A 56,060-nucleotide genomic window follows, 5' to 3' on the forward strand; every position below is an offset into this window, starting at 1 on the left:
AAGAACGGCTACCGCAACGCCCAGGCCTCGCTGCTGGCGCCCACCGGCACCATCGGCCTGATGATGGACTGCGACACCACCGGCATCGAGCCCGACCTCGCCCTGGTCAAGTTCAAGAAGCTCGTCGGCGGCGGCTCCATGCAGATCGTCAACCAGACGATCCCGCGCGCGCTGCGGCAGCTGGGCTACCTGGAGGAGCAGGTCGAGGCGATCGTCGAATACATCGCCGCCAACAGCCACGTCGTCGACGCCCCGGGCCTCAAGCCCGAGCACTACGAGGTGTTCGACTGCGCCATGGGCGAGCGGGCGATCGCCCCGATGGGCCACGTGCGCATGATGGCCGCCGCCCAGCCGTTCCTGTCCGGCGCCATCTCCAAGACGGTCAACCTGCCCGAGTCGGCGACGATCGAGGACATCGAGCAGGTCTACATGGAGGGCTGGAAGCTCGGCCTGAAGGCCCTGGCCGTCTACCGCGACAACTGCAAGGTCGGCCAGCCGCTCTCGGTCGCGGGCAAGAAGAGCGAGGAGAAGGCCGCGCCGGCCGAGCCGGAGATCCAGGTCGTGGAGATCAGCCGGCCGACCCGTCGCCGGATGCCGAACCAGCGCCCCAGCACCACCACCCGCTTCACCGTGGGCGGCGCCAAGGGCTACATGACCGCCTCGTCCTACCCCGACGACGGTCTCGGCGAGGTCTTCCTGAAGATGTCCAAGCAGGGCTCCACCCTCGCGGGCGTCATGGACGCCTTCTCGGTGGCCATCTCCATCGGCCTGCAGTACGGCGTGCCGCTGGAGACCTACGTCAGCAAGTTCGTCAACATGCGCTTCGACCCGGCCGGCATGACCGACGACCCGGACATCCGCATGGCCGCCTCGGTGATGGACTACATCTTCCGCCGCCTGGCCCTGGACCACCTGCCCTACGACGAGCGGGCCGCCCTCGGCATCTTCTCCGCCTCCGAGCGGGCCGCCCAGCAGCGCGGGGAGGACCCGGCGCCGATCCACACCGACGAGGTCATCGCCGAACTGGCCACCTCGGCGCCGATCGAGGAGAAGCCCCAGCCCCGTGCGGAGGTCGTGGCCGTGGCCGCGCCGGAGCGGGCCGGCTCCCTGGAGTCCCACCAGGGTCGCACCGCCGACGCACCGCTCTGCATGACCTGCGGCACCAAGATGCGCCCGGCCGGCAGCTGCTACGTCTGCGAGGGCTGCGGCTCCACCAGCGGCTGCAGCTGAGAACGGGCGAAGTCGCGGCGGATGCAACGACTGGGTAAGCGCTCGAACGAGCTGCAGATACCTGAGTAGAGGTGGTCTCCTCCGGGCCGTGGCCCGGAGGAGACCACTGGGCTCCGTCTTGGTCGTCGGTATGACGGCTGATACGGCGAGCGCCTGGCCTTGTGAGAGGCCGGGCGCTCGGTGCGATCAGGGAGCTGATGTTCCTGCGCCTGTCAGAACCTGCATGACATCGGCTTCCGGGGCGCATGCAAGCGACTCGGAAGGAGGCGAGGGTCACATGGCGAAGCGAAACCTGCGCCAGACCAGCAGTAAGGCCGCCTCTGCCGCCGGCAAGACGCTGTCCGGCTCGAAAGCGGGCAAGGCGGCGAAGACCGCAGTGGCTAGCGCGCTTTCCCAGGCGCCGACGCGCGGACGCCGGAAGTGACATAGGGCCGTCCGCGGCCCGCACCTTGGACGGCTTGGGTACGCCTCGGCGCAGCAATGTGTCCGACGGCATGCGGCACTCGCAATCAACCCCCGGGGCTGTCGTGCCATGCGTTCACCGAGGAGTTTTCGAAACGGAGTCGAGCCTCCTCCGCTGCCGGTGCTCCGGTCGGAACCGTCTTCGCTGGAGCGGATCCGCCACAGGGCTCCTCCTGGCCAGGTCGTCGAAGGTCAGCGTGTCCCAGTACACGCTTGAAGAGATCGTTAAGGAGATCGCGGACGTCGTCCTGCCGCCCACAGTCGACGACTGACAGAACGATCTCGCCAGTCTGCTTGCGCCACAGCTGGGCCGGCCTCAACAATGTTGCAGTTGATGCAACGGAGGTGGCTGTGGCTCAAGCTGCTGATCTGCCTGGTGCTGCGCATCCGGAACTGGTCGAAGGTGTCATCCCGCTCGATCCGGAACAGATCGTTCTGGAGGGGGTGTCGGCCGGGTGGGCTCGTCAGCAGCGGATCCGGTTCCTGCACGAGAAGGCACGATCAGTCCGCGGCTGTCGATGGTGCGGCGATACAGCTACGTGACGCATCCGGTGGAGTTCGACCACCCCGAACGGTTCGTGTCGCTGCAGGTCGGCCACGAGTACGCGAGCACCGCGGCGATCTACACAGGCATCTCGGACGAGTATCGCAACCGGCTGGCGAAACGCGCGCTCCAGGGCCGCCACCCCGACCTCTGGGAGAACCAGTGATCAAGAAGATGGACATCGTCTGGAACCTGCGCGAGCTGGTGGCCACCCGGGACATGTTCCAGACCACCGACCTGGTCGCGCCGCTGGCCGAGCGCGGCGTCCACCTGTCCCGTGAGCAAGTGTTCCGGCTGGTCACTCAGCCACCGCAGCGGCTGGCGACGGATACCCCGGCCGCGTTCTGCGACATCCTGGGCCGTGCCCCGAACGAGCTGATCCAGGTCGGGGCGGTCAACGCCCGGGTCCGTAAGACGGCCGACGGCAGCCGGCCGGCGGCGCTGCCCCGGCACCGGCGGACCCAGATCCGCCGCCCCGCCTCATGAACCGCTTACACGAGCAACGGGCCGAGGAGCGCCAGGAACGGCGGGAACGCATCACCGCCACGCTGACCGCCTGCCTGCCCGGGCTCGACCAAGCCGCGGTCCGACAGGCACTGACAGAGATCCGCGCTGACTGGGGCAGAGCGCTGTGCACCCTGGATGAGCATCTGGCCGCTCATCCCGACGCCCTGACCTCCGCCGATCCTCGCTGCCCGGCCGTGGTGATGCGGCTCGCGCGCGCCCTGCGCGAGGCCGGCTACTCCGAAGCCGTCGCGCCCGGCTGCTCCGAATGCGGCCGCACCGGGATCGACCTGCCCCGATTAGGGCCGAGTGGGCGACTCTGCCCGGCCTGCGGCGCCAGAGGTGACAAGAGGACGTGCAGCCGCTGCGGCCGGACCGCGCGCATCATGGCCCGCCGCCCAGAAGGCGGCATCTGCGCCGCGTGCTACCGAATCGACCCCCAGGTCATCGAGGAGTGCGCGGGCTGCGGGCAGACGCGCAGGCCCGCCACACGGCAGCCAGACGGCCGGGCACTGTGTCAGAACTGCTGGACAGCTCCCACCCACACGTGCACCGCCTGCGGAGCGGTGGGCCCGGCCAAGGTCAACGACGCCGACGGCGTCCTTTGCCCGTCCTGCTACCGGCGGCTCCGCCAGCCGCGACGGACCTGCGGCAAGTGCGGTGAACAGCGCTCCATCTCCCGGCGAGCCACCGCTGACAGTCCCGATCTTTGTTACAACTGCCGCCAGCCACCGCCAGCCGAATGCGCGATCTGCCCCCCCTGCTAGGTCCGGGTGCTGGATCACCCCGATCAGTGCGCCGCCTGCGGAAGCTGCCAGCCCATGATCGCCCGCACCGCCGACGGCGAGGAGATCTGCGGTCCCTGCGCTGGACTGCCCGGTTCCTGTGTCCGTCCCGGCTGCGGCACCGGCGGACGTCTCTACGCCGTCGGCCGCTGTCCTCGCTGGATTCTGAAGGTCCGCCTCGATCAGCACCTGGCCGGCCCCGACGGCAGGTCAACGCCCAGTCGCGGCCACTGCTGGAGGCCATGGCCGGCGCTGAGAACGCCCGCACCGTATTGGGCTGGCTCAATCGCAGCCCGATGGCCCGGTTCCCTGCAGTCTTGCGGTTGCCCTCGCGGGAAGGCCGTGCTCGTGCCGTGTTCCTCACGTCGGATGGAATGTCAGCCGCGACGGATACGGTCACCCGCCATGAGCACCCAGTACGGATGGCCCGGCCTCTTCTCGGTGAAGGGTCTGACAGCCAAGAATCTCGACCACTCACCGTCGGATCTGGGCGACGGTCTCCACCCTCCGGCCAGTGAGTCAGAAGTCAGCCACCTTGAAGACCGGCTGGGCACGAGCCTGCCGCCGAGCTATCGGCAGTTTCTCCTGTTCGCCAACGGTTGGGGCGCCGAAGAGTCCGGCTACCCCCTGCTGCCGGCCGCGAAAGTCGGCTGGCTCCGTGACCTTGAGCCCGGAACCGTCGAGGCTTGGTCGTCACCCCGAGGCGCGGAGCCTTGGAGCGTGCCTGATGAGCTCTATTTCGTCTACGGAGCGGAGCAGGACTGCATCCATCTGAGAGGGGAGTATGTGCCCGACACCCTTCTGGTCGGGTACGGGGACGACGGCGAATTTCTCCTCAATCCCCGCGTCAAGACCTCTGACGGCGAGTGGGAGGCCTGGTTTCTCGCGCCCTGGCTGGCGGGCGCCAGCCGTCACAGGTCCTTCTGGGACCTGATGAGGGTTCAGTAGCGTTAGCCCAACGCCGATGGTTCTGGACGGCGTGATCAGCTGAGGATTACCGCACCTCTGGAATAAGTGCGCCGCCCCAGTATCCAGGCGCCCTTTTCGGGCGTGCAGGGCCCTGGTCGGGGCGGAACGTCGGCGGACAGCCGAGGTCCCACCCCGCGTGGGTGTTCAGAACATTCCGTGGGGGATCTCCGCGGGGTCGGGCACGGGCTGGACGACGTCCCAGTGTTCGACGATCAGGCCGTCCCGCAGCCGCCAGATGTCGACGACCGCGGTGCCGCGCTCCTCGCCCGGCCCGGTCATGAGATAGTGCATGACCACATACTGCCCGTCGGCGATGACGCGCTTGAGATCCAGCCTGGCACTCGCCACCGGGGAGTCGGCGACATACTCGACGAAGGCGTCCCGGCCCGAGGGGTTGCCCGGGCTGTGCTCGATGAAGTCCTCGTGCAGCAGGGCGCGCAGGACGTCGACCTCGCCCTTGGCGAACTCCGTGAAGCCTTCGAGCACGAGCCTCCTGTTGCGCTCGGTCTCGCTTCCCGTCCCGGTCGTGGTCTCGGTTGTCTGTCTCATGGCGGCAACCGTCGCAGCGCCGGGTAGGGCTGTCGATGACATGGCATGTAATGGCGGTGGCCGCCGGGGCGGCGGTAGAACCGGTTCATGGCGGAGGATCAATCCATCGGCGGGCTGCTGCGGGAGTGGCGCCGGCACCGGCGGCTCAGCCAGCTCGATCTGGCGATCCAGGCAGAGGTCTCCAGCCGGCACGTCAGCTTCGTGGAGACCGGTCGCACGGTCCCCAGCCGTCAGATGGTCCTCCACCTGGCGGAACAGCTGCAGGTCCCGCTACGTGAGCGCAACCGGCTCCTGGTCGCCGCCGGATACGCCCCCGTCTTCCGGGAACGCCCGCTGGAGGCCCCGGATCTGAGCGCGGCCCGTGAGGTGCTCCAGCAGATCCTGCGGGGCAACGAGCCGAATCCGGCGCTGGTGGTGGACCGCCGCTGGAACCTGGTGCTCGCCAACTCGGCGGCCGAGGTGTTCTTCGACGGCGTCGCCCCCGCCCTGCTCGAACCGCCGGTCAACATGATGCGCCTGGGCCTGCATCCGGACGGGTTCGCGCCCCGTCTGCTCAACCTGGACCAGGTGCGGGGATTCCTGCTGCCGAGGCTGGCCCGGCAGGCCCAGCGGACCGGGGACCCCTGGCTGGGCGGGCTCCACGCGGAGCTCGTCTCCTACGGCGCCCCCGACCCGCCCGAGCCCCTCGACCCGGCCGACATCGCCCTGCCCATCCGGATCCGGCACCGAGGGACCGAGCTGAGCCTCCTCAACACGGTCACGACGTTCGGCGCCGCCTACGACATCACGCTCGAAGAGATCGCGGTTGAGACCTACTTCCCGGCCGACGCGCGCACCGCCCTCGCGCTGCGGGGCGGCGCCGGCGCGACGACGGGGGAGTCCGGCGCGGCGAGGGGAGGCGCCGGGGGTCACCGGTCCTCCGCCTCGACGTCGGACAGCAGCTTGCGGATCAGTTGATCCAGGGTCTGGCGCTCCGCGGGCGTCAGTGAAGACAGCAGCCGCACCTGGTTGGCCGTGTGCTCGCTCACCGCGGCGTCGACGACCCGCCTGCCCTCGCCGGTGAGGGCGACCAGGAAGCTGCGCCGGTCGTCCGGGTCGAGCCGCCGCTCGACCAGGCCCGCCGCCTCCAAACGGTCCAGGCGGTTGGTCATGCCGGCCCTCGACAGCATGAGCGTCGCCGACAGGACCGACGGGATGAGGACGTAGGGCGGGCCCGACCTGCGCAGCGCGGCCAGCACGTCGAACTCGCCGCGTTGCAGGCCGTGCCGGGCGAACACCTCGTCGACGGCCCGGCCGGCGGCGGTGTGCAGCCGGCTGAACCTGCCGAACACGCCCATGGCGGAGAGGTCCAGGTCGGGACGCTCGTGCCGCCACTGGCTCACGATCACGTCGACTTCGTCCATCCTCACATTCTATTCGACAGCATATAGTTAGACGCCGTACTATCAGCCGTATAACTACCTTGTTGTGAGGAGACCGAGATGTCGTTCATCCGTCCGGCGGACCATGGCGCCGTCCTCGTGCGCGCCGCCGACGCCGAGGTCGTCGGGGAGGCGCCCAGCACCGTGCGGCTCCTGGCCGACTCCAGCGCGACCAACGGTGCGCTCAGCACCCAGCGGGTGACCCTCGGCCGCGGGGCCGACGGGGCGGCGCCCCACCATCACACGGCCTCGTCGGAGCTGTTCTACGTGCTCGACGGCGCCCTCCAGGTGCTCGCCGGCGAGCAGGTGGTCACCGCGCGCGGAGGCGATCTGATCGTCGTCCCGCCGCACATGCCGCACGCCTTCGCCGCCGCGCCGGACAGCGGGGCCGACGTGCTGGTCGTCATCACCCCCGGGGTCGAGCGGTTCGACTACTTCCGCCTGCTGGCGCGCCTGGGCAGGGGTGAGGCGACTCTGGAGGAGCTGCTCGCCGCGCAGGAGCGCTTCGACAACCACTTCCTCGACAGCCCGCTCTGGCGGGAGGCTCGGGCCGGCAAGGACGGCGGCTGACCGGGGCGGCCGGTGCCGGGGCCGGGGCCGGGCCTGTCACGGATGCGGGCAGGCCGGCGGCGGCGTGCGGCCGGACGGCCGGTGGTGCGGGGCCGGGGCGGTCAGCAGGCGCAGGCGATGCCGGAGACCGGGGCGGTAAGCGGGTCGATGCCGCGCCGGGAGACGCCGGCCGCGGTCTCGACCGCGAAGCCCTCCCTCGCCCAGTATTCGAACCCGCCGAGCATCTCCTTGACCGGGTAGCCGAGCTTGGCGAACTCCAGGGCGGCGCGGGTGGCGCCGTTGCAGCCGGGTCCCCAGCAGTAGGTCACCACGGTCGCGCCCGCCGGGACCACGTCGGCGGCGCGGGCGGCGATCTCGGCGGTGGGCAGGTGCACCGCGCCCTCGACGTGCCCCTGCCGCCAGCTCTCCAGACTGCGCGAGTCGACCACGATGATCCCCGGAGCCCCCGAGGCCAGGTCGGCGGCCACGTCGGACACGTCGGTCTCGAACGCCAGGCGGCCGGCGAAGTGGGCCAGTGCGGCGGCGTTGCCGGCCGCGGGCACCGCGGTGACGGCGGAGCGGGCTGTGGTGGTGGTCATCTCGGTGGCCTTCCGGTCGTGCTCGGCGGTGACGAGAGAAATGGTGCCGGTCTCGGCCACCGTCCCAACAGTGGCGTGAATGCCGCTTATCGCTAAGATCTCGCCATGCTGCTCTCGCCGCCGACGCTCCGCCGGGCCCGTCACACCGTGTCCGTGCTCGCCTTCGACGGCATGGCCCCCTTCGAGCTGGGCTGCGTCGTGGAGATCTTCGGCATCCCCCGGCCCGAACTGGACGTGCCCTGGTACGAGCTCAGGGTCTGCGCCGAGACCCCGGCCGACCTGCGGATCGTCGGGGGGTTCACCATGCGGGCCGGGCACGGGCTCGACGCCGTGGCCGAGGCGGACACGGTGATCGTGCCCGCGGTGCCGGACGTGTCCGGCCCGGTGTCACCGGAGCTGATCGCGGTGCTGAGGGCGGCGCACGCCCGGGGCGCGCGGGTGGTGTCGATCTGCTCGGGGGCCTTCGCGCTGGCCGCGGCCGGGTTGCTGGACGGCCGGGAGGCGACCACCCACTGGAAGTACGCCGAGCTGCTGCAGCGCCGCTTCCCGCGGGTCGAGGTCAACCCCGACGTGCTCTACGTGGACGGCGACGACGTGCTGACCAGCGCGGGCAGCGCGGCAGGGCTGGACCTGCTGGTCCACCTGGTCCGAAAGGACCACGGGCCGGGCGTGGCCAACTCGGTCGCGCGCAGGCTGGTCATCCCGCCGCACCGGGAGGGCGGGCAGGCCCAGTTCGTCCAGGCGGCGGTCACCCCGGTGGAGGACGACGACGCGGTGGCCACCGCGATGACCTGGGCACTGGACCACCTGGCCGAGCCGATCACGGTGGCCGGGCTGGCCGAGGTCGCTCACATGTCGCAGCGCACCTTCATCAGGCACTTCGCCCGCCAGACCGGGACCAGCCCACTGCGCTGGGTGATCTCCCAGCGGGTCGCGGCCAGCCTCACGCTGCTGGAGTCCACGGCCGCGCCGGTCGAGGAGATCGCGGTCTCGGTCGGCTTCGACAGTCCGGTGACCTTCCGCCACCACTTCACCAGGGCGATGCGCACCTCCCCCTCGGCCTACCGCAGGGCCTTCCGCGCCTCGGCGTGAACGGCCCCGAGGGTCAGAAGGCGAGCCGTTCCAGCGTCCGCGCGACCTGTTCGACGTCGGCCTCGGTGGTACGCCAGTTGCTGAAGGCGGCGCGCAGCGCGGGCACCCCGTCGTGGACGGTCTGGGTGAGGAACGCCTCGCCGGATCCGGTGACGGCCGCGGCCAGCTCCCCGACGCGCTCGGGGGCGGAGGCCAGGGTGAAGCAGACCACGTTGAGCCGGACGGGCGCGAGCAGCCGGTAGGCGGGCATGGCGGCGATCCGCTCGCCGAGCCGGGCGGCGAGGGCGATGTCGCGCCGTACGATCTCCGCGTGGCCGTCACGCCCGTACGCGGCGAGGGTGAACCACGCCGGGAGCGCCCGCAGCCGCCGGGAGTTCTCCGGTGTCAGATGCACGGGGTCGGGCCTGTCGCCCATCGGCCCGAGATAGGCGGCGGAGTTCTGGAAGACCCGCACCTGGAGATCCCGGCGGCGGGTGAACTGGACGGCGCTGTCGTAGGGGACGTTCAGCCACTTGTGCAGGTCCACGCAGACCGAGTCGGCCGCGTCGAGCCCGTCGGTGAGGTGGGCGTGCTCCGGGGAGAGCGCGGCGAAAGCCCCGAAGGCCGCGTCCACGTGCAGCCAGAAGGGGTGGCGCTCGCGCAGGGCGGCCACCGCGCGCAGATCGTCGAAGTCTCCCGTGTTGACGGTGCCCGCGTTGGCGACCACGATCGCCGGCGCCCCGTCCAGGGACTCCAGCGCCTCGGCGAGCCTGGCGACGTCGACGGACTCCCTGCCCGGCAGGAGATCGACCGTGCGGATCGCCGAACGGCCCAGTCCGAGCATGGACAGCGCCTTGCCGACGCTGGAGTGGGGGCTCCCGGAGAGCACGTGGACCGGGCCGAGCGCGGCGGCCCCCTGCTCGGCGGCCGAGACGCCGCGCTGCTCGCCCAGCCATTCCCTGGCTGTCGCCAGGCCCGCGAAGTTGGACATCGTCGCGCCGCTGACGAAGGCGCCCTCGTGCTCGGCGGACAGGCCGAACAGCTCGCGCAGCCAGGCGACGGTCTCCCGTTCCAGATCGGGGGCGCTGGAGTCCAGGCCGGACATGGGGTTCTGGTCGAGCGTGCCGGTCAGCCAGTCGCCCGCCAGGGAGGCGGGGGTCGCGCCGCCGGTGACGAAGCCCAGGTAGCGGGGGCCGGCGCCGGCGGAGAAGCCGGGCTCCCACCTCCGGGCGAACTCCTCCATCGCCTCCCGCAGCCCTGCTCCGTCCGTGGGCAGGGGGGCGGGCCGGTGCTCGGCGGGCGCCTGCGCGACCGGCCGGCGGTCGAGGCCGGTGAGCAGCCGTACGGCCTGCGCCCGCACTGTGTCGAGCAGCTCGGGCAGGCGGATGAGATCGTCGTCGAGTCGGGGATGCATGAGGCCACGATAGGGAACGGGCGGGGCGTACGTCCCAGTCCAATATCAACGAATGGCCTGGACGCGGCAGGGCGCCGGCCCGCTGCGCCTAGACCCTCCAGCGCCGGGTGACCTCCTCGGTGCTGGGGGGCGGGCCCGGCGGGGAGGGGGCCGAGGTCAGGTGCAGGGCGTCCAGGATCAGGGCGAGGTAGCGGTGCCGGAGCTGGGCGGTGCGCTCCCCGTCGCCGAGCTGGACGGCGGCGAGCAGCTCGAAGATCATCGACATGTCGGCGACGTCCAGTCCGGGGCGGAGGACGCCGGCCTGGGCGGCGCGGTCGAAGACCTGCACCGACAGCTCGGAGGCGCGGGCGGCTGCGCGGTGGAGGTCCTCGTCGGGGGTGAAGGTGCCGGCCAGGTTGATCGTCAGGGAGTGGACGTCGGCGTCCACGATGCGGCGGATGAACCCGGTGAAGGCGCGCCATGGATCGTCCTCGTCGGCCAGGGCGGCCTCGGCCTCGGCGATGTAGATTTTCAGGCCGTCCGAGCACAGCCTGCGGAGCAGGTCCTCCTTGCCGGAGTAGCGGCGGTAGAGCGCGCTGATGCCCACGCCGGCGCGCTCGGCCACCGCGGCGATCGGGGCGCCGGGGTCGGCGACGAAGACCGCGCGCGCGGCGTCGAGGATCACTTGGTCGTTACGGGCCGCCTGGGCCTTGCGGCCGCTCATGGGCGCCGTACTGGTTGTCTCCATGCACTCAATATAGCTACTGGAACAGTATATTCCGTTCTATCGGAGAGGAAAATCTGGAATCTCTGCGAGGCTGGGCGGGTGATCGAGGAGTTCGAGGCCCAGCGGCCGAGGATGTTCGGCCTGGCCTACCGGATGCTCGGCTCCGCGACCGGGGCCGAGGACGTCGTCCAGGACGCGTATCTGCGCTGGCGGGGCGCCGAGCGGGAGAGCATCGGCTCGCCGGGGGCGTGGCTGGCCAAGGTGGTCACCAACCTCTGCCTCAACCGGCTGACCGCCGCCCGGGCCACCCGTGAGCGGTATGTCGGCTGCTGGCTGCCCGAGCCCGTGACGGCCGACGCCCTCGGCCCGCTGGAGACCGCCGAGCAGCGCGACTCGGTGTCCATGGCGTTCCTGGTGCTGCTGGAGCGGCTGACCCCGGCCGAGCGGGCCGTCTTCGTGCTGCGCGAGGCGTTCTCGTACGGCTACCGCGAGCTCGCCGAGGTGCTCGACCTGTCGGAGGCCAACTGCCGCCAGCTCCACCTCCGGGCCCGGCGGCGGATCGGCGAGCGCCCGAGGTTCGACGCCCCGGACGGGCGGCGGCGGGCGATCGTGGCGCGGTTCCTGGCGGCCGCGCAGGGCGGCGACCTGGCGGAGCTGGAGCGGGTGCTCGCCGCCGACGTGGTGGCCTGGTCCGACGGCGGCGGCAAGGTCGGCGCGGCGCGGCGGCCCGTGGTGGGCCGGGCCAGGGTCATCCGCTACGTGATCGGGATCGCGGCCAGATCCGGGAGCGGGGTCGAGCTCGCCCACGCCGAGCTCAACGGCCAGGACGCGGTTCTCGTGCGGAGCGGCGGGGAACTCGTCACGGTCTTCGTGGTGGACGTCGCGGACGGACGGGTCGCCGGGCTGCGCGCGGTGCTCAACCCGGACAAGCTGTCGCATCTGCGGGGGGTCACGTCCTGGGTGTACCGCCCGGGGCGCTCTCGGCCGCGGCCGCCGCTGTGACCGGCCACGGTGACGCGCCATCACGCGTGGAGGGCGCCCCGCCCTCCGAGCGCGGGGACCGCGCGCGACGCGCGTCAGGGGCGGTCGGAAGCACCCGCCCCCGGGCGCGGGGGCCGCGCGGGCCGGGCGCCGTGCGCGCCCTGCTCCGGGCGGGGCCGGACGCGCACGGATCGGGGCGGGGACCGTCAGTTCCGGGGGTGGTCGCCGGTCGTCCCGTCGAGGAGCTCTCGCAGGATGTCCATATGGCCGGCGTGGCGGGTGGTCTCCTCGATCATGTGAATGAGCACCCAGCGCATCGACACCGTTTCGCCGGACCACGCCGTGCCCACGTCGTCGAGGTCGAGTCCGTCGATCGCCCGGTCGGCCGCGGCGCGGGCCCGGCCGTAGAACTCCACGATGCCGGCGGTGGTCTCATGCGCTTCCACGCGCATGTCGGCGGTCTCGTCCTCGTCGTCGAAGGGGAGCGGCTCGGTCTCGCGGCCGAAGGTCTCGCAGAACCAGCCGTATTCGACGCTCGCCAGATGCTTCACCAGCCCGAGCAGGCTTGTCCCCGACGGGGTCATCGGGCGGCGCAACTGCTCGTCGTCGAGGCCGTCGAGCTTCCACACCACCACGTCGCGGTGCCGGTCCAGGCTGATGTGGAGGCTCTGCTTCTCGCCGCCGGTGAACGGCACTTTTCGAATCATGCGCGGACCATAGCAACCGGGGCCGACGGAGCGCTGACCGGCGCCGCCCACCGGGCCGCGGTCGCCCGCGGAGGGAGGCGGCGCTCCCGACGGGTTGCCAATAATAAGCAGACTGGTCTATTTTCTCAGCCATGGGACAGAAGGGCGAGGAGACGCGCGGCAGGCTGCTGGACGCGACGCAGGAGCTCATCGAGAGCGGCGGCTACTTCGGGGCCGGCCTGAACCAGGTGATCGCGGCCAGCGGGGCTCCGCGCGGCTCGCTCTACTTCCACTTCCCCGGCGGCAAGGACCAGCTGGTCGGAGAGTCCGTGCGGCGGGCCGGTCGGGAGATCGGCGGGGCCGTGCGGGACCTGGCGGAGACCGTGCCCGACACCGCGGGCCTGGTCGTCGCCGTGCTGGCGCTGCTCGGTGACCGGCTGGAGGCGTCCGGCTGGCGCAAGGGCTGCCCGGTGGCCACGGTCGCGCTGGAGATGGCGGCCACCAGCGATCCGCTGCAGGGGGTCTGCTCGGAGGTCTACGGCTCCTGGGAGGGCACCCTCCGGGACCGGCTGGCCGCCGACGGGCACCCCGAGGCGGACGACGTGGCCGTCACCGTTCTCGCGCTGATCGAGGGGGCGCTGCTGCTGGCCAGGGCCCACCGCAGCCGGGAGCCGCTCGACCGGGTGGCCCGCCGGATCGTGGCGCTGCTGTAAGACGTCGCGGCGGCGTGCGGGCCTGCTCCGCCTGGACTCCGCGTGTCCTTTTAATATGTAGACCGATCTATTACGAGGTGATCGTGTGACGACCGACTCCATCGTCTTCGGAGCCGCGGGGTTCGTCGGCCGCTCCCTGGTCGCGGAGCTGCTGAGCCGCGGCCGCCGGGTGGCGGCCGCCGTGCGCGGGCCGGGGGAGCGGCTCACGTCCTGGCTCGCCGCGCAGGGGGTGGACACGGCCGGGCTGAACGTCGTCACCGCCGACGTCACCGCGCCCGGCCTCGGCCTCGCGGACACCGGGGGGCTGGAGGCGGTGCGCGACGTCTACAACGCCGCCGCCCGCTTCGCCTTCGGGCTGAGCGTCGAGGAGGCGAGGCGGGCCAACGTGACCGGGGCGCTCAACGTGACGGACTGGGCCGCCGCCCGGCCCGGCCTGCGCCGCCTGATCCACATCAGCGGCTACCGGGTCAGCGGCGGTGTGGCGGACTACCGCGCCGAGGGAGCCTACGAGGCGTCCAAGAAGGAGGCCGACGCGGCGGTGCGGATCCGGGCGCGCGAGCTGGGCGTCCCGCTGACGATCGTCAACCCCAGCACCGTGATCGGCCCCGGCCAGTTCATCGGCCTGGCCTCGCTCGTCGAGGACCTCTGGCGCGGGCGGCTCCCGGCGCTCCCCGGGGGCCCCGAGGTCTTCCTGCCCGTCGTCGAGAGCGGCTACTTCGCCCGCTTCATGGCCGCCGTGCCCGAGCACGAGGAGACCGAGGGGAGGGCCTACTGGGTTCTCGACGACGACACGCCGGACCTGCCGGAGCTGGTCGCCCTGGTCGCCGGCCATCTGGGCGTCCCCGCGCCCCGGCGGACGGTCCCGGTCGGGCTCCTGCGGCGGCTGCCCCGCGCGCTCACCGGGGTCGACCCCGAGACGCTGTCGTTCATGTCCGGCGACCGCTATGACACCGCCCCCGCCCTGGCCTTCGCGGAGCGGGCCGGGCTGCGCATGCCCCCGGCCGGGGAGGTGCTCCGGAGCTGGGCCGACGGGCTGGTCGGCAGCCGGTTCGGCGCGACCGCCCCGCCGCGCGGGCCGTACGGGTTCCAGGACGTGGCGGGGAGCCGGACCTGGGTGACGGGCGAGCGGGAGAGTCCCGAGTACGTGATGCTGCACGGGCTGCCGCTGGACGCCGGTTCGTGGGAGGAGGTCGGCGACCGGCTGGCCGTCCCGGTCCTGGCCGCCGACCTGCCCGGCCTGGGCCGTTCCGCGCCCGCCCGCTCGCTCGACGGCTGGACGGCGGCTCTGATGGCTCCGGTCAGGACACGGCCGGTGCTGGTCGGCCACTCCTTCGGCTGCGGACCCGTCCTGCGCTACGCGCGGGCCAACCCCGGCCGGGTGGCGGCCGTCGTCCTCGTCGCCCCCGCCTTCCTCCAACCGCCCTCGGGGTGGTTGCCACGTTCGAGGGCGGCCGTTCCGGCGCTGCGCCGGATGTCCAGGGCCCGGCTGGGGGAGCGCCTCGGCGTCCCGGCGGACGCGGTCGCGGACCTGCGCCGCCCGGGAGCGGCCCGCCGGGTGGTCGAGGCGATGCGCGCGGCCCACTCCGGGCGCTCGGAGCTGCGCCGGGTGCTCGACCAGGTCATGGAGGGTTCCGGAGTCCCGGTGACGATCGTCACCGGGTCGGCCGACCCGCTGGCCGTGGACGTGCCGGCTACCCTCGTCGAGGGCGCCGGGCACTATCCCCAGCTCACGCACCCTCACGAGCTGGCGGCTGCGCTCCGAGCAGCCGGTGGGCCAGCTCGCCCAGCGCCGCTGCGATCCGCCCGGGGCTGAGGTCCCGCTCGGTCCGCTGGTAGGTGTAAACCTCGGGGGCCAGTGGGGCGAGCACGACCTCGACCAGCGTGTCGGGGTCGGGCGCCCCGGCGGACGCCAGCAGCGAGCGCACGTGCAGCCGCCAGAAACCGTAGGCCCCGGTGGCGAAGCGCGAACGCCCGGTCTCGGTGCCCAGCACCAGATGGGCGTGGGCCTCCAGCAGCTCCACCATCGCCGCGTAGAACGCGGCCAGCCGTTCGGCGGGCGGCGCCCCCGGACCCAGTGGCGCCTGGCCGCCGATCAGCTTCTCCTGCAGGGCCTTCTCGTGCTCGTCGAGCATCGCGGTCGCGATCGCGGCCCGGTCGGGATAGCGGCGGTACAGCGTGCCGCGCCCCACTCCGGCCGCCCTGGCGATGTCGTCCATGGTGACGTTCGGCGCGCCCTTGGCCGCGAACAGCTGTCCGGCCGCCTCCAGGATGCGCGCCCGGTTGCGCGCGGCGTCTGCTCTCTCCATGCCCTCAGGGTATATGTGGACACGCTGTCCGGTACTGGCGGCCGTCACCTGGAGCCCGGAGCCCGGGCCCGGGCCTGGTGACGCGGTGGGCATGGCCGGGCCCGGCGGGTACGGCGGGCGGACTGTCGTGCCGGAGTCGGCGGCGGCCGGACTGTCGTGCCGGGGTCAGGAGAGCCGGGGTCAGGAGAGCCGGGTCCCCGCACGCCCGCCGATGTGATCGGGGACGGTGACGCCCTCCGGCAGCAGGGGGTCGGCGACCGGGGTCAGCCAGGTGGTGGCCAGCGGCAGCACGCCCGCCCACAGGCCCAGCCCGGCGTCCGGCCCGTCCCCGTCGCCGGGCGGACCCGAACTCACCTTGACCGACGCCTCCGCCAGGGAGATCGCCAGAATGGTCGTCGCGGCGAGCTCCTTGCGGCTGGGCGGCCTGGCGTAGTCCCACTGGCCCGGGGCGGCGTGCTCGGTGAGGATCCGCAGCGCGGCCGTCTTCTCCTCACCCTCCAGTCTGCGGGGCACGCCGTACACCATGGCGGAGCGGTAGTTGACGCCGTGCTCGAACACCGACCTGGCCAGGACCAGGCCGTCCACGTGGGTGACCGTCACGCAGACCGTGCCGGCGGACCCGCCCGCCGGCGCGGACGGGGGCTCGGCGGGCTCCCCCGTCGTCAGGCTCCGGCTGGCGACCGAGCCGTGGACGTAGAGATGGTCGGCGTCGAAGCCGTAGACCGTGGGCACCACCATCGGCACGCCGTCGCTCAGCACGCCGAGATGGCAGACGAACCCGGCACGCAGCACCTCGTACAGCGCGGCCCTGTCGGTCCGGCCGTTCTCACGGAGGCGACGGTGCCGGGTACGCTCGGTCGCGGACAGTCCGTTCATGAGGTGACATTCAAGCAGGCCCCGGAAAGAGAGAAGACCCGCGCACGGCGGGTCTTCGGAGATCGGGGGTCAGGCGGCGGGGGTGGGGCCGCCGGCGAGCGGGAACCGTAAGATGTTCCGCCCCGTGTAGGCGCGCAGGTCGACGACCTTGGTGTCCGCGGCGGTCTTGCGGCGTGTCACGGAGCGGATATCCCTGATCTTGAGCCGCGCTACGTATGGTGGCACGACCACAAGTCTCTTCATTGAGCCCCCCGGCGTGATGAATCCGTTATGCGAGATGTCTACAGATCACCCCGTAAAACCGCCGTAAAGAGCTGGTCAGTAGGGGAGCCGGCGGCCGGAGGGCGACCGCAGGTCCAGGTCGGGTGTGCGGGGCTGACGGAACCGGCGCTGCGGCCGGACGGTCCTGATGCGTCGCATGGTCTGCGCCCTCTCCTCGGACTCACCGTTCCTCGGGAAAACCGTGCTCACGTCGTCCGAGGCGCCGCCGCCTCCCGGGGAGGGCGGCTCGCACGGATGTCCGTGCGAGCCAACCTAGACCCGCGACACGACCCGGATCAACTGATTTGGTTACGCAAGGAACCCGCGACCGCACGGGTGGTGACGGCGATCCGGTTCCACGCGTTGATCGCCGCGATCGCTATCACCAGCGTGGCCAGCACCTCCGGCTCGTAGTGCCTGGCGGCCTCGTCCCACACGTGATCCGGCACCGTCTCCCCGCGGTCGCTGAGCCGGGTGGCCTCCTCGGCCAGCGCCAGCGCCGCGCGCTCGGCGTCGGTGTAGTACGGCGCCTCCCGCCAGGCGGCCACCGAGAACAGCCGCTCGTCGGTCTCGCCCGCCTTCTTGGCGTCGTGGCTGTGCATGTCCACGCAGAAGCCGCAGCCGTTGATCTGGCTGGCCCGCAGCTTCACCAGCTCCAGCGTGGCGTGCGGCAGCTTGCTGCCGGCCAGGAACTTCTCCAGGCCGAGCATGGCCTGGTAGCCCTCGGGGGCGAACTCCGCGACGTTCATCCGTGCCTTCATCGAACACTCCTCAGTTTCTCTGGGTTCATCACGATGTCGATCTCGGTGATCCGGCCGCCGGCCACGGTCAGCGCGTAGACGCCGCTGAGCGCTCCGTCCCGGAACCGCAGCAGCCCCGGCCGGCCGTTGACCGTGATCGGGGTGAACCGGCCCCCGGCGCCGAACCGCTCGGCCACCCCGGCGATGAAGCGGGCCACCCGGGCGGCGCCGCGGACCGGCCGCCTGGCCGCCCTGACCAGGCCGCCGCCGTCGCTGCGGAGCACCACATCGGGGTCGAGCAGGGCCGTCAGCGCGTCGATGTCACGGCCCTCGCTGGCCCGGGAGAACGCCTCGACCACCCTGCGGTGCTCGGCCGCGCCCACCTCGAACCGGGGCGCCCGGGCCGCGACGTGCTTGCGGGCGCGGGCGGCGAGCTGGCGGCAGGCGGCAGGGGTGCGCCCGACCGCCTGGGCCACCTCGTCGAACGGCAGCCCGAACACGTCGTGCAGCACGAACGCGGTGCGCTCGGCCGGGCTGAGCGACTCCAGCACCACCAGCATCGCCAGGCTCATCGACTCGTCCAGCGTCACCCGGTCGGCGGGGTCGGCCTCGACGGTCACCACCGGTTCGGGCAGCCACGGCCCGACGTACTCCTCCCGGCGCACGCGCGCCGAGCGCAGCACGTCCAGCGCGAGCCTGGAGACCGTCACCACCAGCCAGCCGGTGACGTCCTGGATCCGCGCGCGGTCCGCCCGGCCCAGCCGGAGCCAGGCGTCCTGGACCACGTCCTCGGCCTCGTCGAGGCTGCCGAGCAGGCCGTAGGCCACGCCCACCAGCCGGGGCCGGAGGGCGCCGAACTCGGCCGCGAGATCTTCATCGCTGTTCACACAGAGAGGACGAGACATCTCCTGAGTGTGTGACATCCGGAGAACTATGCTGCCCACCGGCGAGTCCAACAGGCCAGTGAACAGAGCATGAGACCGGTGAACGGAGTATGGGATGAGCACCGGGCTGATCGACGGGGATCCCCAACGGCTGGGCGACTACTGGCTGGCCGGGCGGCTGGGCGCCGGCGGCCAGGGCGTGGTCTACGAGGCCTACGACGCCGGGGGCAGGCGGGTCGCGGTCAAGGTGCTGCACGGCGACGCGGGCGCCGACCCCGAACTGCGCGACCGGTTCGGCCGCGAGGCCGCCGCCGCCCGGCGGGTCGCCTCGTTCTGCACGGCGGCCGTGATCGACGCCGACCTGGACGGTCCCCGGCCGTACATCGTCTCCGAATACGTCGAGGGCCCCAGCCTGCGCAGGGCGATCACCGACGGGCGCCGCTTCACCGGGGGTGACCTGCACCGCCTGGCGACCGCGGTCGCCACCGCGCTGACCGCCATCCACGACGCCGGGGTCATCCACCGCGACCTCAAGCCCGACAACGTGCTGCTCGGTCCGGACGGCCCCCGGGTGATCGACTTCGGCATCGCCCGGACGGTGGACATGTCGCTGACCGCCACCGGCATGGTGGCGGGCACCCCGACCTACATGGCCCCGGAGATCTTCATGGGCCAGCGCGCGGGCACCCCGGCCGACGTGTTCGCCTGGGGCGGGATCATGGTGTTCGCCGCGACCGGGGCCGACCCGTTCCGGGCCGAGAGCCTGGGCGGCGTCATGCACCGCGTGCTGTCCGTCCAGCCCCAGCTCGACATGCTGCCCGAACGGCTGCGCCCGTTCATCGCGGCCTCCCTCGCCAAGGATCCGCAGGCCAGGCCGTCGGCCAGGGAGCTGCTGCTGGCCCTGGTCAGCGACGACGGCCGGCTCGACACCCCGAAGCTGCTGGCGGCGGGCAGCAGCGCCGGAGCGCAGATCCGCGCCGCCTCCGCGGACCCGGCGCTCGGCGCCCTCGCCGAGGACGCCTACACCGCGCTCGGCCCGGCCGAGCGCGAGGTCGCCCCCGAGGTGTTCCTCCGGATGGTCACCGTGACCGACGACGGCGAGCCGGCCGTACGGCGGGCGCAGTGGGGCGAGCTCCTCGACGGGCGGCCCGAGAGCGAGGCGACCGCCGTCCGGCGGGTGCTCCAGGTCTTCGCCTACCTGGTCACTCACGACGAGCAGGAGGTCTGGCTGTCCCGGCCGGCCCTGCCGCAGGCATGGCCCCGGCTGCGCCTGTGGGTCCAGGCCAACCGGGACGGCCTGGCCGTCCACCGGGGGATCCTCACCGCCGCCCGGCACTGGCAGGCCCAGGGCCGCCGCGACGGCGACCTGTTCCAGGGCAGCAGCCTGGAGAACGCCATGAGCTGGGCGGCCACCGGCCGCCGCAACATCACGCTGAGCCCGGTCGAACGCGACTTCCTGGAGGCCGGCGCCGCGCTCACCCGGCGCCGTGCCCGCCGGGGCCGGCTGCTGTCCATCACACTGGCCGCGCTGCTGGTGGTCGCGCTGGCCGCCGGGGCGCTCGCCCTGCAGCAGAGCAGGGTGGCCGAGGCGCGCAACGTCACCATCGCGCTCCAGCGCGACCAGGCGGGGGCCCGTCAGCTCGCCGCGACGGCGGAGTCACTGCGGGTCGCCGAGCCGGTCAGGGCCATGCTGCTCAGCGTGGCGGCCTGGCGGCTGGCCCCGGTGGCCGAGGCCAGGGCGAGCCTCACCGGCTCGCTCGCCCAGCGGGAGACGGCCACCTTCCACGACCCGGCCACCGCGATACAGACGCTCCGGGCGCTGAGCCGCGACGGGCGCACGCTCGTCAGCGCGGGCGGGGGCGAGGTGCGGATCTGGGACGTGCGGACGGGCCGGCGCACCGGCGGGTTCCGGGGGATCGGCGACGACCTGCGCGGGATCGCGCTGAGCCCGAGCGGCAGGCAGCTGGCGGTGATCAGCGGGCTGGAGCTGAAACTCTGGGACGTGGCCAGCGGCAGGCCGACCGGCGCGGCCCTCGCCGTCCAGGGACGCGAGGGCGGCGGCGACACCCAGGTCCACTTCGGCCAGGCCGAGGACCGGGTCCTGGTCACAGAGGGGGAGGGGCTGACGGTCTGGAACCCCGTGACCGGGGACAAGCAGTTCCCGTCCGCCGCGGGCGTCGACTTCGACACCTCCGCCGACGGCCGCGGGCTGGCCGTCGGCACCATCGACGGGCAGGCGGTGGCCTTCACCCTGGCGGGCCTGGACAGGATCTCGCTGGGGAGCCGGTGCGACACCTGCGGGATGCGCGTCGCCTACAGCCCGGACGGCAAGACCCTCGCGGTCGGCCGCGGCAAGACCGTCCAGCTGCGCGACGCCTTCACCGGGGCCGACCTGGGGCGCCCGTTCCCCCCGGGCAACGGCGGGACGCTGCGCTTCAGCCCCGACGGGCGCTTCCTGGCCGCGACGGACGAGACGAGCGTCAAGCTCTGGCGGGTCCAGGACGGCCGGCTCCTGCTCACCCAGAGGATCGAGGCGTTCATGCCCGCCGCGGCCTTCGACCCGGACGGGCGCACGCTGCGCTACCTCACCGAGGGGTCGGTCACCACCCTCGACATCACCGCGCTGACCAGGCCCGTCCCGCTCAAGGGCGCCGGAACCCACTGGGCCGCGCTGAGCCCGGACGGGCGCCTGCTCGCCTCCCGGGACAGCGGGGCGAGCGAGGTCCGGCTCTGGGACGTCCGGCGGCGCGAGCCCCTCGCCGCCCTGAAGGTGGGGCCCGAGGGCGCCGACGGCTACTTCGAGATGGCCTTCAGCGGCGACGGCAGGCGGCTGGCGGTCAACACCGGCGGGGCGAGCTCCAGGCTGACGATCTGGGACACCGCCACCTTCCGGCGGATCGCCGCCGTCGAGACCGCGCGCGGGGGCCAGGTGCCCGCCCTGGCGATGAACGCCGACGGCACCGCCGTGGCCGCCTACGTCCTGTACTACGACCCCGAGAAGGCGCCCAGCGGGGAGATCCACCTGTGGGACGTGCCCAGCGGCCGGCACCGCTGGTCCCTGGAGCAGGAATACGTCGAGGCGCTGAGGTTCACCCCGGACGGCAGGGCGATCGGGGTCGCCGGCGGGCAGCAGCGGTTGCTGGAGGTGGCGACCGGCAGACCCTTCGGCGAGACGTACGGCTCGCCGACCGTCAGCATCCCGGTGACCTCCATGGCCTTCAGCGCCGACGGCGCCCGCTCCGCCACCGCCGACCGGGTCGGGCGGATCTCGGTGTGGGAGACGGGTTCCAGGAGCCGGGTGGGCGCCCTGATCCGCGGTGGGGCCGAGGCCGGTACCGGGCTGGTCTACTCGCCGCGCGGCGACGTGGTCGCGGCCGGGGCCGGCCCGCAGTCGGTGGCGTTGTGGGACATCGCGACCGGGCGACGCCTGGGCCAGCCGATCGTGACGCACACCGGAGACCTCCGGTCGCTGGCGTTCACCGCCGACGGATCACGGCTGGTCACGGTCGACTCCGAAGGCGTCCTGGCCGAGCAGCCGGTCGATCCCGAGAAGGTGGCGCTCGCGGTCTGCGGGCGGGCCGGCCGTACCCTGTCGCGGAAGGAGTGGCGGACCTATCTGGCTGACATTCCGTATCGCGACGTATGCCCTGGTTAGCCCAAACTTTCCACCCTGAGATCGCATCCAAGCCCTTATGAGAGTCGCGGCGAGGCTGATCGAGGGGGATCCGCAGCACCTGGGGGCCTACCGGCTGGCCGGACGGCTGGGCGAGGGCTGCCGGGGCGTGGTCTACGAGGCGTACGACCCCGGTGGCCGGCGGGTGGCCCTGAAGGTGCTCAAGGGCGATCCGGAGCTGTGGGAGGGACTCGCCCGGGACGCCGCCGCGGCGGGCCGGGCGGCGCCGTTCTGCACGGCCGCCGTGCTCGACGCCGGCCACGCCGGTCGGAGACCGTACGTCGTCAGCGAATACGCGGAGGGCCCCAGCCTGCGCCGGGCCGGCCGGATCTTCGCCGGCGGCGACCTGCTCGGCCTCGCGACCGCGGTCGCCACCGCCCTGACCGCCCTGCACGGCGCCGGCGTGGTCCACGGAGACCTCACGCCGGACAACGTGCTGCTCGGCCCCGGCGGCCCCCGGGTCATCGACTTCGGGCTGGCGCGGACCCCGGCGATGTCGCTGACCTCGGCCCGCCTGGGGGCCGGTGCCCCGGCCTACGCGGCGCCCGAGTCCTTCACCGGAGAGGGGACGGGCGCCCCGGCGGACGTGTTCGCCTGGGGGGCGACCGTGCTCTACGCCGCGACCGGCGAGGATCCGTTCGCGGCGCCCACCCTGGACGCGGTGATGCGGCGGATCCTCCAGGCCGGGCCCGATCTGAGTCCCCTGCCCGGCACGCTGCGCGACCTGGCCGCCGCCGCGCTGGCCAGAGACCCCCGTGCCCGGCCCACGGCCCGTGAGCTGCTCACCGCCCTGGTCGCCGGGGAGAGCCGCGCTGAGCCCCCGCCCACCGCGCCCGGCGACGGGGCCTCCGGGATCGCGTGCGGCGGCCATGGGGCCTCCGGGACAGCCGGTGGCGGCGACAGGACTGCCGGCGTCCGGTGTGCGGGGGAGGTGGCTTCCGGTGTCCGGTGTGCGGAAGGGATGGCTTCCGGCGTCCGGTGTGCGGGGGAGGTGGCTTCCGGCGCCGTGCGCGGCGACCGCGGGTCCCCCGGCGCGGTGCCCGTGGCGGCGGATCCCCTGCTCGTCACCGGCGGTGACGTGGCGGCCAGGCTCCGCACCGCCTGTGACGATCCCGGGCTGGGCACCCTCGCGGAGGACGTCTACGCCGCCCTGGACCCGGCCGAGCGAGAGCTCGTCCGCGAGGTGTTCCTCCGGTTCGTCGTGCTGCCCGCCGGCGGCGGGCTGGTGACCCGGGAGGTGAGAGCTCCCCGGGCGGGGACCGAGGCCCGGGTCGTCGAGGCGTTCGACTGCCTGGTCGTCCGCCGGGGAGGCGAGGTCGCCCTGGCCCATCCGGCGCTGCCGTACGCCTGGCCCCGGCTGCGAGAGTGGATCGAGGCCGACCGCCACCGTCTCATGGCGCGCGCCGGACGCGTCCGCCCGGTGCCGCTCGCCCTGATCATTCTGGTGGTGTCCGCCCTGGCCATCGCGGTGGCGGCCTTCGGAACGGCCGTCTTCGGGGTGGCGTCCTGAGCGGCGCTTCCCAGCGCCGGGCACGATAATCACCCGAGCGAATGAGGTGAATCACCCTGATGGCGGACGCCCCCGCGACAGCCGATCACCTACAGTCTCGGCCGGAGGAGACGACGCAGGGGGAAGTTTCGATGCTCAAACTGTCCGATGCGAGTGACTTCACGGGTGAGGGCCTGACCCAGGCCCTGGAGAGCTACCTGGCCCGCTGGGGCGAGCGGACCGGCATCGTCGTCGAGACATGGGCGCTGCCCGGTACGGCCGTGCCGCGGGACCTGGCCCGGGCGGTGTACGCGACGGTTCTCGAAGCCCTCGCCAACGTCGAACGGCACAGCGGTGCCCGGCACGTCTCCGTCGCGGTCACGCTGAGCGCGAGCGGCCTGCGCATGACCGTCAGCGACGACGGCGCGGGGTTCGCCGCCGACCGGTCCCACCGGTCCGGGGGGAGAGGCCTGGCCGCCATGCGGGCCTGTCTCGCCGAGGTGGGCGGCTCCTTGACGATCAACTCCGTTCCCGCAGGCGGCACCACGGTAACGGGGGCCGTCCCCGTGTGAAGGCCGTCCGCCCCGGGCGGCGGCCGCTTCCGGGATGGGCCGCTCACCCGCCGGGTTCGGGCGGAACGCCCGCGGCCGTTGGCCCGGGTGTGGTCCGCGAATGACGGGCCCAACTGTCGACCGTGATCCATGGCGTGACGCTTTCCCGGAGCCGGAAACTAGTTTGCGCAGGTAAGGGCATATACAAGCCGCCTGATCAGGTCGGAGACGATCACTCGTGCCCGGCCCGGATGAACCGACGTTTTCGGGGGGAAACATGGCGCAGTGTGAGGTCTGCGGCAACGACTATGACATGAGTTTCGAGGTGCACGCCCAGGGGGCCGTGCACGTCTTCGACAGCTTCGAATGCGCGATCCAGCGGATGGCGCCGATCTGCGAGCGCTGCGGGGTCCGCGTCGTCGGGCACGGGGTCCAGGCCGGCCGGCGCTGGTTCTGCTGCGCGCACTGCGCCCGCGAGGAGGGCGCGGACACGATCGTCGACCGGGTCGGCATCCCCACCCAGCAGGGCGCGTAGGGAGGCGACTGCCGTTCAGCCCGCCGTCAGGTCGGGCGGCGGGCGCCACTCAGCGGGAGAACGGCCGTCAAGCCCGGTGGGTGAACGACCGTCAGCGTGGACGGACAGACGGACGGCCGGACGACCGCCGTCGGCGCGGCTCACCGAGACGGTGAGCGGTCCGCCTGCCGCCTGCCGCCTGCCGTCTGTCGTCTGTCGCTTGCCGGCGCCGCCGGCCGGACAGGTGTCGCCCGGATACGACTGCTCCAGGCGTCCCATGACACCTGTGCCGTGGGCCCGGCACGAATGATCGTGCCGGGCCCACGGACGGTTTGAAACTCAGATCAGCTCAGCGGCCAGCAGGTGGCGTGAGAGGTGATCTGGGCGGGCAGGACGCCGGAGTTCCTGGCCGTCACGGTCCAGGAGTTGTTGGCGTTGTCGGCCCGGTCGACGGGGACGATCAACCCGTCCGGGTTCACGTATCCACCATTGATCAGCGTCGTGTTCACCGGGCAGATGGCAACGGCGGTCCCGACGTCGTCACCGTCGATCGTGACGGTCTCGTCGACGTCCTGAGGAGCCACGATGACACCCGCAGGCCCCTGCGGACCCTGTGGACCTTGCTCGCCTTGTGGGCCGGTGTCGCCCTTGGGGCCCCTGGTCGCCGGTGTCTCCTTTGGGCCCTCGCGGACCGGCGGGCCCCGGAAGGCCCCGGGGGCCGGGCGGACCTTCGACGTTCCACACGATCCGCGTCTCGTCGATGAAGCACGTGGTGATCCCGGTACCGAGGACGCGGGGCCTTCCCTTGGTCGGCCCGAAGGACTTCACGCAGGCGTAAACCGTTGCGGGGTCGTTGGCCGGCACGGACGCCGCACTGGCCACGGCACCGGCCTGGGCGGCCGCCATCGCGACCGCGACGGCAAGCAGCCGGCTACCGAAGAGGACTTTGATTGCTGTGCCACTCCTGTCTCAATTCTGCACGTTTTGATTGAAATGTTGCCCGGTGAATAGCCTGCGAGTCGAACCTGCGCTGTGATTCCAGAATGGCCGGACAATTCCCGATCGCACCACGCGTGCCTAGGATGTCCGTTGAGCGAGTTTCTTCCCGCCGGATGACTTCACCAGCAAATCCGTATCCAGAAGTGGGCAGGTGACCAGAACGTGACGGTGAACGGAGATTCAAGATCGAATAACGCGCGATCCCCTTGTGGGTAGCGATTTGGTGGCGTTAGATCTTCTGGCGCCATGGAAGGACATGGGGGCCTTTGATCTTGCCGTGGAATGTCGTCGGCGCTAGGAAATAAAGCCATCTGTTCTTCTATGGCGGATCTGTCGGTCCGCAACTCCGTTACGCCGGTGAATGGCCGCCGTTACGGCGGCCATTCCGGTCAGGGTCTCCCGAAGGCGAATTCCAGCGGCGGCAGCACCGCCTGGGCGTCCGCGCCGCCGAACCACAGGCCGATCATGAACGCCGCCGTCGCCTCGAGCAGCCCGGCACGCTCCAGGCCGCCGCCCTCGACCGCCACGCATCCCAGGTCCTCGACCAGTGAGCGCGTGGTCGCCAGCGCGTCGTCGTCGTCCCCGCACAGCGGTACGGCCAGCGGGGTGCCGTGGAAGACGGGCGGCGTCATCCGCCAGACGTCCTCGTGGCACAGGTTGAAGGCCTTGACGACGCGGGCGCCGACGGCGGTCGCGGCGACGCGCTCGGCCATCGACGGCCCGCCCTCCGTCGCGAGGGTGAACCGCTCCGGAACGACCGGGTTGGTGCAGTCGATCAGCACGCGCCCGCGCAGCGTCCCGCCGGCGGCGCCGGCCGCCTCCAGGACGTCGAGCGCCGCGTGATCGCGGATGGCCAGCAGCACCACCTCGCCGGCCGTCGCGGCCTCGGTCCAGGTGCCCGCGCGCGCGGCCGGGCCGAGGCGTTCGGCGAGGGCGGCGACCTTCGCCGGGTCCCGGCCGCTCAGCGTCAACTCGTGTCCCGCGCGGATCCACTGCGTTCCGAGCGCGTCCGCCATGCGGCCCGCGCCGAGGATGCCGATACGCATCCGTCCTCCTGTCATCTGGCTGATGTAGGGACGAATGTAGAAAACTCATTACGCACCATCCGGTGCGTAACGCCTCAGCGATACTGGAGGACCCCGGCGTGTTCCTCGCCGACTGCCGTGCCCGGCTCGCCTTCGACCTGATCGGCAACACCTGGAGCGCCGTCGTCGTCTGGGCTCTGCGGGCCGGTCCGTGCCGGCCCGGTGATCTGCGGGAGCACATCGGGGGGATCAGCGCGAAGGTCCTCACCGAGACCCTCCGCAGGCTGGAGTACAACGGCCTCGTCTCCCGCCGCGCCTACGCCGAGGCGCCTCCGCGGGTCGAGTACGAGCTCACCGACCTGGGCCGCACCCTGGTGCCGCTGATCGAGGCTTTCGGGGAATGGGCGTTCGACCACGGAGACGAGGTCCTCGACGCCCAGGACCAGGCTGAGAGTCTCGAACGCCCAGGACCGGGCTGAGAGTCTCGCGGCCCGTGACCGGGCCGAGGTCCTCGCTGCCCGAGAGCGCGCCGGGGGCCTCCCCGCCCCCCGGCCGCCGTCCGCGCGGCGGCCGGGGGGGCGACGGCCGGCCGGTCAGTGGCCGGACGGTTCCAGAACGTGACCACGGGGGGCCGAGCGCCGCTCCAGCACGATCACCATGGCCACCAGCGCGACCAGCGCGGTGAGCTGTGCGAGGGCCGACCAGAGCCCGAGGGCGACCGTCACGAGTGAGATCAGGGCGCCGCCGTTCCTCAGCCGGTTGCCTGTGATGCCCAGGACCCGGCGGAACCAGGCGTTGCCCGCCAGGAACAGCGCGACGCCCACGGCCAGGGTGACGGCGGCGGATGGCTTCAGCGGATCGACCGGGTGGCCGATCAGCTTCTTGACCCCGGCGGCGACCGCGACGACGCCCAGCAGAATCGGGATGTGGGCGTAGAAGTAGGCGCCGAGGATCAGCCGGGTGCGCCGGACCGGCTCGGCCCCGGCCAGAGCGTGCTCGGCGCGCGGCTCGTCGTCCCCGCCGAAGTAGATCCACCACAGGCAGGCCGTCAGCGCGAGGCCGAGTGTCGCCGCCAGGCCGAGGGTGAAGCCGATGTGCAGCCCCTTGGCGCCGATGCCGATCGCCACGATCGACTCGCCGAGCACCACGATCACCAGCAGGCCGTGGCGCTCCACGATGTGAGCGGCCTTGAGGGCGAAGCCCTTCTGCCCGATGAAGTAGGGGCTGCCCCACAGCAGCAGCACCGCGGCACCCCAGAGCAGGTAGTTGTACGGCGCGCCGACGAAGCTCGCCACGCCGATCAGCGCGACCCCGCAGAGGTTGAACGGGATCACCCGGGCGAAGGCCGAGGTGGCCTGCAGGTACAGTCCGGCGTGGACGGTGATCAGCAGCAGGTAGCCGACCGCGAACGCCACGCCGTCGCCGTCGAACACCGACGGGATCGACAGCGCGACGATCATGAAACCAGCCATGCCCAACAGGGTCAGCACCCGGCGGGCGGGCCGTACCGGGGGGACGACGTTGGTCAGCCAGGCGTAGCCCGCGTACATCCACCAGATGACGCCGAACACCAGCAGCACGCGCAGCGCGCCTTCGAGGGGCCGGCCGTCCTGCAGCCCGTCCGCCAGAAGGCTGGTGAGCTGGGTGACGGTGAAGACGAAGACCAGGTCGAAGAAGAGTTCGAGTGTGGAGACGCGGAGCTCACCCTCCGCGGGGGCGGGTTCGACCCGCTCGGTGAACCAGCCGGGCAGACGCATGCGCCCATTGTGGGGAATCAGTCGACCGTTATGTGCGTATACGGAGTTAATTATGCGGACAGCGTGATCATGTTCGCCGGTTGACCCGCCGAGCCCGGCCCGGGGCCGTGGCAAGAGACCGGCGCCGGCGCCGAGGCAGCCCCCTCCGCCCCGATGGGGCGGCTCCTCCCTCTCCGGACCTGCTTCTTCGGGACCTGCGTCCGTCTCAGGACGGCGTCCGCCTCAGGTGCCGTCGCCGTCTCGGGCGGGACCGTCCTTCTGCCCGGCCACCAGGGTGTCGGCGCTCTGGCCGGGGTGGGAGCCGGGCTCCGGCTCGCCCGCCGTGCTGCGGCGGCGCGCCCGGGGCGGGAGGGCGGGGGACTCCGGGCCGTCCCCGCCGGGCTCGGCGCCGTCCGCGGGGGCGGTCTGGGCAGGCTTCCCGGTCCTGCCGGCCCGTGCCGGCCGCTCCGCCTGGACCGTCTTCCCGGCCCGGACCGGCTGCTCCGCCGCCTCCGCCGCCTCCGCCGGGGCGGACGGGGAGGGCTGGGCGGGCCCGAGGGCCTCCGGCTCGCGCAGTGCGGCGATGACGTCGTCGGCCTCGGCCTCGGCGGCGAAGTCCTCGGCGGCCTCGGCCTCACGCCGCTTGATCACCACCATGTGGTCGACCGACAGGCGGCCTGCGCCGCCGACCGCCAGGAGGATGGAGGCCGCGCCGAGCGCCACGACCAGGTTGACGTCGCCGCCGGTCAGCGGCAGGCCCTGATCGCCACTGGCCAGGACGAACACGGCGACCGCCTCGGCGAACAGCAGCAGCCCGCAGGCCGGTACGGCGAGCCCGGCCACGAGCAGGGCTCCGCCGATGAGCTCCATGAGCATCGTGGTGGCGGCCCAGACACCGGGGGCGGGGGCGCCCAGGGTGGCGAACTGGTCACCGGTGGCGGTCAGCCCCGCCTCCAGTTTGTGCCACCCGTTGGCGAAGAAGATCCCGCCCACCCCCAGCCTGGCGGCCAGGGCGGCGAGATCGTGGAGGGTTCGTCGCACGGTTCCTCATTCTGGTCAGATTCCCCGTTCCTGCCCATAGATGACCGCGCGGCGGCTGTCCAAACCCGTCAGTCGGAGCTGTCCTGGTCAGCCGATCGGCGGGGGACCAGGAGCGCCACCGCCGTGGCGGTCGCGCCCAGCAGGAACACGCTCACCACCAGCGTGGTGTGCAGCCCGGAGACGAACGCGACGCGGGCCGCGGCCAGCAGCGCGCTCCCTCCGGCGCCGCCGATCTCCTGTGCCGCGTGCGCGGCGGCGGCCAGCGACTGGCGGGCCAGGGTCATCAGCTCGGGGGAGACGCCCGCGACCGGGCCCAGCGAGGGCGCGTAGACGATGGTGGTGATCGTGCCCAGGACCGCCACCCCCAGCCCGGCGCCGAGCTCGTAGGCGGTCTCCTCGATCGCGGCGGCGCCGCCCGCCCGCGACTCGGGGGTGGACGACATGATCGTGTCGGAGGCGGCCAGCAGGGTGACCTGGATGCCGAAGCCGATGCCGACGAAGCAGAGCGCCAGCACCAGCGGGTGCGGCTCGGTCCCCCAGCCCAGCGGGGGGAGCAGGGACAGGGTGGTCAGCGCGAGGCCGCCGCTCATCGTGGCGCGCAGCCCGACCCGGCGCAGCAACTGCGCGCCGGCGAGGCCGCCCGCGACGGCGGCGATCATCAGCGGGAGCATGCGGACCGCGGCCGCGAGCGGGCTGTCGCCGAGCACGAGCTGCAGATACTGGGCGAGCATCAGCTCCAGCCCGACCAGCGCGAAGACCGTCAGCAGCACGGCGGCCACCCCGACGGAGAACGCCCGCCGCCGGAACAGGCCGAGGTCGAGCAGGGGGAAGGGCAGCCGCCGCTGCCTGCGCACGAACCAGGTCAGCAGCCCGGCCCCGCACAGGAACGCCACCACCCCGCCCGGATGGCCCGACCCCGCCTCCTTCAGACCGAAGGCCAGCGAGAGGATGCCGAGCACGGACAGCAGCGCGCTGGGCGCGTCCCACGGCTGCGAGGCGCGCCGACGTGACTCGGGCAGGATCCTGGCGGCGGCGGGCAGCAGCACCAGCAGGATCGGCACGTTGATCAGGAAGACGGCGCCCCACCAGAAGTGCTCGACGAGCAGGCCGCCGATGAGCGGTCCGACCGCGGCTCCGGCCGCCGCCACGGCGCTCCACACGCCCAATGCGATCGCGCGTTCGCGCCGGTCGGTGAAGACCTGCCGGATGATGGAGAGCGTGGCAGGCATGATCATCGCGCCGCCGACGCCGAGGAAGGCCCGCGCGGTGATGAGCGTGAGCGGGGTCGGCGCGAACGCGGCCGCGGCGGAGGCGGCGCCGAAGACGAGGTAACCGGCCAGCACCAGGCGTTTGCGCCCGTAGCGGTCGCCGAGCGTGCCGAAGGTCAGCAGCAGCGGCGCGACCACCAGCGAGTAGACGTCGATGATCCACAGCAGTTCCACCGAACTCGGTTCGAGCGCGGCGGTCAGCGCCGGGACCGCGATGTGCAGGACGGTGGCGTCCACCGCGATCAGCAGGAGACTGAAGCAGAGAAGTATCAGGACCGGCCAGCGGCCGGCCCCGCGCGCCCGCGGATCGCTTCCGTCGAGTGTGGCGCCGGCCACGACCCCCATGGTGGTGGTCATAGGCCGCTCAGGAGTTGCCAGCCTGGACGAACATGCGTCGCAGCTTAGGCGAAGTCCGGCACTGAATGAGACGGCATCGGACGATCGGGTTCACGCTGATATGCACATCCCGTGACGGCGCGCGCGACCTCTCTAGAGAGATACAGGCATATATCCGCCATCTAGGCAAACAGTGATCGCGCACGGACCATGGCGGTCGTGGGGAGTCAGCGCAAGGCGCATGAGCCGTCGTGGTGAGCGGTCCCGTCGGACAGGACTCCGCCGAGGTCCCGTCCCCGCTGGACCCCGGTGATCCGCGCGAATGGTGCGCCGCGGCCGTCGCCTGGCTGGGCCGTGACCAGCCGGAGGCCGCGCTGGAGGCCGCCCGTCAGGCGGTGGACCGCGACCCCCGGGCCGGAGCGGAGGCCGGCTGGGGATACCGCCTGGCCAGCCTCGCCTTCGAACGGCTCGGCCGCGACGCGGAGGCCGTGGCCGCCGCCGAGGAGGCCGTACGGCTGGCGCCCGGATCCTGGGCCGCGCGGCTGCGCCTGGGCACGGCCCTCCGCCGGGCGCCGGGACGCTGGCGGGAGTCGTGGGTCCAGGCGGTCAGGGCCGTCCGCTACGCGCCCGAGGAGCCCGACCCGCACGTCCTCGTCGGCGATCTCGCGCTGCTGCGCGGCGAGCACCGCCGCGCCGAGAGCGCCTACCGCGACGCGCTGCGCCGCCTGGAGGACCACCCCGGCGCCCGGGTCAACCTCGGCCTGGCCCTCCTGCGCTGGGAGCGGCCCCGGGGCCACCACGATCCCGCCTGGCCGGTCGACCCCCGCGAGACCGGCCGGGCCAGGCGGGCCATGGAGGTGTGGTCCCGGCAGGTCCGGGTCCTGCTGGCCGCCTCGCTCGCCGTGGTCGCCGCCGTGGCCTTCGGCCCCGGCATGGTCGCCGAGGCCAGGCTCGGCGGCGCGGCGGTGCTGGCCGCCGTGCTGGCGGTCACCCTCAGGCAGGCCCACCGGGTCAGGCTCTGGCCGTACGTCCCCGGCATGCTCGCCCGCGACCCGTGGCTCGGCATGTCCGTCTCGATCGCCCTGATCGCCGTCGCCGCCTACGTCGCGGCGATCGCCACCCTTCCCCGGACGGTCCCCCCGTTCGTCTTCGGCCCGGCGTCGCCGGGCGGTGTGTGGGCGGTCCTGGCCGGGCTGGTCCTCCTCAACGGTGCGGCCGTGATCGTCCTGCGCGTGCTGGTCGAGGCGTGGCGGGGGCGGCCGGTCAGGGCGCTGGCCGAGTTCACCGCGGCCCACCGGGACCGCACGGCCCGGCGGAACATCGATGTGACCCTCTGGCTGGTGGCGGGCCGCGCGTGGTCGGCGCTCGCCCTGACCGCGGGGGCGGCCCTGCTCCTGGACGGGCCGGGGTGGGCCTCCGCCGCGCCGGCCGTCCCGCTCGCGCTCGGCTGGGCGCACGCCAGGGGAGGGCTGGCCTCCTGCCTGCGCCAGGTGCTCGCCACGGACCGCTGGCTCAAGGTGGCGCTGGTCCTGCTGGTCGCCGCCTCCCTGGCGCTCGGCGTGGCGGCGACGGTGCCGGCGCTGGGACTCGCCGGAGTGCTGGGCGAGTGGTCCTGGCGGGCCGGGCTCGGGGCGCTGGCCGCGCTGGTGGCCGTCTTCGCCGCCAGATCGGCCCGGGCGTGGTGGCGGGGCGTGCCGGGGCCGTGGCGGGCCTCCCTGATGATGTGCGAAAACTGCGGCTCCCGGCTGCCGGGCGACGTCAGGCCCCCGGTGCGGCTCAGCGGGCAGGTGCGCCGCGCCTTCACCCACGCCCGCGGCGTGGTGCTCGCCTACGCCGACCCCACCGGGCCACGCGCCCTGGCCGTCGGCTCGGTCAGCTCGGTCGGCCCGGGCGGCGAGCTCCGCCTGATCGCCGCCGACGACGCGTGGCAGGCGGCCGAGCGCGACCCGCGGGTGGCGGTGTTCGTCGCCGACCCGCTGGAACGCCGGTTCTGGGCCGAGGTGCGCGGCGTCGCGGTCGGCGACGCCGAGGCCGCCGTGCTCCGGGTCACCCCCGAGCACGTCGTGGTGGGCGAGTATCCGGGCCGCCATCAGGGCCGCCTGCGCCCCGGCTGACAGGCCTGGCCGGCCCCGTCGCCCGCGCCGCCCCTTCCCGGCCGGTGACATTCCCCTGCCCGGCCCCCGGCGGCGGGGTGTCTCCCGGGTCGGGACACGCCCCCGGGGCCCGGTGCCCGGACCGTAGGATTCATCCGGTCTCATCCGTTTATCTGATCGTGCCGTACGGCGGCGTGGCGCGTTGCGCAGGCACGCGCAAACGTCTTCCCGGTGCGGTATAACCGGGGGCGGACCGGGGAGGCGTGATGCGGGAACCCGACAGGGCCCGGCCGGCGGGGCGCGCGGCGGCACGGGATGCGTTCGAACAAGTCAGACTGCGTTATTTCCGGCTTTCACCGTTCCTGCGCAGAGTGATCTACGCCGCGCTGCTGATCGGGGCCGTCGTGCTGGCGCTGGGCATGGGCTGGTCGCCGCTCGACGCCTTCCTCGTCGCGCTCGCCCTGCTCGCCTTCGCCGTGCTGACCCTGCGCTTCCCCCGCGGCGCCGCCACCTTGGTGGTGGTGGCCGCCTGGGGGCTGCTCCTGCCGGTCCTCCAGAGCCTGTACGGCGGCGTGCGGCAGCCCTCCACGGCGCTGCTGCTGCTGGCCGTCCTGGTGGCCGGGGCCGCGCACCTCATCCGCTGGGTCCCCCCGTGGCTGACCACGCTCATGGCGCTGGCCCCCGCCGCGGTGGCCGCCCTCGCGCTCACCCCGGTGTCGCCGGCCGTCGCCCTGTGGGCCGCGTACGGCGTGGCGGCCGCGGTGCTGGTCTACCGCTTCGTCCAGGCCCGTCAGGTCAGGGCCGCGCTGGCGGGGGCCGAGCAGCCGGCCCGGCTCCGGGCCCGCGAGGGCGGGCAGCAGGCCGCCGCCTCCGGTGAGCGGGCCGCGCCGCCGCCGATCTCGGTGGAGGAGGCCCTCGGCGAGCTCGACAGCATGATCGGCCTGGCGCCGGTGAAGGAGCAGGTGCGTTCCATCGCCGCCTCGATCGAGGCCTCCCGGCTGCGCAGGGAGGCGGGATACACCACCGATCCGCCGATGCGGCACTTCGTCTTCGTCGGCCCGCCGGGCACCGGGAAGACCAGCGTGGCCAGGACCGTGGCGAAGATCTTCTACGCGTTCGGCCTGCTGGAGACGCCCTACGTGGTGGAGGCCCAGCGGGCCGACCTCGTGGGCGAATACCTCGGGGCCACCGCGATCAAGACCAACGAGCTGGTGGACCGCGCGCTCGGCGGGGTGCTGTTCATCGATGAGGCCTACAGCCTGATCAACTCCGGCGACGGCCAGCCCGACCGCTTCGGCTCCGAGGCCGTGCAGACGTTGCTGAAGCGGGCCGAGGACGACCGCGACCGCCTGATCGTCATCCTGGCCGGATACGAGAAGGAGATGTCGGCCTTCCTGTCGTCCAACCCCGGCCTGTCGAGCCGGTTCTCCGGGCGGGTCCGCTTCCCCAGCTACCTGCCGCAGGAGCTGCTGCAGATCACCGAGCTGCTGCAGCGGCGGCGCGGCGACCGGATGGCCGAGGACGCCGCGCCCGCGCTGCTGGCCCGCTTCGAGGACGTGCACCGGCGCGCGATCGTCGACGAGCTGGGCAACGCCCGGTTCGTGCGCAGCCTCGTGGAGGCCGCCGCCCAGGCCCGGGACGTGCGGGTGGTGGGCGCGGGCGGCTCACCCACCACCGAGGACCTGGTGACCACCTCCGCCCAGGACGTCGCCAAGGCCTTCGACGAGCTCACCGTCCGGTTCCGGGGCTACCAGGCCACGCCCAGCCTGGAGGAGGCGCTCGCCGACCTGGACCGGATGGCCGGGCTGGAGCCGGTCAAGCGGCAGGTGCACGCGATCACCGCACAGCTCAAGGTGGCCAGGATGCGCCAGGAGCGGGGCCTGCCGACCCCGCCGCAGATGCGGCACTTCGTCTTCGCCGGGCCGCCGGGCACCGGCAAGACCACGGTGGCCCGCATCCTGGGCCGCATCTTCGCCGCGCTGGGGCTGCTCACCCAGCCCGACGTGGTGGAGGCCCAGCGGGCCGACCTGGTCGGCCAGCACCTCGGGGCCACCGCGATCAAGACCAACGAGCTGGTGGACCGCGCGCTCGGCGGGGTGCTGTTCATCGACGAGGCCTACAGCCTGATCAACTCCGGCTACGCCGGGGGCGACGCCTTCGGCGCCGAGGCCGTGCAGACGCTGCTGAAGCGGGCCGAGGACGACCGTGACCGCCTGGTGGTCATCCTGGCCGGATACGGACGCGAGATGGACGGGTTCCTGGCGGCCAACCCCGGCCTGGCCAGCAGGTTCGACCAGCGCGTGCTGTTCCCCTCCTACCAGCCTGGCGAGCTCGCCGAGATCGCCGAGCTGCTCGCCGGGCGGTCGGGCGACCGGTTCGACGAGGCCGCCCGCCGGGACCTGGTCGAAGTGTTCACCTGGGTCTGCGGCGAGGGCCTGATCGACGGCCTCGGCAACGGCCGGTTCGCGCGCTCGCTGTTCGAGCGCGCCGCGATGCGCCGCGACGTGCGCCTGGCCGCCCAGCTCGGCGGCACCGCCAGCGCCGCCGACCTGACCACGATCACCAGCGCCGACCTGCGCGCCGCCGTGGACGAACTCGCCGGACGCTGACCCGCGCGCCGCCGGACGCCGGCCGTGCCGCCGGACGCTGACTTGCGCCACCGGGCCGGATCCGGCGGCCGATGACCCGCGCGCCGCGGGCGCGGGCCCGCCGGGCTCGGACCCGGCGCCCGGTGGAACAGGACCGACACCGCCCTTGACTGAGATCGCACCCCTGATTGAGCACTCCCTGTAGTTGAGTGGACGCAACATGTAGCAGGATGGCCATCGACAGCAGGGAGCGCGGAGGGGGGACGATGGCGGGATTCCTTCTTCGTCGACTGCTCAACTACCTGGTGCTGATCGTCGTGGCCACGAGCCTGGCCTACATGCTGGCGGCAGCCGCGCTCGACCCCCGCTCCAACTACGAGGGCCGCAACCCGCCGATCCCGCCGGCGGTCATCGACGCCCGTCTCACCGAGCTGAACCTCAACGACCGGACCCCGCTGTCGCAGCGCTACCTGACCTGGGCGGACGGCGTCGTCCACGGCGACTTCGGCAAGTCGGTGACCGGCGGCTCGGTCAGCGAGGACCTCGGGCGGCGGGTCGGCGTCACCCTGCGCCTGATCACCATCGGCCTGGTCCTGGGCAGCGTCGCGGGGGTGTCCGTCGGCGCCTACGCGGCGGTCAGGCAGTACGGCGCGTTCGACCGGTTGTCGACGGGGGCCTCCTTCGTCGTCCTCGCGGTCCCGACGGTCGTGCTGGCCAACATCCTGATCATCGCCGGGGTCTGGCTCAACGGGCTGTTCGGCACCCAGATCTTCCTGGTCAGCGGCGAGGCCACCCCCGGTCTGCAGGGGGGCCTGCCGGCCCAGGCGGTGGACCGGCTCCAGCACCTGATCCTGCCCACGCTCTCGCTCTCCCTGGGGCTGGTCGCCGTCTACAGCCGCTACCAGCGCAACATGATGCTCGACGTGCTCGGCGCCGACTTCATCCGCACGGCGATGGCCAAGGGGCTGCGCCGCCGTACCGCACTGATCCGGCACGCGCTGCGCACCGCGCTGATCCCGGCGGTCACCTACTTCGCCTTCACCTTCGGCGCGCTGCTGGTCGGCACCACCTTCACCGAGAAGATCTTCGGCTGGCACGGCATGGGCGAGCAGCTCGTCAACTCCATCGCCACCAACGACGTCAACACCGTCGCGGCGATCAGCTGCTTCGCGGCCCTGGCGGTGCTGGCCGCCTCGCTGGCCTCCGACGTGCTCCACGCCGTCCTCGACCCCCGGGTCCGGGTGGGGGGAGCGAGAAGATGACCATCTCCGACGAGGAGCTCGCCGAGCAGCAGGCGGCCATCGGCAGGCTCCAGGCGCCCTCCCGGCTCCGGGTGGTCGGCGCCCACTTCCTCCACTCACCCCAGGGCCGGTTGGGGGCCGCGCTGCTGGCCCTGATGTTCCTGCTGGCCTTCGCCGGGCCGCACCTGGGCAGGTGGACCTACACCGACAAGGACTTCACGGCGTTCCTGCAGCCGCCCTCCGCCGCGCACTGGTGGGGCACCCTGCAGACCGGCGCCGACGTGTACGCGGTGACGCTGCGCGGCATGCAGAAGTCGCTGATCGTGGGCCTGCTCGCCGCGGTGGTCGGCACCACGCTGGCGGCCGTGGTCGGAGCCTTCGCCGGATACTTCACAGGCTGGGCGGACAGGTCGCTGACCTGGCTCACCGACCTGATGCTGGTGCTGCCGGCCTTCCTGATCCTGGCGATCATGTCGCCGCTCTTCGCCGAGGGCCAGTGGCTGCTGTTCGTGCTCGTGCTGGCGCTGTTCCTGTGGATGGTCACCTCGAAGATCGTCCGGAGCATGACCATCTCGCTGAAGGAGCGGGAGTTCATCCAGGCGGCCAGGTTCATGGGCGTGCCGCCGGTGAGGATCATATTCCGGCACGTCATCCCGAACATGTCCTCGCTGCTGGCCGTGGACGCCACACTGAACGTCAGCGCCGCGATCCTCACCGAGACCTCCCTGTCCTATTTCGGCTTCGGCATCCAGCCGCCCGACGTCTCGCTGGGCAGCCTCATCGCCGACGGCGCCAAGACGGCCGTCTACGCCCCATGGACGTTCTGGTTCTGCGCCGGGCTGCTGATCGTCACCGTGCTCGCGGTGAACCTCGTGGGCGACTCCCTGCGGGACGCCTTCGATCCCGGCGCGAAAAGGGGCGGACAATGAGAGAGTGTGGCGAGCGCCAGGCGGGCACGGGGGTCCGGCCCGGACCGGCCGGCCCGGTCCTCGAGGTGACCGACCTCAGCGTCACCTTCGGGTCCGGACCCGGCGCGGTGCGCGCCGTGCGGGGGGTCAGCTACGCGGTCCGCCCGGGAGAGGTGCTCGGCATCGTCGGCGAGTCGGGGTCCGGCAAGTCGGTCACCTCGCTGGCGGTGATGGGCCTGCTCCCGCCGCACGCCCGCGTCGCGGGCTCGGTGCTGCTGCGGGGCCGGGAGATCCTCGGGGCGGCGGAGAAGACGCTCACCGCGTTCCGGGGCAAGACGATCTCGATGGTCTTCCAGGACCCGCTGTCCGCGCTCACCCCGGTCTACCGGGTGGGCGACCAGATCGCCGAGGCCGTGCGGATCCACCAGAAGGTCACCAGGCAGCGGGCCGCGGAGCGGGCCGTGGAGCTGCTCGACCTGGTCGGCATCCCCAACGCCGCGCAGCGCGCCAAGGCGTTCCCGCACGAGTTCTCCGGCGGCATGCGCCAGCGCGTGATGATCGCGATGGCGATCGCCAACGACCCCGACGTGATCATCTGCGACGAGCCGACCACCGCGCTCGACGTCACGATCCAGGCCCAGGTGCTGGAGGTGCTGAAGCGGGCGCAGCGGGAGACCGGCGCGGCGATCATCCTGATCACCCACGACCTGGGAGTGGTGGCGGGGTCGGCCGACCGGGTCCTGGTCATGTACGCCGGGCGCGCCGTCGAGGTCGGGGCGGTGGACGACGTCTACTACCGCATGCGCATGCCCTACACCATGGGCCTGCTCGCCTCCATCCCGCGCCTGGACCGGGGCGGCGGGCAGCCGCTGGTCCCCATCGAGGGGAACCCGCCGTCGCCGGCGGCGCTGCCGCCCGGCTGCCCGTTCGAGCCCCGCTGCCCGATATCCGTCCCGGCCTGCTCCGACGCGGAGCCGGCGCTGGAGCAGGTGGGCTCACCCGGGCATCTGGCCGCGTGCATCCGCTCGGGCGAGATCGAGGCGGAGGGCTGGTCGCCGGCCCAGGTCTACCACGCCGGGACCGGCGGGCGCGCGGCCGGCTCTCCCGAGCCTCCCGCGGCTCACGGGCGGCCCGTACGGCCGCCGCGCGAGGAGCGTGAGGTGGTCCTGGCGGTCGAGGACCTGGCCAAGCACTACCCGCTGCTGAAGGGGTCGGTCTTCCGGCGGCGGATCGGCACGGTCCACGCGGTGGACGGCATCAGCTTCGACGTCCGCAGGATGGAGACGCTCGGCCTGGTCGGCGAGTCGGGCTGCGGCAAGACGACCACGCTGATGGAGATCCTGGAGCTGACCAGGCCGCAGCGGGGCACGATCGTGGTGCTGGGACACGACACGGCCACGCTGGGCGCCCGCGACCGGATGGCGGTCCGGCGGGACGTGCAGGTCGTCTTCCAGGACCCGCTGGCCTCGCTGGACCCCAGGATGACCGTCTACGACATCATCGCCGAGCCGCTGCGCACCCACGGGAGGAAGGACCCGGGGCCGCGGATCCGGGAGCTGCTCGACCTGGTCGGCCTGGAACCCGGCCACGCCGCCCGCTACCCGCAGGACTTCTCCGGCGGCCAGCGCCAGCGCATCGCCATCGCCCGGGCACTCGCGCTGGAGCCCCGGCTCCTCGTGCTCGACGAGCCGGTCTCGGCGCTCGACGTGTCCATCCAGGCGGGTGTGATCAACCTGCTGGAGGGCCTGAAGCGCCGCCTGGGCCTGTCATACCTGTTCGTGGCGCACGACCTGGCCGTGGTCCGGCACATCGCCGACCGGGTCGCGGTCATGTATCTCGGCAAGATCGTGGAGATCGGCCGGGCCGACCAGGTCTACGACAGCCCGATGCACCCCTACACGCAGGCGCTGCTGTCGGCGATCCCGCTGCCCGACCCGGAGAAGGAGCGTTCCAGGAGGCGCATCCTGCTCGAGGGCGACCTGCCCAGCCCGGCCGACCCCCCCTCCGGCTGCCGCTTCCGCACCCGCTGTCCGAAGTTCAAGACCCTCGACGAGACCGGCCAGGCGCGGTGCGTGAACGAGGAGCCCCCGATCCGCCCGTTCGGAGCCGATCACGGTGCCGCATGCCACTTCGCCGAGAAGCTCAAAGTCGTATAAACCAGGAGGAACCGTGATATCAATCCGGCGCGTGGGCGCGTTCGCCGCCGCCCTGAGCGTGGCCGGCTCGCTGACTCTGGCCGGCTGCGGCAGTCAGAACGGGGGCGGAGAAGGCGGCCGGAGCGGCGCGGGAGGGGAGTCGTCGCCCGGTTCCGCCTCGGCGGTCAAGGCCTACGACATCAACCCGGTCCCCCGCGACCGGGTCCGCGACGGGGGCCTGCTCCGCTGGGGCCTCAACGAGTATCCGACCAACTGGAACCTCAACCACGTCGACGGCAACCTGGCGATGGTCAAGAAGGTCATCGACGCGCTCATGCCCTCGGCCTTCCGCTCCGACGAGAAGGGGGAGATCTCCGCCAATCCCGACTACCTGCTGGAGGGGAAGGTCACCGAGACCAAGCCCAAGCAGGTCGTCCGGCTGAAGCTCAACCGGAGCGCGAAGTGGTCCGACGGCAAGCCGATCACCTGGGAGGACTACCGGGCCCAGTGGCAGGCGATGAACGGCAAGAACGGCGACTACCGCGTCGCGGGCGTCACGGGTTACAAGGACATCGAGAGCGTGGAGCGGGGCGCGGACGACTACGAGGCCGTCGTCACCTTCGCCAAGCCCTTCGGTGACTGGCAGTCGCTGTTCGGGCCGCTGTATCCCAAGTCCACCAACGCCACCCCCGACGGGTTCAACAGCGGATGGCTGAACAAGATCCCGGTGACCGCGGGCCCGTTCAAGTTCGTCTCGTTCGACCAGACGGCCAAGACCGTCACCGTCGTCAGGGACGACGCCTGGTGGGGCGACAGGGCCAAGCTGGACCAGATCATCTACCGGGCGCTGGAGAGCGACGCGCTGGTCGGCGCCTTCAGCAACGGCGAGCTCGACACCTTCGACGTCGGTCCGTCCGCGCCCGACTACGCCCGGGCCAAGAGCAGCCCGGGCGCCGTTGTGCGGCAGGCGGCCGGACCCGACTTCCGGCACATCACGATGAACGGCGAGAGCGCGGCGCTCTCCGACGTCAACGTCCGCCGGGCCGTCGCGACGGCCATCAACCGCCAGGCCATCGCCCAGTCCGACCTGCAGGGCCTGGACTGGCCGATCGTCCTGCTGAACAACCACTTCTTCATGAACACCCAGGAGGGCTACCAGGACAACGCGGGCGCGGTCGGCGTCTACGACGTCGAGAAGGCCAAGCGGGCCCTGGACGCCGCCGGCTGGAGGCTGGAGGGCCAGACCCGCAAGAAGGACGGCAAGGAGCTGACCCTGCGCTTCGTCATGCCGTCCGGCCTGCAGCTCACCAAGTCCGAGGCCGAGCTCGTCCAGAACATGCTGGCCCAGGTCGGCGTCAAGGTCACCCTCCACGCGGTGCCCAGCGACGACTACTTCACCAAATACATCATCCCCGGCAACTACGACATCACCGCCTTCAGCTACGTGGGCACGCCCTTCCCCATCTCCAGCGGTTACGGCCAGTACGCCAACGCCACCAAAGACTCCAAGGGCCAGCCGCAGTGGAACGCCAACCTCGGCCGGATCGGCTCCCCGCAGATCGACGCCGCCATGGGCAAGGCGACCGCCGAGCTCGACGACGCCCAGGCCATCGCCGACACCAACGCCGCCGACAGGCTGATCTGGGAGGCGGTGAACGTGGTGACGCTCTACCAGCGCCCGCAGAACGTCGCGGTCAAGAACACCGTCGCCAACTACGGCGCCCGCGGCTTCTACGACCTGAGATACCAGGACATCGGCTTCGTGGGCTGACGCCGTCCGGCGCCGGACGGCCGATATGCGCTCTGTCAGGGCGACGGTGTAGAAAATGGGCCATGGCTATCTCTGTGACCTGGCCCCAGGTGCTGGCGTGGCGGCTGGGACGGCAGTTCGTCGACCCGGTGGCCGGGCCCGACGCGGTGTCGGTGGTGCGGCGGCTCACCGGGGTGCAGGCCCAGGTGGCCTCCTCGGCGGAGCTGGCGGTGGCCGTACGGCACGCCGCCCCCCGCCCCGGCGAGATCGACCGGGCCCTGTGGCAGGAGCGCACCCTGGTCAAGACCTGGACGGCGCGCGGCACCCTGCACCTGGTCCCCGCCGACGAGCTGGCCTCCTACACCGCCGTCCTGGGCGCCTTCCGAAACTGGGACAAGGGGTCCTGGCAGCGTGGCCACGGCGTCACCGCCGCCGAGGTCGCCGCCATCCTCGACGCGGTCCCCAAGGCGCTCGACGGCCGCACGCTCACCCGCGAGGAGCTGGTGGAGGGGGTCATCGAGGTCACCGGCGACGCCCATCTCAAGGAGGCGCTCACCTCCGGCTGGGGCGCCCTGCTCAAGCCGCTCAGCTTCCTCGGCGAGCTCTGCTACGGCCCGCCGCGCGGGAGCAAGGTGACCTTCGTCAGCCCCCGCGACTGGGTGCCCGGCTGGCCGGCGGAGCCGCTCTCGCCGGAGGAGGGCGGCGTGCGCCTGGTCCGGTCCTTCCTCGGTGCCCACGGTCCCGGCGCCCCCGAGACCTTCGACACCTGGCTCTACCGGGGCGCCGCGCGCAAGGCGATGCTGCGCGGCTGGTTCGCCGACCTCGCCCCCGAGCTCGCCGAGGTCGAGGTGGAGGGCCGCCCCATGGTCGTGCTCGCCGAGCACCTCGACGACCTGGTCACGGCCCGGCCGTCCACCGGGGTCCACCTGCTGCCCGGCTTCGACCAATACATCCTCGGCGCCCCCCGCGACCTCGAAGCCCTCCTGCCGAAGGAGGCCCGGCCCAAGGTCAGCCGGGCCGCGGGCTGGATCTCTCCGGTCGTGGTCCACCAGGGCCGGGTGGCCGGAGTCTGGGAGGCGAAGAACGGCGAGATCACCCTCGACCTCCTGGAGGACGTCCCCGCCGCCGCCCTGGCCGCCGAGACCCGCCGGGTCGCCGCACTCCTGGCCTGAGCCCGTCGCCGGCCGCGTGCTCAGGCCCGTTCCCGGCCGAGGCGGAAGCGGACCCGGTCGCCGGGGCGGAGCTGGGCGGCGCCGGCGAGGTCGGCCGAGACGAGGACGGCGATCACCGGATAGCCGCCCGTCGGTGGGTGGTCGGCGAGGAAGACGATCGGCCGGCCGTCGGGCGGCACCTGGAGGGCGCCGGCGACCATGCCCTCGCTGGGCAGCTCCCCGCCGCGGGCGCGCTCCAGGCGGGCGCCCTCCAGCCGCACGCCGACCCGGTTGCTGTCCTGGCTCACCAGATACGGCTGCGCGCACAGGGCCGCCAGCGCCCCGGAGACGAACCAGTCGTCGCGGGGGCCCGGCAGGACCCGCAGCACATCGGGCCGGGCGGCGGGGGTCGGCGCCGCGTCCACAGTGATGGGGGGCAGGGCGCCGGTCGGCCCCACGGGCAGGACCGTGCCGGATCGGAGCGGAGCGGGGCCGAGGCCGGACAGGGAGTCGGTCGAGCGGCTCCCCATGGTGACGGGCGCGTCGACGCCGCCCCGGACCGCGACGTAGGTCCGCAGGCCGGTGGGGGGGAGCGCCACCCGCAGCTCGCCGCCCGGCGGCACCCAGAACGGCGCGGCCATCCCCGGCCGGACCATCCCGCCCGGCCGACGCAGCTCCAGCGGGCAGGGGGCGCCGGTGACGGCGGCCCAGGCCCCGCCGGTGAAGCGCAGCCGGGCGCCGCCGAAGGTCAGCTCGATCCCGGCGGCGCCCTCCGGATTGCCGACCAGCCGGTTGGCCAGCCGCAGGCTCGGCGCGTCGGCGGCGCCGGAGCGCGGCACGCCGAGGTGGCCGTGGCCGGGACGGCCGAGATCCTGCACGGTGGCGTACGGTCCCGGCGCGACGACCTCGATCATGGGCCGGTGACCGCCCGGAAGCGCACCCGCGTGCCCGGGGTCAGTACGGCGGGCGGGTCGGCGCTCACGTCCCACACCGCCATGAGGGAGTGCCCGAGCAGCCGCCAGCCCCCGGGCGAGGCCGAGGGGTAGACCGCCGAGTAGGGGCCGGCGATCGCCACGGAGCCGGCGGGCACCGAGGTCCGGGGGGTGGACAGCCGGGGCACGTGCAGCACCGGGTCCAGGCCGGTGAGGTAGGCGAACCCCGGGGCGAAGCCGAGCCAGCCCACCACCAGCTCCCGCCGGGTGTGTCGCTCGACCACCTCTCCGGCGGACAGCCCGCTCAGGGCGGCCACGTCGTCCAGGTCGGCGCCGTCGTAGACCACCGGGACCGTCACCGTCCTCCGGGCGGCGGGGGAGCCGGCTCCGGCCTCGCGCGCCGTACCGAGCAGGAGGGACAGGTGGGAGCGGAGCCGGGACAGGTCGGCGCCCGGTGCGACGACGAGAACGGTCGCCGGGCCGGGCACGATCTCGACCACCCCGGCCGGCCGGCCCTCCCGCAGGAGGGCGTCCAGCCGGTGGGAGACCTCCAGCGACCCGGTCTCCACCAGCAGGGCGTGCTCCCCGGCCCGGCGGATCGGCCCCCCGCGCCCCCGGACTCCCTCGGCGGGAGTCTCCGCGGGGGTCTCCGCCGGGACGGAGGCGCCTTCCCCGGAGCTCTCCTCCGCCCCGAGGGGCGCGCCCGCTCCCTCCGGGCGGTGCTCCGGCGGCTCCGAGGGGCGGGCGTCGCCGGGGTGTGCTCTCTCCGGGCCGGCCGGCGGACGGCGCTCCGGTGCTCGCGCGGGGCGGGCGTCGCCCGGGTCGTGCCGGGGGAGGGGCCCGCCGGTCACCGCTTTTGCCTCACGTGAACGCCTTCAGCGTCACCCCGGCCGCGGCCAGGCCGTCACGGACGGCCCGCGCCAGCAGCACGGCGTCAGGGGTGTCGCCGTGCACGCAGATCGAGCGGGCCTCCACCGGGACCTGCGAGCCGTCCACCGCGGTCACCGTGTGGGCGGTCGCCATGCGCACCGCCCGGGCCGCGACCTCGGCGGGGTCGTGCAGCACCGCGCCGGGTGAGCGGCGGGGGACCAGGGCCCCCGAGGGGGTGTAGGCGCGGTCGGCGAAGGCCTCGGTGACGGTGGCGACGCCCTCCCGGGCGGCGATCTCATGGACGGCTGAACCGGGCAGGGTGAGCACCGGCAGGCCGCGGTCGTAGTCGGCCACGGCCTCCACGACCGCGTCGGCCTGCTCGGGGTCGCGGCAGATCCGGTTGTAGAGCGCGCCGTGCGGCTTGACGTAGGAGACCCGGCCGCCCATCGCCCTGGCGATCCCGTCCACCGCCGCCAGCTGGTAGAGCACCTCGGCGCAGAGCTCCTCCGGGTCCACCTCCATCTCGCGCCGCCCGAACCCGGCCAGGTCCCGGTAGGAGACCTGGGCGCCGATCGCCACGCCCCGGTCCACCGCCGCCGCGCAGGTGCGGCGGATGGTCAGCGGGTCACCGGCGTGGAACCCGCAGGCGATGTTCGCGCTGGTCACCAGGTCGAGCAGGGCCATGTCGTCGCCCAGCCGCCAGATTCCGAAGCCCTCGCCGAGGTCGGCGTTGAGGTCGATCATCATGGCTCACCTACATCGGAGGCTCGTCGGGAATGTCGGCGATGTCGTCGAGGGCGATGGCCAGCTCCTCGGGGTCGTCACCGATCCGTTCGGCGATCTCGATCAGCACGTGCAGCACGTCGTGCCGGTCGTGACCGAGATCCAGCAGCCGCTGGGCGGCCTCCCACAGCTGCGGCGGGTCGCCCTCCCAGAGCCGGCCGGCGATCTCCTCGTGCCAGGCGAGGTGCTCGTCGTAGTCGGGCCGGTCGAGCTCGCCACCGTGGTCGATGCCCAGCAGGACCCGCCGGTCGGTCTCGTCGGCCGGGTTGAGCAGGTCGAGCTTGATCTCGCCGTGCGTGCCCTGCAGGAACGGGAAGGCGAACACCCGCCGGGCCAGCGCCGACAGGTCGCCGTCCGGCAGCAGCCGGTCCAGCAGGTCGCGGTCGAGGCCGAAGGTGGTCGGGTCGCGGTAGGTCTCGGCGAACCTGGCCGTGGCCTCCCAGATCCCGTCGAGCGTGGCGCGCAGGCCCTCCTCGGCCAGGCCGGTCCGGCGCGCGGCGAAGCGTGCCCAGGCCCCCAGCACGTAGGGGACGGCCTCCTGCTCGGCCGGGCTGAGCATGACCTTGCGCGGCAGCCAGTCGAGCAGGAACGTCTGGCACTTGGTCGGGCTCACCCGCAGTGGGCGGCCGAAGTCCTGGTCGCAGCCGTAGTCGATGATGTGGTCGGCGCACCGCGAGGCCGCCGACGGGTCCGACAGGTGCTCGGCCGCGTCCGAGGAGAGGAACTCCGCCGCCAGCATCGCCCGGCGGTCGCGGCTGTAGGGGGCCTCGCTGTGGAGCGGGGCCGGACGCTTGCGGCCCGGCGGCAGGGCCTTGATCCGGGACCGGGCGAAGGCGTGGTAGGCGCTGTAGCTGTCGCTGACCGGCGCGGTCGTCCTGCGGTCGCCGTATTCCACGGTGGCCTTCATCGCCGACTCCAGCAGCGCCCTGGCCTGCTGCGGCTCGATCTCCTCGAACCTCAGCATCGGGTTGGCCTCGGCCTCGGCCCCGGCCTGCTCCAGGAGCTTGTCCACGTGTGAGGAGACCCAGGCGTCGCGGGCGATCCCCCGCATGTTGTAGTCGACGACCACGACCAGCGCGTGCCGGTCCTCGCCGCTGTCGGCGCCGCGGTAGGCGAAGGTGCACACCACGGTGTCCTGGTCGCCGTAGGCGTCGCGGGAGACGTAGCAGCCGGCCGGCTTGACCGCGCCCAGCCGGTCGGCCCAGCGGGGCCTGGCCACGTCGCGCTCGATGAGCGCCAGCGCGGCGCCCTCGGCCTTGGCGGCCTGGCGGGCCGTGCCGAGGTAGGCCAGCGCGATCAACAGGGTCAGCGCGGCGGGGGACCCGGCCTTGGCGGCGTAGTCGACCAGCCCCTCGCCGAGGACCTGCTCGGCGTCACCACGTCGCAGGCGCCGCCCCCACCAGGCCCCGACCATGTCGGAGACCATGAGCTCGGCGTCCAGCGGGCTGCGTACGGCCAGCAGTTCGCGAGCGGCGAGCAGCATCTCGGAGAACACCTCGTCCGGGGACTGGCTCTCCCTGGGGTCTCGACGGTGTCGCCGGCTCAAGCGGTCTCTCCCGTCGGCCGTATGAGCCCAGTGCCGCCGCGCTGATTGGCTCGCTCGCTCCGCTCGCTCACGTCCCAACCTTCTCGCATTCCCGGGCCAGACGGTGCGTGGAACACGGCCCGGTGATCCCGATGTTACCGGGGACTTCGCGGTGGCGGCGCGGAGTTCACGCGGGCGAGCAGATGCTCGCGGGCCACGCGCTCGATCACCTCGGGTGTCGCGTCGACCCCCAGATGCTCGGCGCAGGCCCTCACATCGGCCACGCACCGTGCCACGGTGCCGAGGGGGACGGTGAGGAACTCGGAGGCCAGACGGGCGCTCACCGGGTCCTGGAACGTCGTTGTGCCGCCGGTGAAGCGGATGGCGAGTGCGGGCATGGGCGTCGCATTCCTCCGGGTTTCCCGGGGGGCATCCCCCGGATGGACGGCGGGGACGTGCGTTCTCATTCCACAACTTATCGCGCGAGTGTCAACCCTTAAGTGGGCGACATGCGAAGCTGACCCCAACCCTGACTCGATTTGTCGACCCGGGAGTAAACGAGTGTTCGCGAAGGGGCAGCCAAATCGCCAATCAGTCAGTAGCCTGATCTTGCTTGGGACGCTGAAGGAGATGAGGTGGGCAGTTGTCGGGACGGTCCGGCTTGATCCTGCTAGGGTCCTGGCCGCATACGTTCGAAGGCGTCAGCGATGATCACGCTGACGCCCCGGGAGGGCGGTGGGGGCGGCGTCACGCCCAGGCCGGCGCAGGTCGGCGAGGGCGAGGACGTGAAGCGGGCGGGAGCGTCCGGGAGCGGGCCGCCCGCACCGCGGTGCGGCCGTCGCGGCGACCCCTGGAGGGGGGCGGACGCGATGGGGGGCGGCACCGCCGTCCCGCTCCGGCGCGATGCCGGTCGGGTGGTGCCCGGGCCGGGGATCCGGCGCGTTAGCGTGGGGGGCCCGGGCTTCGGAACCGGGAGCTCCGCGGGATGCGCCGACCGCATCATGGGCGGGGCTTCCGTCCGCATGCACCCATCGCTGATGATGTACTGCAGGATCCGGTCCCCCGGAGCTGCGCTACGCCAATTCGCAAGTTTGGAGATGTGCCTCGTGGGAGACCCTGGCACGCGACGGAGGTGCCGACCGTGAGCGCCGAAACCTCCGTGCCCCGTCCCCGGGAGTCGGGTGTGGACATCTCAGACCCCGCCCTGTTGCAGGGCCTGTTGTCGCAGTCGCCGTTCGCCTTCGCGTTCTTCGACCCCGACGGCCGGTTCCAGCGCGTCGACGAGGTCTTCGCCGACGTGGTCGGCCTGCCGGTCGAGCGCCTGGTCGGCCGGGCCCCGGGCGAGCTGCTCTCCGCCGACCTCACCGCGCTGGTGGAGGGGTCGGTCCGCGGCGTCGTCGAGGGGACCGGGGTCGAGTCCGACCAGCGGATCCGGGTGCGCACCTCCGACGGGCAGACCCGTCACTGGTCGCTGACCTTCTCCCCGATCCACGACGACAAGGGCGCGCTGCGCGCGGTCTGCCTGGTCGGCGTGGACATCACCGACAGCAGGCAGGTCGAGGAGGACCTGCGGCGCAGCGAGGAGCGCTACCGCTCGCTGGTCGAGGCCCAGTCCCAGCTCGTGTGGATCACCGCCCCCACCGGGGCCGTGGCGGAGGACGCGCCGCAGTGGCGCGCCATCACCGGCCAGGGCCTGGAGGAATACCTCGCCCACGGATGGCTGGAGGCCGTCCACCCCGACGACCGCCCGCACGCGGAGGAGGCCTGGCGCGAGGCCCTGCGCGGCCGGACCATGTTCGAGTGGAACTACCGGGTCCGCACCCGGGCCAGCGGCTACCGCCACTTCGAGGTGCGCGCGGTGCCGATCATCCGGCACGGCCGGGTGGTCGAGTGGGTGGGCGCCAACACCGACGTCACCCCGCAGCGCGAGGCCGAGGAGATGCGGGGCAGGCTCACCGACCAGCTCGGCGCCGCCGCCCTGCGGACGGCGCGGCTGCAGGGCGCCACGGCGCAGCTCGCCGAGGCGCTCACCGTCGAACAGGTCGTCCAGGTCATCATCGACGTGGGCCGTACGGCGCTGGCGGCCGACCGTTCGGCCGTGGCCCTGCTCGACGTCGAGCGGGCCGCGCTGAAGCTGGTCAACAGCGGCGGCATCCCGGACGTCCCCGGCGCGCCCGGCGAGGAGATCCCGCTGTCGCACTCCAGCGTGATGACCATGGCGGTCAACAGCCGCCGCCCGGTCTTCGCCGAGTCGCCCGACAGCCTGCGCGCCCAGCTCGTGGACGCCGGCGGCGACGAGGAGACCGTCACCGGCTTCATCGCCCACAGCGACGAGCGGGCCTGGGTGGGCCTGCCGCTGCTGGCCGCGGGACGCGCGCTCGGCGCGCTGCGCTTCTCCTTCACCCGTCCACAGAAGATCTCCCAGGAAGACGGGGTGTTCCTGGAGGCGCTCGCCGGGCAGTGCGCCCTGGCCGTGGAGCGGGCCACCCTGTTCGAGCGCGAGCACCGCACCGCCGAGACGCTCCAGCGCAGCCTCCTGCCCGACCGCCTGCCGGTGGTGCGCGGCCTGGTGCTGGCCCAGCGCTTCCGCTCGGGCAGCCGCCACGTGCAGGTCGGCGGCGACTGGTACGACGCGTTCGTGCTGCAGGACGGCCGGGTCGCGGCGGTGGTCGGCGACGTCATGGGCAAGGGCGTCAAGGCCGCGGCCGGCATGGGCCGCATCCGCAACGCCATGCGGGCCCTGGCGCTGACCAACCCGCCGCCCGCGGCGGTCCTCACCGGCCTGGACCGGGTCTTCGAGGCCACAGAGGAGGAAGAGCAGGTCACGACCCTCGCCTACATGGTCGTGGAGCCCGGCACGGGAGAGGGCACGCTGGCACTGGCCGGCCACCCGCCGCCCCTGCTGGTCTCACCGCAGGGCATGCCGCTGCTGTGCGAGGGCGAGCCGGGCACTCCGCTCGGCTGGCCGACGAGCCGCAGGCAGTTCCGCTTCTGCGTCCCGCCCGGCCACACCGCCGTCCTGTATTCGGACGGTCTGGTGGAGAACCGGAAGCGTGGGCTGGATGCCGGACTTGCTGAACTTTGCTCTGTTGTGACCGAAGCGCCACCCGAAGTCGTGGGAAGCCCGCACATGTTGCTGGATTTCCTCGTTGATCGGATGCTGTCAGGATATGAGCAGGATGATGACGTCACGGTGCTGGCGATCCACGTCCCTCCGGCCACGAAGAGTGACTGAATGAAACAGTCATAACGGTTGCTTTCGGGTATCGGTGCCCCGCTTCCGTACGCACTACTCTCTTGGTCGGCCTAGGGTGGAGGGCAACCGCCAGGAGGCGGCCGTATGGATCACGGTGTCGTGTCACAATGCTGGACAGGTGCGTCGCGGTTCGCGCGGCCTCGTTCATCATCACAACTAGAGGTAGTCGCCCCTAGTGGGCATCTGGGTCCATTCTCGTCACGCTTTCCTTCGAGAGGTGTTCGTGTCGCCTGCAAGTTCGACTCGCTCGAAGCCATCCGAGCTGAACGAGCCCGTCATTCAGCAGCTGATGGAGCGGGGGCGCTCGCAGGGGTTCCTCGAGTCCGAGGATGTCCGCAAGGCCGTCGAGGAAGCGGACATCCCGATGGCGCAGGTCGCTGGAATCCTGCGTAGCCTCAGCAAAGAGGGCATCACCGTACGGCTGACCGCTGAGGACTCCGCGGCCCCCAAGAAGTCCCGGACTTCGAACAAGCGCCGCACCCCTGCCGCTCCCGCCACCGTCAAGAAGACCAAGACCGCCGCGGCGGCCAAGGAGCAGCCGGAGACCGTCACCGCGGTCGTCGGCGGCTCCGAGCCCGCGCCCGCGGCCAAGAAGCCGACGGCTCCCGCCAAGAAGGTCGCCCCGGCTGCCAAGAAACCGATCCCCGGTCCGCCGAAGAAGGCCGGACCCGAGGCGCCCGCGCCCACGGCCAAGTCCGAGCCCAAGCCGAAGGTGGCCGGTGGCGAGGACGACGAGGTCATCGAGCTCGAGGACGACGTCGAGATCGAGGACTTCGACCTCGAGGTCGAAGTCGAGGTCGAGATCGAGGCTGAGACCGAGGTCGAGGTCGAGGTCGAGGAGGAGCCGAAGGCCGGGGCCGTCGAGCAGAACGAGGACGAGGTCCTCATCCTCTCCGACGACGACGACGACGCTCCCGTGCCGCAGGTCGCCGCCGCCGGTGCCACGGCCGACCCGGTCAAGGACTACCTCAAGCAGATCGGCAAGGTCCCCCTGCTCAACGCCGAGCAGGAGGTCGAGCTCGCCAAGCGCATCGAGGCCGGCCTGTTCGCCGAGGAGCAGCTGGGCACCGACGGCGACAGGCTTCCGGTGGACGTCCGCGCCGAACTCGAATGGATCGCCGAAGACGGGCGCCGGGCCAAGAACCACCTGCTGGAGGCCAACCTCCGTCTGGTGGTCTCGCTGGCCAAGCGCTACACCGGCCGTGGCATGCTCTTCCTGGACCTGATCCAGGAGGGGAACCTGGGTCTGATCCGTGCGGTCGAGAAGTTCGACTACACCAAGGGCTACAAGTTCTCCACCTACGCCACGTGGTGGATCCGGCAGGCGATCACCCGGGCCATGGCCGACCAGGCGCGGACCATCCGCATCCCGGTCCACATGGTGGAAGTGATCAACAAGCTGGCCCGCGTCCAGCGGCAGATGCTGCAGGACCTGGGCCGCGAGCCGACCCCCGAGGAGCTGGCCCGCGAGCTCGACATGACCCCTGAGAAGGTCGTCGAGGTCCAGAAGTACGGCCGTGAGCCGATCTCCCTGCACACCCCGCTGGGTGAGGAGGGCGACAGCGAGTTCGGTGACCTCATCGAGGACTCCGAGGCGATCGTCCCGGCCGACGCGGTCAGCTTCACGCTCCTGCAGGAGCAGCTCCACTCCGTTCTGGACACGTTGTCCGAGCGCGAGGCGGGCGTGGTCTCGATGCGCTTCGGCCTGACCGACGGTCAGCCCAAGACGCTGGACGAGATCGGCAAGGTCTACGGGGTGACGCGCGAGCGCATCCGGCAGATCGAGTCCAAGACCATGTCCAAGCTCCGTCACCCGTCCCGGTCCCAGGTCCTGCGCGACTACCTCGACTGAGACTCCGCGGCACAGGGCCCGCGCCACACGGCGCGGGCCCTGTCGCGTTGCGGCGGAGCGGCGGCCCGCTGCCCCGGCCTCGGGACGGCGCGCCGGCCCGGCCTCCGGCCGGAGGAGGAGATCCGCACCGGCGGCCGCGCCGCGGGTCACACCGTGATGTCGAGGTTCCACGGCCGCCTGCCGGTGGGGGGCGGGTCGAGCGTGACGGTGTGGCCGAGGTCGTCCAGAATCTTGACCAGCTCCTCCGGCGTCTGGGGGTCACAGCCGGCCTCCAGCAGGGAGCGGGCGACCACGCCCCGGGTGGCCTTGGCCATGTGGGTGACGACCTTGCCGTCCCTGAAGACCCGCACCGCGGCCGCCCGGCCGCCGGGCTGCCAGGCCGCCGCGTAGCTGCTGGAGCGCAGGTCCACCACCAGGCCGGGCCGGGCGTCCAGGACCGGGGTGACAGCCCGGCGCCAGTAGGCTCCCAGCCCACCCACCGGCGGCAGGCGCACGCCCATGGCCAGGCGGTACGGTGGCACCCGGTCGTCTATCCGGAGCAGGCCCCAGAGCCCGGAGAAGATCAGAATGCTCTCCGCCGCCCGCCCGGCCGCCCCGGGCGACAGCGAGGCCAGGCCCAGGTTGTCGTAGAGGACGCCGGTGTAGAGCTCGGCGGCCGTCAGGGTGGGCGCGGTCCGCAGCGCGCGGTCCTTGTCGAGCTCGCCGAGCTGTCCCGGCGACAGTCCGAGCACGGCCGGCGCCTCGGGCCTGTCGCAGAGCGCGGTGAGCGCCTCCACGACGGCCTCCCTGGAGGAGTTCAGGGAGGGGAAGCTCAGCCGGGACAGGTCGAGAGCGGGGCCGTCGCCCAGCTCGGCCTTCCCCTCTGACGGTGGTAGCAGAATCAACACAGTCGCCGAGCGTAGTGCGGGGGGCGGGGAGCTAGGATCTCCGGCCATGAACGACGACGTTTTCGACCGCCTCGTCGACCGGGCCTGGCCGGCGTTCCACCGGGTGGACGTGGGCGGATGGGTGCTGCGCGCCGCGGACGGGGTGACCAAGCGGGCCAACTCGGTGCTGCCGCTCGGGGAGCCGCAGAACCTGGGCGCGGCCGTCGCCGAGGCGGAGAAGTTCTACGCCGACCGGGGGCTGCCGTGCGTGTTCTCCGTGGGCGCGGGCGCGTCCGGCGGGCTGGACGCGGAGCTGCGGGCGCGTGATTATCGGATGGTGGACCCCACGCTGGTCATGACGGCGCCGCTGGCGCACGCCGTACCGGCCGGGGGAGGGGTCGAGCTCGTGCCGGCGCCCTCACAGGCGTGGCTGGACACCTGGTGGAGCGTGGACGGGAGGTTCGGTGACGAGGGGCTGGCGAAAGCCGAACGGATCCTCACCGGCGTGCCCGCCGTATACGCCTCACTGGGACGGCAGGCCGTCGGGCGGGGTGTCGTCCAGGGAGAGTGGTTCGGGATCTACTGCATGGCCGTGGCGCCGGAGGCCCGGCGCCGGGGACATGGGCGGGAGATACTGCGGGCCCTGCTCTCACATGCGTGGGAGCAGGGCGCGCGGAAGGCATATCTCGTCGTGGTGGAGTCGAACACCGCGGCCCGGTCCCTCTACGGGCAGCAGGGCTTCACGGTGTCCGGCCGATATCACTATCGGGTCCGGTGATTCCTACCGTTCGTCATTGTTCGCGGTCGAAGGGGTGTCGCTGAGGCGTGCCGACTCGTCCTGGATGTCGGCGCCCTTGGCTCGGAGCACAGCTACGTGCTGCCGCCCGTGGTGGGCGCAGAAGAGCAGCTCCCCACCTACGGGCAGGGTTGCGCGGATGTAGGCCTGGGCGCCACACCGGTCACAGCGGTCCGTGGCCTTCAGCTGCTTGGCGGGGGCGAGAGTTCCAGTCACGTATCGCCTTTCAGGTCATCCCCGTGTGGAGGATCTGGCGTCAGTCACTTGAGAGAACATCTAACCCGATGCGAACGTTCCCAACCGACCCCCCGCTACGCCGAGAGCGGAAAGTGTCCGAAAGTAACGGCGGGCACGCCGGAAGTAACGCTGTTGGGACCCTGATGGCAAGCTTGTACGCGCCGCGCCGGGAAGAACGGTAGGCTGCGCACACGTGTTCGAGCAGAGTGGGAGTGGGTGTGACCGCAGTTAGCGTGGAGGCGGGTTATACAGCCCGTCATCTGTCGGTTCTGGAGGGTCTCGAAGCCGTCCGCAAACGCCCGGGCATGTATATCGGGTCCACCGACAGTCGCGGTCTCATGCACTGTCTCTGGGAGATCGTGGACAACGGGGTCGACGAGGCCCTGGCCGGTTACTGCACCCGCATCGAGGTCGAGCTGCACGCCGACGGGTCGATCGAGGTCCGTGACAACGGCCGCGGCATCCCGGTGGACATCGAGCCCAAGAGCGGCCTGGCCGGAGTCGAGCTCGTCTACACCAAGCTGCACGCGGGCGGGAAGTTCGGCGGCGGCTCCTACGCCGCCTCCGGCGGCCTGCACGGCGTCGGCGCCTCCGTGGTCAACGCCCTGTCGTCCCGGCTGGACGTCGAGGTCGACCGCGACGGCCAGATCCACGAGATGAGCTTCCGCAGGGGCGTCCCCGGCGTCTTCGACGGCGACGGGCCCACCGCCAAGTTCAAGAAGAAGTCCGGCCTGCGCGACGGCGGCAAGCTCACCCGCAAGGTGACCGGCACCCGCGTCCGCTTCTGGGCCGACCGCCAGATCTTCCTGCCTGAGGCCGAGGTCTCCCTCGACGAGATCCACGTCCGCCTCCGCCAGACCGCCTTCCTGGTCCCCGGCCTCACCCTGGCCGTGCGCGACAGCCGCGGCGAGGAGGTGACCGAGGATGAGTTCCACTTCGACGGGGGCATCTCGGAGTTCACCGAGTTCCTCGCCCGCGACGAGGCCGTCTGCCAGGTGCTGCGGCTGCAGGGCGTCGGCCACTTCCACGAGACCGTGCCGGTCCTCGACGACCTGGGGCATATGACCCCCACCGAGGTCCAGCGCGAGCTCACCGTGGACGTCGCGCTGCGCTGGGGCAAGGGCTACGACAACACCGTCCGCTCCTTCGTCAACGTGATCGCCACCCCCAAGGGCGGCACCCACGTCAACGGCTTCGAGCGCGCCCTGGTCCGCACCCTCAACGAGCAGCTGCGCGAGACCCGCCTGCTGAAGAACGGCGACGCCCCGGTCACCCGGGAGGACATCCTGGAGGGCCTCACCGGCGTGGTGACCGTCCGGGTGCCCGAGCCGCAGTTCGAGGGGCAGACCAAGGAGGTTTTGGGCACCGCGGCGGCCTCCCGGATCGTCGCCCACGTGGTCTCCCGCGAGCTCAAGGAGCTGTTCGCCAACCCCTCGCGCGTGCTCAAGCCGCAGCTCCGGGCAGCCCTGGAGAAGATCGTCGCAGCCGCGAAGGCCCGCATCGCGGCCCGCGAGCACCGCGACAACCAGCGGCGCAAGACCGCCCTGGAGAACTCGGCGCTCCCGGCCAAGCTGGTCGACTGCCGCAGCGACGACGTGGACCGCAGCGAGCTGTTCATCGTCGAGGGCGACTCGGCGCTGGGCACCGCCCGCGCCGCCCGCGACTCGGAGTTCCAGGCGCTGCTGCCGATCCGCGGCAAGATCCTGAACGTGCAGAAGGCGTCCGTCGCCGACATGCTCAAGAACGCCGAGTGTGCCGCGATCATCCAGGTCATCGGCGCGGGCTCGGGCCGCTCGTTCGACATCGAGGCCGCCCGCTACGGCAAGGTCATCCTGATGGCCGACGCCGACGTGGACGGCGCGCACATCCGCTGCCTGCTGCTGACCCTGTTCCATCGCTACATGAAGCCGATGGTCGAGGCCGGCCGCGTCTTCGCCGCCGTCCCGCCGCTGCACCGGATCGAGGTCACCAACCCCGGCCGCGGGCAGAGCAAATACGTCTACTGCTACTCCGACGCCGAGCTGCACCGGGTCCTGCGTGACCTGGAGCGCCGCGGCAAGCGCTGGAAGGACCCCGTGCAGCGCTACAAGGGTCTGGGTGAGATGGACGCCGACCAGCTGGCCGAGACGACCATGGAGCCCCGGCACCGGACTCTGCGCCGGGTCAGGATCGAGGACATCGAGGAGGCCGAGCGC

Annotated in this window: 50 protein-coding genes (2 of these 50 only partly in view); 28 read left to right on the top strand and 22 right to left on the bottom strand. The window is 72.4% G+C overall.

What is annotated here, in order from left to right; all coding sequences use genetic code 11:
* The 6 genes from ACZ6R6_RS13160 to ACZ6R6_RS13185 all read left to right on the top strand — a co-directional run.
* On the top strand, positions 1-1,230 hold the final stretch of the coding sequence (locus ACZ6R6_RS13160) for a vitamin B12-dependent ribonucleotide reductase (RefSeq protein ID WP_470092965.1). 1,599 nt of this gene lie to the left of the window's left edge; 1,230 of the gene's 2,829 nt are visible here — the last part of the coding sequence; the start codon falls outside the window, past its left edge; it ends in the stop codon at positions 1,228-1,230.
* Between the two features lie 277 nt (positions 1,231-1,507).
* Complete coding sequence (locus ACZ6R6_RS13165; RefSeq protein ID WP_470092966.1) at positions 1,508-1,654, top strand: hypothetical protein; 147 nt, start codon at positions 1,508-1,510, stop codon at positions 1,652-1,654.
* Positions 1,655-2,210: 556 nt separating this feature from the next.
* A complete protein-coding gene (locus ACZ6R6_RS13170) occupies positions 2,211-2,402 on the top strand; it encodes a hypothetical protein (RefSeq protein WP_470092968.1) in 192 nt (63 codons plus the stop codon).
* Positions 2,399-2,722 carry a helix-turn-helix domain-containing protein gene (locus ACZ6R6_RS13175; RefSeq protein ID WP_470092970.1) on the top strand — a complete coding sequence of 108 codons (324 nt, stop codon included), beginning with the start codon at positions 2,399-2,401 and terminating at the stop codon, positions 2,720-2,722. The genes ACZ6R6_RS13170 and ACZ6R6_RS13175 overlap by 4 nt, the downstream gene beginning before the upstream one ends.
* Positions 2,719-3,507 carry a hypothetical protein gene (locus tag ACZ6R6_RS13180; RefSeq protein WP_470092972.1) on the top strand — a complete coding sequence of 263 codons (789 nt, stop codon included), beginning with the start codon at positions 2,719-2,721 and terminating at the stop codon, positions 3,505-3,507. Before ACZ6R6_RS13175 ends, ACZ6R6_RS13180 begins: the two co-directional genes overlap by 4 nt.
* Before the next feature lie 423 nt (positions 3,508-3,930).
* Positions 3,931-4,473, top strand: a complete 543-nt coding sequence (locus ACZ6R6_RS13185) for an SMI1/KNR4 family protein (protein ID WP_470092974.1) — start codon at positions 3,931-3,933, stop codon at positions 4,471-4,473.
* A 165-nt stretch (positions 4,474-4,638) separates the two neighbouring features.
* On the opposite strand, the gene ACZ6R6_RS13190 is transcribed toward ACZ6R6_RS13185, so the two are convergent.
* Positions 4,639-5,043 carry a nuclear transport factor 2 family protein gene (locus ACZ6R6_RS13190; RefSeq protein WP_470092976.1) on the bottom strand — a complete coding sequence of 135 codons (405 nt, stop codon included), beginning with the start codon at positions 5,041-5,043 and terminating at the stop codon, positions 4,639-4,641.
* 87 nt (positions 5,044-5,130) lie between these two features.
* Between ACZ6R6_RS13190 and ACZ6R6_RS13195 the strand changes: the two genes are divergently transcribed.
* On the top strand, positions 5,131-6,000 hold the full coding sequence (locus ACZ6R6_RS13195) for a helix-turn-helix domain-containing protein (RefSeq protein WP_470092978.1): 870 nt from the start codon (positions 5,131-5,133) through the stop codon (positions 5,998-6,000).
* Here ACZ6R6_RS13195 and ACZ6R6_RS13200 read toward each other — a convergent pair.
* Entirely contained in the window at positions 5,952-6,446 is a 495-nt protein-coding gene (locus ACZ6R6_RS13200) for a MarR family winged helix-turn-helix transcriptional regulator (protein WP_470092980.1), read from the bottom strand. The two genes, ACZ6R6_RS13195 and ACZ6R6_RS13200, sit on opposite strands and share 49 nt — an antisense overlap.
* Before the next feature lie 78 nt (positions 6,447-6,524).
* On the opposite strand from ACZ6R6_RS13200, the gene ACZ6R6_RS13205 reads away from it, so the two are divergent.
* Complete coding sequence (locus tag ACZ6R6_RS13205) at positions 6,525-7,034, top strand: cupin domain-containing protein (RefSeq protein ID WP_470092982.1); 510 nt, start codon at positions 6,525-6,527, stop codon at positions 7,032-7,034.
* Positions 7,035-7,135: 101 nt separating this feature from the next.
* Here the strand turns inward: ACZ6R6_RS13205 and ACZ6R6_RS13210 are convergent, their stop codons facing one another.
* Entirely contained in the window at positions 7,136-7,672 is a 537-nt protein-coding gene (locus ACZ6R6_RS13210) for a rhodanese-like domain-containing protein (RefSeq protein WP_470092984.1), read from the bottom strand.
* Positions 7,673-7,717: 45 nt separating this feature from the next.
* On the opposite strand from ACZ6R6_RS13210, the gene ACZ6R6_RS13215 reads away from it, so the two are divergent.
* Positions 7,718-8,704 carry a helix-turn-helix domain-containing protein gene (locus ACZ6R6_RS13215; RefSeq protein WP_470092986.1) on the top strand — a complete coding sequence of 329 codons (987 nt, stop codon included), beginning with the start codon at positions 7,718-7,720 and terminating at the stop codon, positions 8,702-8,704.
* Between the two features lie 13 nt (positions 8,705-8,717).
* On the opposite strand, the gene ACZ6R6_RS13220 is transcribed toward ACZ6R6_RS13215, so the two are convergent.
* Positions 8,718-10,097: a pyridoxal phosphate-dependent decarboxylase family protein gene (locus ACZ6R6_RS13220; RefSeq protein WP_470092988.1), complete on the bottom strand. Its 1,380-nt coding sequence runs from the start codon at positions 10,095-10,097 to the stop codon at positions 8,718-8,720.
* An 88-nt stretch (positions 10,098-10,185) separates the two neighbouring features.
* Entirely contained in the window at positions 10,186-10,824 is a 639-nt protein-coding gene (locus ACZ6R6_RS13225; RefSeq protein ID WP_470092990.1) for a TetR/AcrR family transcriptional regulator, read from the bottom strand.
* A gap of 78 nt (positions 10,825-10,902) precedes the next feature.
* Between ACZ6R6_RS13225 and ACZ6R6_RS13230 the strand changes: the two genes are divergently transcribed.
* Positions 10,903-11,805, top strand: coding sequence for an RNA polymerase sigma-70 factor (locus ACZ6R6_RS13230; RefSeq protein ID WP_470092992.1), 903 nt, complete (start codon positions 10,903-10,905; stop codon positions 11,803-11,805).
* A gap of 185 nt (positions 11,806-11,990) precedes the next feature.
* On the opposite strand, the gene ACZ6R6_RS13235 is transcribed toward ACZ6R6_RS13230, so the two are convergent.
* Positions 11,991-12,491: a DinB family protein gene (locus ACZ6R6_RS13235; protein ID WP_470092994.1), complete on the bottom strand. Its 501-nt coding sequence runs from the start codon at positions 12,489-12,491 to the stop codon at positions 11,991-11,993.
* 131 nt (positions 12,492-12,622) lie between these two features.
* Here ACZ6R6_RS13235 and ACZ6R6_RS13240 point away from each other — a divergent pair, with 131 nt between their 5' ends.
* Complete coding sequence (locus ACZ6R6_RS13240) at positions 12,623-13,183, top strand: TetR/AcrR family transcriptional regulator (protein WP_451931319.1); 561 nt, start codon at positions 12,623-12,625, stop codon at positions 13,181-13,183.
* An 85-nt stretch (positions 13,184-13,268) separates the two neighbouring features.
* Complete coding sequence (locus ACZ6R6_RS13245) at positions 13,269-14,996, top strand: alpha/beta fold hydrolase (RefSeq protein WP_470092996.1); 1,728 nt, start codon at positions 13,269-13,271, stop codon at positions 14,994-14,996.
* On the opposite strand, the gene ACZ6R6_RS13250 is transcribed toward ACZ6R6_RS13245, so the two are convergent.
* The 4 genes from ACZ6R6_RS13250 to sigJ form a co-directional block, all read right to left on the bottom strand.
* Positions 14,911-15,489: a TetR/AcrR family transcriptional regulator gene (locus ACZ6R6_RS13250; RefSeq protein ID WP_306866785.1), complete on the bottom strand. Its 579-nt coding sequence runs from the start codon at positions 15,487-15,489 to the stop codon at positions 14,911-14,913. The genes ACZ6R6_RS13245 and ACZ6R6_RS13250 overlap by 86 nt on opposite strands.
* Before the next feature lie 180 nt (positions 15,490-15,669).
* Entirely contained in the window at positions 15,670-16,365 is a 696-nt protein-coding gene (locus ACZ6R6_RS13255; protein WP_470092998.1) for a pyridoxamine 5'-phosphate oxidase family protein, read from the bottom strand.
* Positions 16,366-16,922: 557 nt separating this feature from the next.
* Entirely contained in the window at positions 16,923-17,387 is a 465-nt protein-coding gene (locus ACZ6R6_RS13260; RefSeq protein ID WP_451931322.1) for a carboxymuconolactone decarboxylase family protein, read from the bottom strand.
* Positions 17,384-18,253 (bottom strand): RNA polymerase sigma factor SigJ, encoded by an 870-nt coding sequence (gene sigJ / locus ACZ6R6_RS13265; RefSeq protein ID WP_470093001.1) that lies wholly within the window; start codon positions 18,251-18,253, stop codon positions 17,384-17,386. The genes ACZ6R6_RS13260 and sigJ overlap by 4 nt, the downstream gene beginning before the upstream one ends.
* Before the next feature lie 112 nt (positions 18,254-18,365).
* On the opposite strand from sigJ, the gene ACZ6R6_RS13270 reads away from it, so the two are divergent.
* The 4 genes from ACZ6R6_RS13270 to ACZ6R6_RS13285 all read left to right on the top strand — a co-directional run bounded on the left by ACZ6R6_RS13270 (position 18,366) and on the right by ACZ6R6_RS13285 (position 24,498).
* Positions 18,366-21,905: a protein kinase domain-containing protein gene (locus ACZ6R6_RS13270; RefSeq protein ID WP_470093003.1), complete on the top strand. Its 3,540-nt coding sequence runs from the start codon at positions 18,366-18,368 to the stop codon at positions 21,903-21,905.
* A gap of 37 nt (positions 21,906-21,942) precedes the next feature.
* Positions 21,943-23,433 carry a serine/threonine-protein kinase gene (locus ACZ6R6_RS13275; RefSeq protein WP_470093005.1) on the top strand — a complete coding sequence of 497 codons (1,491 nt, stop codon included), beginning with the start codon at positions 21,943-21,945 and terminating at the stop codon, positions 23,431-23,433.
* 131 nt (positions 23,434-23,564) lie between these two features.
* A complete protein-coding gene (locus tag ACZ6R6_RS13280; RefSeq protein ID WP_470093007.1) occupies positions 23,565-23,984 on the top strand; it encodes a sensor histidine kinase in 420 nt (139 codons plus the stop codon).
* A 256-nt stretch (positions 23,985-24,240) separates the two neighbouring features.
* A complete protein-coding gene (locus ACZ6R6_RS13285; RefSeq protein ID WP_306866808.1) occupies positions 24,241-24,498 on the top strand; it encodes a hypothetical protein in 258 nt (85 codons plus the stop codon).
* Positions 24,499-24,821: 323 nt separating this feature from the next.
* Here the strand turns inward: ACZ6R6_RS13285 and ACZ6R6_RS13290 are convergent, their stop codons facing one another.
* A complete protein-coding gene (locus ACZ6R6_RS13290; protein WP_470093009.1) occupies positions 24,822-25,061 on the bottom strand; it encodes a hypothetical protein in 240 nt (79 codons plus the stop codon).
* A gap of 804 nt (positions 25,062-25,865) precedes the next feature.
* Positions 25,866-26,537 (bottom strand): NADPH-dependent F420 reductase, encoded by a 672-nt coding sequence (locus tag ACZ6R6_RS13295; protein ID WP_470093011.1) that lies wholly within the window; start codon positions 26,535-26,537, stop codon positions 25,866-25,868.
* A gap of 47 nt (positions 26,538-26,584) precedes the next feature.
* Here ACZ6R6_RS13295 and ACZ6R6_RS13300 point away from each other — a divergent pair, with 47 nt between their 5' ends.
* Entirely contained in the window at positions 26,585-26,980 is a 396-nt protein-coding gene (locus ACZ6R6_RS13300; RefSeq protein ID WP_470093013.1) for a winged helix-turn-helix transcriptional regulator, read from the top strand.
* Between the two features lie 114 nt (positions 26,981-27,094).
* Here the strand turns inward: ACZ6R6_RS13300 and ACZ6R6_RS13305 are convergent, their stop codons facing one another.
* From ACZ6R6_RS13305 to ACZ6R6_RS13315, 3 genes are all read right to left on the bottom strand, one after another.
* Positions 27,095-28,258, bottom strand: a complete 1,164-nt coding sequence (locus ACZ6R6_RS13305) for a low temperature requirement protein A (RefSeq protein WP_451933904.1) — start codon at positions 28,256-28,258, stop codon at positions 27,095-27,097.
* Positions 28,259-28,480: 222 nt separating this feature from the next.
* The gene (locus ACZ6R6_RS13310) at positions 28,481-29,278 is read right to left on the bottom strand and encodes a DoxX family protein (protein ID WP_470093015.1); all 798 of its coding nucleotides are present in this window, start codon (positions 29,276-29,278) and stop codon (positions 28,481-28,483) included.
* A gap of 68 nt (positions 29,279-29,346) precedes the next feature.
* Positions 29,347-30,903 carry an MFS transporter gene (locus tag ACZ6R6_RS13315; protein ID WP_470093017.1) on the bottom strand — a complete coding sequence of 519 codons (1,557 nt, stop codon included), beginning with the start codon at positions 30,901-30,903 and terminating at the stop codon, positions 29,347-29,349.
* 233 nt (positions 30,904-31,136) lie between these two features.
* On the opposite strand from ACZ6R6_RS13315, the gene ACZ6R6_RS13320 reads away from it, so the two are divergent.
* The 7 genes from ACZ6R6_RS13320 to ACZ6R6_RS13350 all read left to right on the top strand — a co-directional run bounded on the left by ACZ6R6_RS13320 (position 31,137) and on the right by ACZ6R6_RS13350 (position 42,769).
* Positions 31,137-32,996, top strand: a complete 1,860-nt coding sequence (locus ACZ6R6_RS13320) for a tetratricopeptide repeat protein (RefSeq protein ID WP_470093019.1) — start codon at positions 31,137-31,139, stop codon at positions 32,994-32,996.
* 245 nt (positions 32,997-33,241) lie between these two features.
* Positions 33,242-35,584 carry an AAA family ATPase gene (locus tag ACZ6R6_RS13325; protein WP_470093021.1) on the top strand — a complete coding sequence of 781 codons (2,343 nt, stop codon included), beginning with the start codon at positions 33,242-33,244 and terminating at the stop codon, positions 35,582-35,584.
* Between the two features lie 245 nt (positions 35,585-35,829).
* Entirely contained in the window at positions 35,830-36,825 is a 996-nt protein-coding gene (locus tag ACZ6R6_RS13330; protein WP_470093213.1) for an ABC transporter permease, read from the top strand.
* Positions 36,822-37,733 (top strand): ABC transporter permease, encoded by a 912-nt coding sequence (locus ACZ6R6_RS13335; protein WP_470093023.1) that lies wholly within the window; start codon positions 36,822-36,824, stop codon positions 37,731-37,733. The genes ACZ6R6_RS13330 and ACZ6R6_RS13335 overlap by 4 nt, the downstream gene beginning before the upstream one ends.
* The gene (locus tag ACZ6R6_RS13340) at positions 37,730-39,868 is read left to right on the top strand and encodes an ABC transporter ATP-binding protein (RefSeq protein ID WP_470093025.1); all 2,139 of its coding nucleotides are present in this window, start codon (positions 37,730-37,732) and stop codon (positions 39,866-39,868) included. Before ACZ6R6_RS13335 ends, ACZ6R6_RS13340 begins: the two co-directional genes overlap by 4 nt.
* 13 nt (positions 39,869-39,881) lie before the next feature.
* Positions 39,882-41,618: an ABC transporter family substrate-binding protein gene (locus ACZ6R6_RS13345; protein WP_470093027.1), complete on the top strand. Its 1,737-nt coding sequence runs from the start codon at positions 39,882-39,884 to the stop codon at positions 41,616-41,618.
* Positions 41,619-41,680: 62 nt separating this feature from the next.
* On the top strand, positions 41,681-42,769 hold the full coding sequence (locus ACZ6R6_RS13350) for a winged helix DNA-binding domain-containing protein (RefSeq protein ID WP_470093029.1): 1,089 nt from the start codon (positions 41,681-41,683) through the stop codon (positions 42,767-42,769).
* A 20-nt stretch (positions 42,770-42,789) separates the two neighbouring features.
* On the opposite strand, the gene ACZ6R6_RS13355 is transcribed toward ACZ6R6_RS13350, so the two are convergent.
* The 5 genes from ACZ6R6_RS13355 to ACZ6R6_RS13375 form a co-directional block, all read right to left on the bottom strand.
* Positions 42,790-43,662, bottom strand: coding sequence for a 5-oxoprolinase subunit C family protein (locus ACZ6R6_RS13355; RefSeq protein WP_470093031.1), 873 nt, complete (start codon positions 43,660-43,662; stop codon positions 42,790-42,792).
* Positions 43,659-44,531, bottom strand: coding sequence for a 5-oxoprolinase subunit B family protein (locus ACZ6R6_RS13360; protein WP_470093033.1), 873 nt, complete (start codon positions 44,529-44,531; stop codon positions 43,659-43,661). Before ACZ6R6_RS13360 ends, ACZ6R6_RS13355 begins: the two co-directional genes overlap by 4 nt.
* A 10-nt stretch (positions 44,532-44,541) precedes the next feature.
* Positions 44,542-45,297 carry a LamB/YcsF family protein gene (locus tag ACZ6R6_RS13365; protein WP_470093035.1) on the bottom strand — a complete coding sequence of 252 codons (756 nt, stop codon included), beginning with the start codon at positions 45,295-45,297 and terminating at the stop codon, positions 44,542-44,544.
* Positions 45,298-45,304: 7 nt separating this feature from the next.
* Positions 45,305-46,816, bottom strand: coding sequence for a hypothetical protein (locus ACZ6R6_RS13370; RefSeq protein WP_470093215.1), 1,512 nt, complete (start codon positions 46,814-46,816; stop codon positions 45,305-45,307).
* 197 nt (positions 46,817-47,013) lie between these two features.
* Positions 47,014-47,256 carry a hypothetical protein gene (locus ACZ6R6_RS13375; RefSeq protein WP_306866855.1) on the bottom strand — a complete coding sequence of 81 codons (243 nt, stop codon included), beginning with the start codon at positions 47,254-47,256 and terminating at the stop codon, positions 47,014-47,016.
* Between the two features lie 743 nt (positions 47,257-47,999).
* Here ACZ6R6_RS13375 and ACZ6R6_RS13380 point away from each other — a divergent pair.
* Both ACZ6R6_RS13380 and ACZ6R6_RS13385 read left to right on the top strand, forming a co-directional pair.
* The gene (locus tag ACZ6R6_RS13380) at positions 48,000-50,093 is read left to right on the top strand and encodes a SpoIIE family protein phosphatase (protein ID WP_470093037.1); all 2,094 of its coding nucleotides are present in this window, start codon (positions 48,000-48,002) and stop codon (positions 50,091-50,093) included.
* A 244-nt stretch (positions 50,094-50,337) separates the two neighbouring features.
* A complete protein-coding gene (locus ACZ6R6_RS13385; RefSeq protein ID WP_470093039.1) occupies positions 50,338-51,966 on the top strand; it encodes an RNA polymerase sigma factor in 1,629 nt (542 codons plus the stop codon).
* Between the two features lie 146 nt (positions 51,967-52,112).
* Here the strand turns inward: ACZ6R6_RS13385 and ACZ6R6_RS13390 are convergent, their stop codons facing one another.
* A complete protein-coding gene (locus ACZ6R6_RS13390; protein WP_470093041.1) occupies positions 52,113-52,853 on the bottom strand; it encodes a YaaA family protein in 741 nt (246 codons plus the stop codon).
* 46 nt (positions 52,854-52,899) lie between these two features.
* Between ACZ6R6_RS13390 and ACZ6R6_RS13395 the strand changes: the two genes are divergently transcribed.
* Positions 52,900-53,610 (top strand): GNAT family N-acetyltransferase, encoded by a 711-nt coding sequence (locus tag ACZ6R6_RS13395; protein WP_470093043.1) that lies wholly within the window; start codon positions 52,900-52,902, stop codon positions 53,608-53,610.
* Between the two features lie 3 nt (positions 53,611-53,613).
* Here ACZ6R6_RS13395 and ACZ6R6_RS13400 read toward each other — a convergent pair whose 3' ends face one another.
* Positions 53,614-53,844 (bottom strand): DUF7455 domain-containing protein, encoded by a 231-nt coding sequence (locus ACZ6R6_RS13400; protein WP_306866864.1) that lies wholly within the window; start codon positions 53,842-53,844, stop codon positions 53,614-53,616.
* Between the two features lie 239 nt (positions 53,845-54,083).
* On the opposite strand from ACZ6R6_RS13400, the gene ACZ6R6_RS13405 reads away from it, so the two are divergent.
* Positions 54,084-56,060, top strand: partial view of a DNA gyrase/topoisomerase IV subunit B gene (locus tag ACZ6R6_RS13405; protein WP_470093045.1) — the 5' portion only. The gene runs 96 nt beyond the window's last position; only the first 1,977 of its 2,073 coding nucleotides appear in the window; it begins with the start codon at positions 54,084-54,086; its stop codon lies beyond the right edge, outside the window.

The sequence above is a fragment of the Streptosporangium sp. NPDC048886 genome (assembly GCF_055586905.1).

Bases quoted from the DNA above. Each gene is read 5' to 3' on its own strand.
- ACZ6R6_RS13255 (WP_470092998.1), bottom strand. From the start codon at position 16,365: ATGAACGGACTGTCCGCGACCGAGCGTACCCGGCACCGTCGCCTCCGT.
- ACZ6R6_RS13355 (WP_470093031.1), bottom strand. From the start codon at position 43,662: ATGATCGAGGTCGTCGCGCCGGGACCGTACGCCACCGTGCAGGATCTC.
- ACZ6R6_RS13280 (WP_470093007.1), top strand. From the start codon at position 23,565: ATGCTCAAACTGTCCGATGCGAGTGACTTCACGGGTGAGGGCCTGACC.
- ACZ6R6_RS13260 (WP_451931322.1), bottom strand. From the start codon at position 17,387: ATGAAGGCACGGATGAACGTCGCGGAGTTCGCCCCCGAGGGCTACCAG.
- ACZ6R6_RS13375 (WP_306866855.1), bottom strand. From the start codon at position 47,256: ATGCCCGCACTCGCCATCCGCTTCACCGGCGGCACAACGACGTTCCAG.
- ACZ6R6_RS13195 (WP_470092978.1), top strand. From the start codon at position 5,131: ATGGCGGAGGATCAATCCATCGGCGGGCTGCTGCGGGAGTGGCGCCGG.
- ACZ6R6_RS13180 (WP_470092972.1), top strand. From the start codon at position 2,719: ATGAACCGCTTACACGAGCAACGGGCCGAGGAGCGCCAGGAACGGCGG.
- ACZ6R6_RS13185 (WP_470092974.1), top strand. From the start codon at position 3,931: ATGAGCACCCAGTACGGATGGCCCGGCCTCTTCTCGGTGAAGGGTCTG.
- ACZ6R6_RS13295 (WP_470093011.1), bottom strand. From the start codon at position 26,537: ATGACAGGAGGACGGATGCGTATCGGCATCCTCGGCGCGGGCCGCATG.
- ACZ6R6_RS13330 (WP_470093213.1), top strand. From the start codon at position 35,830: ATGGCGGGATTCCTTCTTCGTCGACTGCTCAACTACCTGGTGCTGATC.
- ACZ6R6_RS13275 (WP_470093005.1), top strand. From the start codon at position 21,943: ATGAGAGTCGCGGCGAGGCTGATCGAGGGGGATCCGCAGCACCTGGGG.
- ACZ6R6_RS13215 (WP_470092986.1), top strand. From the start codon at position 7,718: ATGCTGCTCTCGCCGCCGACGCTCCGCCGGGCCCGTCACACCGTGTCC.
- ACZ6R6_RS13200 (WP_470092980.1), bottom strand. From the start codon at position 6,446: ATGGACGAAGTCGACGTGATCGTGAGCCAGTGGCGGCACGAGCGTCCC.
- ACZ6R6_RS13305 (WP_451933904.1), bottom strand. From the start codon at position 28,258: ATGCGTCTGCCCGGCTGGTTCACCGAGCGGGTCGAACCCGCCCCCGCG.
- ACZ6R6_RS13220 (WP_470092988.1), bottom strand. From the start codon at position 10,097: ATGCATCCCCGACTCGACGACGATCTCATCCGCCTGCCCGAGCTGCTC.
- ACZ6R6_RS13190 (WP_470092976.1), bottom strand. From the start codon at position 5,043: ATGAGACAGACAACCGAGACCACGACCGGGACGGGAAGCGAGACCGAG.
- ACZ6R6_RS13315 (WP_470093017.1), bottom strand. From the start codon at position 30,903: ATGACCACCACCATGGGGGTCGTGGCCGGCGCCACACTCGACGGAAGC.
- ACZ6R6_RS13285 (WP_306866808.1), top strand. From the start codon at position 24,241: ATGGCGCAGTGTGAGGTCTGCGGCAACGACTATGACATGAGTTTCGAG.
- ACZ6R6_RS13395 (WP_470093043.1), top strand. From the start codon at position 52,900: ATGAACGACGACGTTTTCGACCGCCTCGTCGACCGGGCCTGGCCGGCG.
- ACZ6R6_RS13270 (WP_470093003.1), top strand. From the start codon at position 18,366: ATGAGCACCGGGCTGATCGACGGGGATCCCCAACGGCTGGGCGACTAC.
- ACZ6R6_RS13325 (WP_470093021.1), top strand. From the start codon at position 33,242: ATGCGGGAACCCGACAGGGCCCGGCCGGCGGGGCGCGCGGCGGCACGG.
- ACZ6R6_RS13340 (WP_470093025.1), top strand. From the start codon at position 37,730: ATGAGAGAGTGTGGCGAGCGCCAGGCGGGCACGGGGGTCCGGCCCGGA.
- ACZ6R6_RS13235 (WP_470092994.1), bottom strand. From the start codon at position 12,491: ATGATTCGAAAAGTGCCGTTCACCGGCGGCGAGAAGCAGAGCCTCCAC.
- ACZ6R6_RS13165 (WP_470092966.1), top strand. From the start codon at position 1,508: ATGGCGAAGCGAAACCTGCGCCAGACCAGCAGTAAGGCCGCCTCTGCC.
- ACZ6R6_RS13350 (WP_470093029.1), top strand. From the start codon at position 41,681: ATGGCTATCTCTGTGACCTGGCCCCAGGTGCTGGCGTGGCGGCTGGGA.
- ACZ6R6_RS13365 (WP_470093035.1), bottom strand. From the start codon at position 45,297: ATGATGATCGACCTCAACGCCGACCTCGGCGAGGGCTTCGGAATCTGG.
- ACZ6R6_RS13170 (WP_470092968.1), top strand. From the start codon at position 2,211: ATGGTGCGGCGATACAGCTACGTGACGCATCCGGTGGAGTTCGACCAC.
- ACZ6R6_RS13250 (WP_306866785.1), bottom strand. From the start codon at position 15,489: ATGGAGAGAGCAGACGCCGCGCGCAACCGGGCGCGCATCCTGGAGGCG.
- ACZ6R6_RS13335 (WP_470093023.1), top strand. From the start codon at position 36,822: ATGACCATCTCCGACGAGGAGCTCGCCGAGCAGCAGGCGGCCATCGGC.
- ACZ6R6_RS13225 (WP_470092990.1), bottom strand. From the start codon at position 10,824: ATGGAGACAACCAGTACGGCGCCCATGAGCGGCCGCAAGGCCCAGGCG.
- ACZ6R6_RS13240 (WP_451931319.1), top strand. From the start codon at position 12,623: ATGGGACAGAAGGGCGAGGAGACGCGCGGCAGGCTGCTGGACGCGACG.
- ACZ6R6_RS13205 (WP_470092982.1), top strand. From the start codon at position 6,525: ATGTCGTTCATCCGTCCGGCGGACCATGGCGCCGTCCTCGTGCGCGCC.
- ACZ6R6_RS13370 (WP_470093215.1), bottom strand. From the start codon at position 46,816: ATGCTGCTCGCCGCTCGCGAACTGCTGGCCGTACGCAGCCCGCTGGAC.